Below are 56,680 nucleotides of genomic sequence, written 5' to 3' on the forward strand. Positions count from 1 at the left end.
GTGAAGAGCACGATGACGGCGCCGGGCGGCACGTCCTCGTAGTACGTGACGACCGTTCCGCTCAGTGTCACCGTCACCCCGATCGCCACCGCGATCGCGAAGGTCAGGGCGAAGCTGCGGGACAGCTGCTGGGCTGCCGCGACCGGCACCACCATCAGCGCGGAGACCAGGAGCAGGCCGACCACCCGCATGGCCACGGTCACCGTGACCGCCGCCGTGACCGCCGTCAGGAGGTTCAGGGCGCGCACCGGCAGACCCGTCACACGTGCGAATTCCTCGTCCTGGCTGACCGCGAACAGCTGGCGGCGCAGGCCGACGGTCACGAGAAGGACGAACGCCGCCAGGAAGCCGATGGCCCAGACGTCGGACTGCGAGACGGTGGAGAGGGAGCCGAAGAGGTAGGAGTTGAGGTTGGCGGTCGAGCCGCCCGGCGCGAGGTTGATGAAGAGCACGCCGCCCGCCATGCCGCCGTAGAAGAGCATGGCCAGCGCGATGTCGCCGCGCGTCTTGCCGTACCAGCGGATCAGCTCCATCGTGACCGCGCCGAGCACGGAGACGAGGGTGGCCATCCACACCGGCGAGGTCGAGAGCAGGAAGCCGAGGCCGACGCCGGTCATCGCCACATGGCCGATGCCGTCGCCCATCAGGGCCTGGCGGCGCTGGACGAGGTAGATGCCGACGGCGGGCGCGGTGATCCCGACGAGCACGGCGGCGATCAACGCCCGTTGCATGAAGGGGGAGTTCAGGATTTCCATCATGATCAGGTCAGCAGTCCCGTGCGTACCGGCTCGGCGGCCGTGTGCGGATGTACGTGGTCGTGGCCGGGCAGAGCGTGCTGGCCCACGGCCCTCGGTGGTGGCCCGTCGTGCACGACGCAGCCGTCGCGCAGCACCACCGCCCGGTCGATCAACGGCTCCAGCGGGCCCAGCTCGTGCAGCACGAGCAGCACCGAGGCGCCGGCCGCGACCTGCTCGCGCAGGGTCTCCGCGAGGATCTCCTGGCTCTCGATGTCGACGCCCGCCATCGGCTCGTCCATGATCAGGAGCTCGGGTTCGGCGGCCAACGCCCGTGCGATCAGGACGCGTTGGTGCTGGCCGCCGGAGAGTGCGTCCACGGAGTCCTTGGCCCGGTCGGCCAGGCCGACGGCCGCGATCGCCCGGTCGACGGCGTCGCGGTCGGCCTTGCGCAGGATCCCGAAGCGGGTGCGCGAGAGGCGTCCGGAGGAGACGACCTCGCGGATCGTGGCCGGGACGCCGCCCGCGGCGGTGGTGCGCTGCGGCACGTATCCGACCCGGCCCCAGGCGCGGAAGCGGCGCCGCGGGGTGCCGAAGATCTCGACCGAGCCGCCGCTCAGCGGCACCTGCCCGATGATCGTGCGGATCGCGGTGGACTTGCCCGAGCCGTTCGCGCCGAGCAGCGCGACGACCTCGCCGCGCCCCACGGCCAGATCGATGCCGCGCAGGACGGGACGCGAGCCGAGCTCGGCCGTCACCTTGGTGAGCGTTATGACGGGCTCCATGGCAGGTGCCTCCAAAGCGGGTGGACGGGGGGTCGCTCGGCGCGAGGCGCCCAAGTCGCCTGGTTCGGCGGTCACTTGGTGCCGAGCGCGGTGGTCAGGGCGGTCAGGTTGGAGCGCATCACCGAGAAGTAGTCGGTGCCCTTCGACCGGTCGGTGATCCCTTCGAGGGGGTCGAGCACATCGGTCCTGAGCGAGGCGTCCGACGCCAGGGTCTTGGCGGTCTTGTCGCTGACCAGCGTCTCGTAGAAGACGGTCGTGACGCCGTCGGCCTTCGCCATCTTCTGGAGGTCCTTGATCCGTGCCGGGCTGGGCTCGGAGTCCGGGTCGAGGCCGTTGATGGCCTCCTCGGTCAGCCCATAGCGCTCGGCGAGGTAGCCGAAGGCGGCGTGGGTGGTGATGAAGACCTTCGCCTTGGTGTTCTTCAGCGCGGCCGCGTACTCCTTGTCGAGGCCGCCGAGCCTGCCCACCAGGGCGTCGGTGTTCTTGGCGTAGTCCGCGGCGTGGGCCGGGTCGGCCTTCGCGAGGGCCGCGCCGACGCCCTTGGCGACCTCGGCGTACTTCACCGGGTCCAGCCAGATGTGCGGGTCGTCGCCGCTCTCGGAGTGGCTGTGGCCGTGGTCGGCGTGGTCGTCGTGGCCCGCCTCTTCGGCCGCGTCGTCGTGGGCTGCCGCGTGGCCGCCGACCTCGTTGCCGTGCTTCTCCATCGCGGTGAGCGTCGAGGCGTCGACCTTCGTCTTGACGTCGGCCTGCTGGACGGCCGCGTCGACGGCGGGCTGGAGGCCCTTGAGGTAGACGACCGCGTCCGCGTCGTTGAGCTTCGCCGTCTGGCGGGCGCTGATCTCCAGGTCGTGCGGCTCGACGCCCGGCTTGGTGAGGCCGGTGACCGCGACGTGGTCGCCGCCGATCTGCTCGGTCAGGAACTGCAAGGGATAGAACGACGCCACCACGTCCAGCTTCCCGTCCTTCCGCTCCGCGGCGGAGCCCGAACCGCAGGCCGTGAGGGCGGTGAGGCCGAGGAGGGCGGCGCAGGACAGGGCGGCCGTGGGTATGAGGCGTCGTACGTTCATGACATCCATTTTCAACAAAGATGGAAACGATTGTCAATAATCAGTACGGGTGGACCCCTGCGCGGAGCCCCGGGCGGGGACCGATTTGATAGAGGGGGTGCGGCCGCCGGTAATCTGAAGGCTTCGCCGTTCCCCCGTTCACGTCGTCGTTAATGAAGAGAGCACCGTGGCCGCCGACAAGATCGACACCATCGTCAACCTGAGCAAGCGCCGTGGCTTCGTCTACCCGTGCAGCGAGATCTACGGAGGCCAGCGGGCCGCCTGGGACTACGGGCCGCTGGGTGTCGAGCTGAAGGAGAACCTGAAGCGCCAGTGGTGGCGCTACATGGTCACCTCGCGCGAGGACGTCGTCGGCATCGACTCGTCGGTGATCCTGGCCTCCGAGGTCTGGGAGGCCTCCGGCCACGTCGCCACCTTCACCGACCCGCTCACCGAGTGCACCTCCTGCCACAAGCGCTTCCGCGCCGACCACCTCGAAGAGGCCTACGAGGAGAAGCACGGCAAGGCCCCCGCGAACGGCCTCGCCGACCTCAACTGCCCCAACTGCGGCAACAAGGGCACCTTCACCGAGCCCAAGAGCTTCTCCGGCCTGCTCTCCACCCACCTCGGCCCCACCCAGGACAGCGGCTCGGTCGCCTACCTGCGCCCCGAGACCGCCCAGGGCATCTTCACCAACTTCGGCCAGGTCCTTCAGACTTCCCGCAAGAAGCCGCCGTTCGGCATCGCGCAGATGGGCAAGTCCTTCCGCAACGAGATCACGCCCGGCAACTTCATCTTCCGCACCCGCGAGTTCGAGCAGATGGAGATGGAGTTCTTCGTCAAGCCCGGCGAGGACGAGCAGTGGCAGGAATACTGGATGGAGCAGCGCTGGAACTGGTACACCGGCCTCGGCCTGCGTGAAGAGAACATGCGCTGGTACGAGCACCCGGCGGAGAAGCTCTCCCACTACTCCAAGCGCACCGCCGACATCGAGTACCGCTTCAGCTTCGGCGGCAGCGAATGGGGCGAGCTCGAAGGCGTCGCCAACCGCACCGACTACGACCTCAACGCCCACGCCAAGGCCTCCGGCCACGACCTGGCCTACTTCGACCAGGAAGCCGGCGAGCGCTGGACGCCGTACGTCATCGAGCCCGCAGCCGGTGTCGGCCGCGCGATGCTCGCGTTCCTGCTCGACGCCTACAGCGAGGACGAGGCGCCCAACGCCAAGGGCGTCATGGAAAAGCGCGCCGTGATGCGCCTCGACCCGCGCCTGGCGCCGGTCAAGGTCGCCGTCCTGCCGCTGTCCCGCAACGCCCAGCTCTCCCCGAAGGCCAAGGGCCTCGCGGCCGACCTGCGGCAGAACTGGAACATCGAGTTCGACGACGCCGGTGCCATCGGACGCCGCTACCGCCGCCAGGACGAGATCGGCACCCCGTTCTGTGTGACCGTCGACTTCGACACCCTCGACGACAACGCGGTGACCGTGCGCGAGCGCGACACCATGGCCCAGGAGCGGGTCTCCCTGGACCAGATCCAGCAGTACCTCGGCAGCCGACTGCTCGGCTGCTGAAGGGAGTTGGGGTGCTGGAGGCGCACGCCCCCAGCACCCCCGCCCGAACGGCAAACGCCGGACGGGCCGGAAGCGACCGCTGAGCGGCACTTCCGGCCCGTCCGGCGTTTCGCGTGCTACGACTTGCGCAGCGCGACCACCGCGCACGTCACCGCCATCGGCAGCTCCGCCGCCAGCGCCAGCGTCACGGCCGTGGCAAGTTCCGTACCCGGCGCGGCCGTTGCCACATCGAACCAGGCGTCGACCAACAGGACCGCCGCCGTCGCCGCGGCCACCTGGGACGCCCGGGGGTCACCCCGCCGCACCAGCACCCCCGTACCGGTGAGCCCCACCGCAAGCAGCGCGTCCAGACCCACCCACGCCGTCGACCAGTTGGACACCTGCGTCGTCTGCGGAAGCGTCTTGGCCAGCACCACCATCCACGGCACCAGCGCCAACCCCGCCCCGGTCAACACCGTCGCCAGGCGCGGACGACGCAAGGCCCCCGCGACACCCACGACGGTACGGGGCGAACGGCTCGTACGGATCTGAGGGGCGACGAGAGTCATGGCGGCGGGCTCCTTGTCCGGCCCGGCGGAACCTCCGCCCGAGCACAGTGACAACCCTCGCCCGCCGAGCCGCCCAGGTCAGTAACGCGGCTGTCCGAACCGGGGGTGGTGCCAGCTATACCCCCCACCGGGTACCACCATGATGGCAACGCCCTGACCAGCCCAACTACCCTGTGCACATGGCAACTCCCGGCCCGCTGCGGCGCGCGTACCACTGGAGCGCCGCGCACGCGCCGTGGTCGGCGTGGGCCTGGCGCAACACCGCACTCGTGGCCGCGTCCATACCCGTGGCGGTCCCCGTGATGCTCGCCCTCGCCTACACGTTCTCCAACCCCGGGCACCTCCTCAAGACCCTCGGCTCCGTCCTCCTGCTGCGCCCGCTGCTCACCCTCCTCCAGCGCAGCCGCCTCTGGTCGCTGGCCGGGCTCGACATCCCGAAGATCCCCTGGGCCCACCGCTGGTACCACCCGCACGGAATCCTGCCCCGGCTGCGCGCCGAGTCGACCTGGCGGCAGTACGGCTACCACCTGCTCGTCTCCCCGCTCACCGCACTCGGCGGCGCCCTCGTCGTCCTCGGCTGGGCCGCCGGCGCCGGCTGCGCCCTCGTCTACTCCTGGGTGTGGGCCCTGCCCGAAAACTACCGGCCGCCCGGCTGGACACAGCAGTACACCGCCTTCACCGTCCTCGGCGTCGTCCTGCTCATCGCGACACCCTGGGCCGCCGCCCTCATCGCCCACTTCGACCACCGGGCCGCCACCGCCCTGCTCGGCCCCAACCGCGCCAAGGAACTCGAACGCCGCGTCGAGGACCTCGCCGAGAGCCGCGCCGACATCCTCGACGCCGCCGACCTGGAACGCCGGCGCATCGAACGCGACCTCCACGACGGCGCCCAACAACGCCTCGTCTCCCTCGCCATGAACCTCGGCATCGCCCGCGCCACCCTCACCGACCTGCCGCCCGAAGCCCGGGCCGTCATCGACGAGGCCCACCGCGAAGCCAAGGAAGCCATCGAAGAACTCAGCAACCTCGTCCGCGGACTGCACCCCGCCGTCCTGGAGGACCGCGGCCTGGACGCCGCGATCTCCGGCATCGCCGCCCGCGCCCCCTTCCCCGTCGCACTCACCGTCGACCTGCCCCAGCGCCCCACCCCCACCGTCGAGGCCGTCGCCTACTTCGTCGTCTCCGAAACCCTCGCCAACGTCGCCAAGCACGCCCGCGCCACCCGCTGTCGCGTCCACGTCCGCCGCCGCGCCCAACTCCTGACGATCACCGTCGAGGACGACGGCGTGGGCGGTGCCGACCCGGCCGGCGGCACCGGACTGCTCGGCCTGCGCAAGCGCGTAGGGTCGGTCGACGGAACCATCCGGATCAACAGCCCCCACGGGGGCCCAACCGTCATCACTGTGGAGCTGCCGTGCGGGCTGTGATCGCCGAGGATTCGGTACTGCTGCGGATAGGACTCGTCAAAGTCCTCGACATGGCCGGCTTCGACGTCGCCGCCGAGACCGAGGACGCCGAGGGCCTGCTGCGGGCCGTGGAGGAACACCGGCCCCAGCTCGCCCTCGTCGACGTCCGGATGCCCCCCGGATTCACCGACGAAGGCGTCCGCGCCGCTCTGATGATCCGTCAACAATGGCCGGACACCGCCGTGTTGCTCCTCTCCCAATACGTCGAAGAGCGCTACGCCGCCGACCTGCTCGCCACCCAGACCGGCGGCATCGGCTACCTCCTCAAGCAACGCGTCGCCGACGTCGAGGAGTTCGTCGACGCCCTCAAGCGCGTCGCCGCCGGCGGCACCGCCCTCGACCCGCAGGTCGTCGCCCAACTGCTGCTGCGCCGCGGCGGCGGAACCGACCCGCTGGAACGCCTCACCCCGCGCGAACGCGAAGTCCTCGCCCTCATGGCCGAAGGGCGCTCCAACGCCGGGATCGCCGCCGAACTCGTCGTCAGCGAAAGCGCGGTGGCCAAACACATCAACAACATCTTCGCCAAACTCGACCTGCCCGTCGCCGACGGCGACCACCGCCGCGTCCTCGCGGTCCTGCGCTTCCTGGACGGCGGCCCCGCGTGACCGCCACCGGGCACCACGAAGCCGCCGCCGAACAGCGCGAAGCTGCTGCCGAACAGCGCGAAGCCGCTGCCGAACAGCGCGAAGCCGCCCCCGGGCACCGCGAAGCCACCGGGCGGCGCGGCACGAAAGAGGCGGGAGGGCGGGCGCGTCACCGCGGCGCCTGGATCGCCGTGGCGATCATCGGCGCCCTGGGCATCGTGGTGCCGTGCGTCTTCTCCCTGGTGGCCGGCGCCATCAGCCGCACGGACCGGTACGTCGGCCCCGACAACGGCCGCGCCCACCCCGTCACGGCCGTCGAAGTGGACGCCGGAGTCTCCCGGATCACCGTCACCAGCGGCCCCGCCGGACACGTCACCGTGAACGGCAGCCTCACCTGGTCGATGAAACGCCCCGTCGTCGAACAGACCTGGGACGGCGACACCCTCAAGCTGAAGACCCGCTGCACCGGCTTCGTGGACCGCTACCTCCAGAACTGCCAGGTCGACCTCGACCTCGCCGTACCCACCGGAGTCAGCCTCAAGGTGCACGGCGGATCCGGCGAGATCAAGGTCCACGACCTGGCCGGCCCGGTCGACCTCCACGGCGGTTCCGGCGGCATAAAACTGTACGGACTGAAGGGCCCGGTCAGGGCGAGCGTCGGCTCCGGCGAACTCCAGGCCGTCCAACTCGCCTCCCCGAACGCCTCGTTGGAGGCCGGATCCGGCACCATCGACGCCGACTTCGCCACCGCGCCCCAGCACGTCGAGGCGGACACCGGGTCCGGCAGCGTCGACATCACGGTGCCCCAGGGCGCCCGCTACCGGGTGACCGGACACTCCGGATCGGGCGGCCGCAGCATCCAGGACGAACTGATCGACAGCGGCTCCGACCGCGTCATCGACGCGACCACCGGCTCCGGCTCGGTGGACATCGGCTACCCCGGCCACTGAACCCGGCCGGCGCACCAAAGGGCACGCCGGGCGTTGGCGGACGGGCCCTAGCGCTTCAGCCCGTTCAGGATCAGATCCGCCACCGCACCGAAATCGTCCCGGATCGACGGCCGGGACCACTCCGCCGCGTACACCGGATCATGGAAGCGGCCCGTCGCGTCGAACACCGCACGCGCCGCGCTGCCCGGCGTATCGGAAATCCTGAACTCGCCCCGTGCCACGCCCAGTTGAATGATCGCCGTGAGCTGGCCCACCAGCTCACCGATGTGCTCCTCCACCACCCGGCTGTTCTCCCGCAGCAGCACCTCGTACGTCTGGAACAGCTCCGGATCATCGCCCGCCTTGGCCATCTTGGCCAGGAACAGCTCGCTCAGCCACAGCCGCAGCACCACCCCCGACTCCAGATCCTCGCGGGCCGCGATTCCCCGCAACAGATCCGTCGAACGGTTCAGCCAGCGCTCCGTGACCGCCTCGCGCAGCGCGGCCTTCGTACGGAAATGGCGGTAGACGCTGCCATGGCTCACCCCGAGCTGGCGTGCCACATCGACGACCGTGGCCTTCGCCGGGCCGTGGCGGCGCAGCACCTCCTCGGTCGCCACGAGGATGCGCTCGGCGGTCAGTGGTTCCGTACTCATGGCCATGACGTTACCTGCCGCTCCCAACGGCCCGGCCGGCCTGTGGACAACCCCGGTGACAGGGTTGTCCACAGGCCACGCCGGGCGACGATCCGCCCGTACCACCGGGCGAACGATTCCGTCCGTGGCTCAGTGCTCGCTGTCCAGGTGGGCCATCTGCGCCTGCGGGTAACGGTCGCCCGCGGCCGCACCGGCCGGTACCGCCGCCTCGATCGCGGCCAGGTCCGCCGCCGTCAGCTCCACATCGAGCGCGCCCAGCGCCTCGGCCAGCCGGTCCCGGCGCCGCGCGCCGACCAGCGGCACGATGTCCGCCCCGTGCCGGGGGCCCTGCGCCAGTACCCAGGCGATCGCGGTCTGCGCGACCGACACCCCCTTCTGCTCGGCGATCTTCCGCAGTGCGTCCACCAGGTCCAGATTGTGCTGGAGGTTCTCGCCCTGGAAGCGCGGGCTCATCCCGCGGAAGTCGCCCGCGGCCAGCTGCCGGTCCCGCGTGAAGTGCCCACTGATCAGACCGCGCGAGAGCACCCCGTACGCGGTGATGCCGATGCCCAGCTCGCTCGCCGTCGGCAGGATCTCGTCCTCGATGCCGCGCGAGATCAGCGAGTACTCGATCTGGAGGTCCGAGATCGGGGCCACCGCCGCCGCCCGGCGCAGCGTGGCCGCGCCCACCTCGGACAGGCCGATGTGCCGCACGTGCCCGGCCTGGACCAGCTCGGCGATGGCGCCGATGGTCTCCTCGACGGGTACGTCCGGGTCGATCCGGGCGATCCGGTAGATGTCGATGTGGTCGACGCCGAGGCGCTGGAGCGAGTACGCGGCGAAGTTCTTGACCGCGCCGGGCCGGCCGTCGTACCCGGACCAGCCGCCGTCCGGGTCGCGCAGCGCGCCGAACTTGACGCTGGTCAGCGCCTGCTCGCGGGCCGCGGCGGGCGCGGAACGCAGCGCCTCGCCGATCAGCATCTCGTTGTGGCCCATCGCGTAGAAGTCGCCGGTGTCGAGCAGGGTGACACCCGCCTCCAGGGCGGCGTGGATCGTGGCGATCGACTCGTCCCGGTCGGCTTCTCCGTACAGCGCAGACATGCCCATGCAGCCGAGGCCGAGCGCTGCGGTCCGGGGGCCGTTGGTGCCGAGGGTGAGGGTTCGCATGAGGGGGCTCCCTGGGGGTGGGGATAGGGATGGGGATGAGGGTGGGGATCCGAGGGGTGGATCGAGGGTGTGCCCCCACCATCGCATGACAACTGACAGATTTCAATATCTGTCAGTTGTCATGCGATGGGTCGGCCCGACGCTCCGGCCGGGGTACCGTCGCCCTCATGGCTAAGAGTCGCAACAACCTGCTCGGTGTCGGTGGACAGCGCAAGAAGGTGTCCCGCAACGGAGACCAGGGCTCGGTCCAGGGGAGTGCGGCCGACCGGAAGGCGGCCGTGGACAAGAAGGAGGAGCTGCTGCGCAAGATGCGTGAGCGCGCCAACCCCGCGGTGCCGGAGCCGAGCGAGAGCTGATCCGGAGCGTCCCGGAGGGGGCGGACGGCGAGGGGCCCGGAACGTGAGAACACGTTCCGGGCCCCTCGCCGTCCGGGGAGTTCCGCCGTCCGGGCGGCCTCAGCCGCTCACCGCATGACACGCGGCAGCCGCAGGCTCAGCAGTGCCGTCACCACGACCAGCCCGAGCTGTACGAGCAGCGTGACCACGAGCGCGTCGCGCATGCCCGCCGAGGGGGCGAGCGCCAGGAAGAGCGTGCCCAGGGTGGCGACGCCGAGGGCGAGCGCGGACTGCTGGGTGGTGACCACCACGCCGCCGCCCACCCCGGCCCGGTCGCCCGGGATGTCGGAGAGCATCAGGCGCATGAGGACCGGGAGTTGGAGGCCCTGGCCGAGGCCGGCGACGGCGACGCCCGGCGCGAGTTCGGCGACGGTCAGCCCGGACCAGCCGTGCCACACGGTCAGGGTGAGCAGGGTGATGCCCACCGCCTGGATCACGCCGCCCGCCGTCACCACCCGCGTGCCGAACCGGCCGATGAGCCGGGGCCCGGCGAGGGAGGCGGCGAAGAACGCGAGTGCCATCGGCACCAGGGCGAGACCGGCTGCGACCGGGCCCATCCGCAGGCCCTGCTGAAGCACCACGGCGACCACGAACATGAAGCCGCTGAACCCGATCGAGAACGGCACCACCATCACCAGGCCGCGCCGCAGCGAGTGGATGTCGAGCAGGCTCGGCGGCACCAGCGGAGTCCGACCCTGCCGGTCGGCACGCCGCTCCATCAGGAAGAACGCGACGGCCGCGAACGGGAAGACGCCGAGCGAGAGCCACGTCCACAGCGGCCAGCCCGCGGCCCGCCCCTCGGTCAGCGGCAGCAGCAGCGACACCAGTGAGAGCGCCAGGAGCAGGGTGCCGGCCACGTCGATGCCGGCCGGCCGGTCCGAGCGGGTCTCTGGCACCGTACGGACCGCGAGGAGCAGGCCGGCGACGGCGACCGGCACGTTCACCAGGAACACCGAACGCCAGCCGGACCCGGCCACATCGGCCGCGACCAGAACGCCGCCGAGGATCTGCCCGGCGACCATGGACAGGCCGGCGGTCGCCCCGTACAGGCTCATCGCCTTGGCGCGGCGCGGGCCCTGCGTGGTGGCCTGGATGGTGGCGAGTACCTGGGGCATCATCAGCGCGGCCGCGGCACCCTGTGCCACCCGGGCGCCGACCAGGGTCCAGGCGGTGGGGGCGAGGCCGCAGACGAGCGAGGTGAGGCCGAAGGCGGCCATGCCGGTCAGGAAGAGCCGGCGCCGCCCCGCCATGTCGCCGAGGCGTCCGCCGAGCACGAGCAGCACCGCGTAGGCGACGCCGTATCCGGCGACCACGAGTTCCAGCAGGGCCGGGCCCGCCGCGAGGTCGCTGTCCATGGACGGCAGGGCGACGTTGACGATGAAGAAGTCGATCAGAGGCAGTGCCGCGCCGAGCAGTACCGTGAACAGCCCGAGCGGCCCGATCACCGCCCCGTGGTGGGTGACCGGGACCGTGGGGGACAGGGGAGGAGTGGGGGAAGGTGTGGAGGTCGTCCGTACCGTTGTTTCGCTCACGGAGAAGACGATCCTCCTGTTTTTAGCCTGGTACCAGAGTCTCCTTATCCTGGTACAAGCACTACCTGGCAACCGGCTGACAACCATCGGCCGGTACGGCACCCTGAAACCATGAGCACTGTGGCACCGGCGAGCGATGTCCGCCGTCATGAGCTGGCCGAGTTCCTGCGCAGCCGCCGTGAACGCATCACCCCCGAACAGGTCGGCCTGCCTCCGGGCCGGCGCCGCCGCACCCCGGGCCTGCGCCGCGAGGAGGTCGCCCAGCTCTCCGCTGTCGGAGTCACCTGGTACACCTGGCTGGAGCAGGCCCGCGACATCCAGGTCTCCCCGCAGGTCCTGGACGCCCTCGCGCGCGCCCTGCTGCTCGACCCCAGCGAGCGCAGCCACCTCTTCGCGCTGGCCGGCGCCCTCGACCCGGCGCCGAACGCGACCTGCCCGAGCATCACCCCGGCGCTGCGCGCGATGCTCGACCAGCTGGGCCCGATCCCGGCCTGCATCCAGAACAGCCGGTACGACATCCTCGCCTACAACCCCACGTACGGGCAGCTGCTCTGCGACCTCGACGCCCTGGCGCCGGAGGACCGCAACTGCCTGTGGCTGGCCTTCACCCACCCCCAGTGGCGGGCCTCGGTGGTGGACGTCGCCGAGATGAACCGGGTGATGGCCGCCAAGTTCCGCGCCTCGATGGCCGAACACCTCACCGAGCCGGCCTGGAAGGCGCTCCTCGCCCGGCTGGAGGGGGCCTCCCCGGAGTTCCGCGAAGTGTGGGCCCGGCACGAGGTGGTCAACCAGGGCGGCAAGACGAAGTACCTGGACAACGCCCATGTCGGCCTGCTGCGCGTCGAGCACACCAATCTCTGGCTCGGCCCGTCGGCCGGCCCGCGCGTGGTCATGTACGTACCGGCCGACGAGGAGACCCGCCGGCGTCTGGAGCGGCTGCGGGCGCTCACCGAGTCCGGTCAGGCGTTGGCGTCCGCCGGGGTCTGAACGGCGGGCGCCTCCAGGCGCTCCGCGGTCCGCCGCGCCGACTCGCGCGCCCGGCGCCCGCTGGTGGCGAGCCCCACGCACAGCACGCTCAGACCGCAGCCCGCGATGATCCACCAGGCCGGCCGGGCGGCCCCGGGGAAGCTGTCGGCGTACGCGCCGGGGGCCACGCCCGCCATGCCGCCCGCGAGGACCGCGCCGATCACCGCGACCCCGAGGGTCTGGCCGATCTGGCGGCTGGTGGAGGCGACCGCGGCGGCCACCCCGGCCTGGGAGCGGGGCATTCCGGAGACCGCGGTGTTGGTGATGGGCGCGTTCACCATGCCGAAGCCGAGGCCGAACAGGACGTACCCGGTGAACAGCAGGGCCGTGGTCCGCTCGGCGTCGAAGACCGCGAACAGGAGCCCGCTGGCGGCCATCGCGACTCCGGCGACGAGCAGCGAGAGGCGCGGCCCGCGGCTGCCGACGAGGCGTCCCGACAGCGGCGCGCAGACGAAGGTGAGCGCGGCCATCGGCAGCATGTAGAGCCCGGCGTTCAGGGCGCTCAGGCCCCGCGCGTTCTGGAGGTACAGGGTGTTGAGGAAGAGGAACCCGCTGAGCGCGGCGAACGCGGAGACCGCTATCACGGTGGCGCCGCTGAACGGGACGCTGCGGAAGAACCGCAGGTCGATGAGGGGTTCGGCGCGTCGTGGCTCGTACACCAGGAGGGCGGCGAGGGAGGCGAGGGCGAGCGTGCCGAAGCCGAGGATCTGCGGCGAGGTCCAGCCGGCGCTGGGCACCTCGATGATCGCGTACGTCAGCGAGCCGAGCAGCGCGATGATCAGGAGCTGGCCGACCGGGTCGGGGCGGCGCGGCTTGGGGGCGCGGGATTCGGGGATGTAGCGCCAGGTCAGGAAGAGGGCGAGCAGTCCGACCGGCAGGTTGAGCCAGAAGATCGAGCGCCAGCCGACCGTCTCGACGAGCACGCCGCCGACGATGGGGCCCGCGGCCATGGAGATGCCGACGACGCCGCCCCAGACGCCGATGGCGCGGGCGCGTTCGCGCGGGTCGGTGAACGTGTTGGTGATGATCGACATCGCGACGGGGTTGAGCATCGAGCCGCCGACCGCCTGCACCATCCGGAAGGCCACCAGGGATTCCAGGTTGGGGGCGAGCGAGCAGAGCACCGAGCCGATGGTGAACAGGATCAGGCCCGCCTTGAAGACCCGTCGGCGTCCGATCCGGTCGGCGGTCGAGCCCGACAGCATCAGGAGCGAGGCGAGGACCAGGGTGTAGGCGTCGATCGTCCACTGCATGCCGGAGACATCGGCGTGCAGTTCCTTCTGCATGGAGGGGAGGGCGACATTGAGGACGGTGTTGTCGAGGCTGACGATCAGCAGGCTCATGCAGCAGATCGCCAGGATGAGCATCCGTCGGCGGTGGGTGGGCTCGGACATGGCTTCGATAGTACGCCTAACTAATGAACCCCGGTTCATGCGGCCCGGGTGTCGGCGGTCCCGGTGGTGGCGCCACCGGGGTCGCGCGCCCACGTTGTCCACAGCCCCCGGTGGGCCGCGGCCGGCATGCGCGACAATGAACAGATGACCACGCTCTCCATCGGCCCGCACACCGTGCAGCCGCCCGTGGTGCTCGCACCCATGGCCGGCATCACCAACGCTCCGTTCCGCACCCTGTGCCGCGAGTTCAGCGGCGGCAAGGGCCTGTTCGTCAGCGAGATGATCACAACGCGGGCGCTGGTCGAGCGCAACGAGAAGACCATGCAGCTCATCCACTTCGACGAGACCGAGACCCCGCGCTCGATCCAGCTCTACGGAGTGGACCCGGTCACCGTCGGCAAGGCCGTCCGCATGATCGTCGCCGAGGACCTGGCCGACCACATCGACCTCAACTTCGGCTGCCCCGTGCCCAAGGTGACCCGCAAGGGCGGCGGCTCCGCCCTGCCCTACAAGCGGCCGCTGCTGCGCGCGATCCTGCGCGAGGCCGTCACGAACGCCGGGGACCTGCCGGTCACCATGAAGATGCGCAAGGGCATCGACGACGACCACATCACCTTCCTCGACGCCGGCCGCATCGCCGTCGAAGAGGGCGTCACCGCCATCGCCCTGCACGGCCGCACCGCCGCCCAGCACTACGGCGGCACCGCCGACTGGGACGCCATCGCCCGCCTCAAGGACCACGTCCCCGAGATCCCCGTGCTCGGCAACGGCGACATCTGGTCCGCCGAGGACGCGCTGCGCATGGTCAAGGAGACCGGTTGCGACGGCGTCGTGGTCGGCCGGGGCTGCCTCGGGCGCCCCTGGCTCTTCGGCGACCTGGTGGCCGCCTTCGAGGGCACCGACTCCTTCGCGCGGCCCACGCTGCGCACGGTCTCCGAGGTGATGCTGCGGCACGCCACGCTGCTGGGCGAGTGGATCGGCGACGAGACGCGCGGTGTGATCGACTTCCGCAAGCACGTCGCCTGGTACCTGAAGGGCTTCGCGGTCGGTTCGGAGATGCGCAAGCGCCTGGCGGTCACCTCGTCGCTCGACGAACTGGGTGCTCAGTTGAGCGAGCTCGATCTGGACCAGTCGTGGCCGGACGGAGCGGACGGCCCGCGCGGCAGAACGTCCGGAAACAACCGGGTCGTCCTGCCCGACGGCTGGCTGAAGGACCCTTACGACTGCTCCGGCATCAGCATGGAGGCCGAGCTGGACACCTCCGGCGGCTGATCCGCGCGGCTCCGGAGGGGCCCGGATCCGTCCGAAGAGCCGTCCGAAGGCTGGAATGCCGCTCGATCGAGCGCGTGATTCTCGCCACCCCTGATAGGGGTTGCGCTCAGATGAGCGTTTTCCGGGTGGCTGCACCTCTGAAAGGGGTGGCACTGAGTGCCACCCCTTTCGCGTTCAGGTAGTGAACTCACTTGAACACACACCCGCTCACATGAGAGCAACTAAACCCTTTCTTGACCTACTCCGTTCAAGTGATGAAGGCATGCGGCGAGGGTCGCTTACGCGCCAGTCACTTTCGATCTGGTGGCGGACGAGTGGTTAAGACCCCGTGACGCGCAAGTGGACGTACCCAGACACCTTCGATCTGGGTATGTTCCTCGCCGTCAGGGCAGCCACCGCGGATTCGAGGAGTCGAGACCCGTGTCGGAAGACAAAGACCTCCAGCACACCCAGAAGTTCGTCTACGACTTCACCGAGGGGAACAGGGACCTCAAGGACCTCCTCGGCGGAAAGGGCGCGAACCTCGCCGAGATGACCAACCTCGGCCTCCCGGTCCCTCCCGGGTTCACGATCACCACCGAGGCGTGCAAGGTCTACCTCGACAGCGGCGACGAGCCGGCCGAGCTGCGCGACGAGGTCAGCGCGCACCTCGACGCCCTCCAGCAGACGATGGGCAAGAAGCTCGGCCAGGCCGACGACCCGCTGCTGGTCTCCGTCCGCTCCGGCGCCAAGTTCTCGATGCCCGGCATGATGGACACCGTCCTCAACATCGGGCTCTCCGACGAGTCGGTGGCCGGCCTCGCCGCCCAGGCCGGCGACGAGCGCTTCGCCTGGGACTCCTACCGCCGCCTGATCCAGATGTTCGGCAAGACCGTCCTCGGCGTGGACGGCGAGCTGTTCGAGGAGGCACTGGAGGACGCCAAGGCCGCCAAGAAGGTCACCGTCGACACCGACCTCGACGCGGGCGACCTGAAGAAGCTGGTCAAGCAGTTCAAGAAGATCGTCAAGGCCGAGGCCGGGCGCGACTTCCCGCAGGACCCGCGCGAGCAGATGGACCTCGCGATCCGCTCGGTCTTCGAGTCGTGGAACACCGACCGCGCCAAGCTCTACCGCCGCCAGGAGCGCATCCCCGGCGACCTCGGCACCGCGGTCAACATCTGCTCGATGGTCTTCGGCAACCTCGGCCCCGACTCCGGCACCGGCGTCGCCTTCACCCGCGACCCGGCCTCCGGCCACCAGGGCGTCTACGGCGACTACCTCCAGAACGCGCAGGGCGAGGACGTCGTCGCCGGCATCCGCAACACCGTGGCTCTCGCCGAGCTGGAGGGGATCGACAAGAAGTCCTACGACCAGCTCATGCAGATCATGGAGACCCTGGAGACCCACTACAAGGACCTCTGCGACATCGAGTTCACCATCGAGCGCGGCCAGCTGTGGATGCTCCAGACCCGGGTCGGCAAGCGCACCGCCGGCGCCGCCTTCCGCATCGCCACCCAGCTCGTGGACCAGGGCCTCATCGACGAGGCCGAGGCGCTCCAGCGCGTCAACGGCGCCCAGCTCGCCCAGCTGATGTTCCCGCGCTTCGACGACGCGGCCAGGAGCGACCTGATCGGCCGGGGCATCGCCGCCTCGCCCGGCGCCGCGGTCGGCAAGGCCGTCTTCGACTCCTACACCGCCGTCAAGTGGTCCCGCTCCGGCGAGAAGGTCATCCTGATCCGCCGCGAGACCAACCCCGACGACCTGGACGGCATGATCGCCTCCGAGGGCATCCTGACCTCGCGCGGCGGCAAGACCTCGCACGCCGCCGTCGTCGCCCGCGGCATGGGCAAGACCTGTGTCTGCGGCGCCGAGGAGCTGGAGGTCGACACCAAGCGCCGCCGCATGACCACCTCGGCCGGCACCGTCATCGAAGAGGGCGACGTCGTCTCCATCGACGGCTCCACCGGCAAGGTCTACCTCGGCGAGGTCCCGGTCGTGCCGTCCCCGGTGGTCGAGTACTTCGAGGGCCGCATGCACGCCGGCGCCGACGACGCCGACGAGCTGGTCGGCGCCGTGCACCGCGTCATGGCGTACGCGGACCGGGTACGCCGCCTGCGCGTACGGGCCAACGCCGACAACGCCGAGGACGCCCTGCGGGCCCGCCGCTTCGGCGCCCAGGGCATCGGCCTGTGCCGCACCGAGCACATGTTCCTCGGCGAGCGCCGCGAGATGGTCGAGAAGCTGATCCTCGCCGACACCGACGACGAGCGCGAGACGGCACTCAGTGCCCTGCTGCCGCTCCAGAAGACGGACTTCGTCGAGCTCTTCGAGGCGATGGACGGACTCCCGGTCACCGTCCGCCTGCTGGACCCGCCGCTGCACGAATTCCTGCCCGACATCACCGAGTTGTCGGTCCGCGTCGCGCTCGCCGAGTCCCGCAAGGACGCCAACGAGAACGACCTGCGCCTGCTCCAGGCCGTCCACAAGCTGCACGAGCAGAACCCGATGCTGGGCCTGCGCGGCGTGCGCCTGGGCCTGGTCATCCCCGGCCTGTTCGCCATGCAGGTACGGGCGATCGCGGAGGCGGCCGCCGAGCGCAAGAACGCCAAGGGCGACCCGCGCGCCGAGATCATGATCCCGCTGGTCGGCACCGTCCAGGAGCTGGAGATCGTCCGCGAGGAGGCCGACGCCGTCATCGCCGAGGTCGAGGCCGCCACCGGCACCGAGCTCAAGCTCACCATCGGCACCATGATCGAGCTGCCCCGCGCCGCCCTGACGGCCGGTCAGATCGCCGAAGCGGCCCAGTTCTTCAGCTTCGGCACCAACGACCTGACCCAGACCGTCTGGGGCTTCTCCCGCGACGACGTCGAGGCCAGCTTCTTCACCGCGTACCTGGAGAAGGGCATCTTCGGGGTCTCCCCGTTCGAGACCATCGACAAGGACGGCGTCGGCTCCCTCGTGCGCTCCGCCGTCGAGGCCGGCCGCGCCACCCGCCCCGACCTGAAGCTCGGCGTCTGCGGCGAACACGGCGGCGACCCCGAGTCGGTGCACTTCTTCCACGAGGTGGGCCTGGACTACGTGTCCTGCTCGCCGTTCCGCATCCCCGTCGCCCGCCTCGAAGCGGGCCGCGCGGCCGCCGAGTCGAAGGGCAGCGACTCGCGCTAGAGCCCCGGAGCCGCCGCCGGGTCCCCGACCCTCACCACCGATCCGGCGGCGGCTCCGGAACACCAAGAAGGGGCGGCAACCCTGTGCGGGGGTGCCGCCCCTTTTGCCTTCACGGCCCCTCACCGGCACGGTAAGCGTTTGCCTCGGAGGCAACGCACTACACGTTCCAGGTGTGCGAGCGCTTAATTCCTGTTGAATGGCGGACATTTAACGACGTCATGGCCGGAAATACAGAGTGCGGTTCACGGATCCCCACCCGTGAACCGCACTCTGTCAACCACGCCGAGCACGGAGCCGCCACCTACGCCCACCGCCGCCAGACACTGTGAAGCCCCCCACGGTCTTCGCAGAATCTTTCCGGTCGGCTCGGTGTCGTGCCCGACGCGGTACAGCCTTTCGCTCCGGGCGCCCCTTCCGCGAGGCCTTTCAACTGTGGCTGAAAGGCCCGTGGTCACGGGCAGTGACGGGAGGCATACTCAGTCGAGTCGGTCGGGGGATCAATTGCGGATGCAACAACAAGGCAACACGTTGCAGACAGTGGACAGGTGGGGTTTCGGTGCTGCGCATTCATTTCACCGGCGAGGATCTGGCCCGGCTCCGTATGGCGCCGGGTCCCGACACGCTGTGGGAAACGATTCTCAGCTTTCACCGCTTAAGGGACCGGCGGGGCGCCTCCGTATTCGGTGAATGGCGACAGGAAACTCGCGGCCGATTGAGCGGAGAAACACGATTGCTCTCCGCAGTCGTTCCGTGTCGCGGATATTTCCCCGACTTTCTCACCCCGCCACACGGCCCGCATTCCCTCGACGCCGGCCTGATGCGCATTCGCGAGACCGGACCCGAGCGCCTCGACGCCGAACTCTCCCGCCTCCCCGGCGGCCGCCCCACCACCGGCTGGGCCGCCGCCCTCGCCGACGGCTGCACCACCCAACTCGGCCGCCTCGCCGACGCGTTGGCCGCCTACCACCAGGCGGCCGTCTCCCCCTACTGGGCCCACATACAGGCCCGCGTCGACGCCGACCGGGCCGCCCGCGGCCGCGCCCTGCTCGACGGCGGGGCGAGCGAACTCCTGGACTCCCTGCCGCCGATGCTGCGCTGGCGCGCCCCCGTCCTGGAGGCCGACTATCCGGTGGACCGCGAACTCCACCTCAACGGGCGGGGGTTGCTGCTCCAGCCCTCGTTCTTCTGCCGTCGCACCCCCGTCGCCCTCCACGACCCGAAACTGCCGCCCGTCCTGGTCTACCCGGTCACCCACACCCAGGCGCCCTATGAGTCCCCGCCAGGGCCCGGCCGCACCACCTCGCTCGGCCGGCTCGTCGGACACACCCGGTCCAGCGTGCTCATGGCCATCGGAAACGGCTGCACCACCAGCGAACTCGCCCGCAGGGCAGGGGTGTCGCTCGCCTCCGCCAGCCAGCACGCCGGAGTCCTGCGCGACGCCGGCCTCCTGGTCACCCTGCGGCACGGCAACTCCGTATTGCATACGCTGACCCCGCTCGGCTCCGCCCTGCTGTGCGGCGGCACCCCGCGCGTGCCGCGGCCGCGCCGGCCGTCCCAGGCGGCTCAGTCGTCGATCCCGGAACGCTCCACGCCCGCCACGATGTAGCGCTGGAGCAGCAGGAAGACCAGGACCAGCGGGACGATGGACACGGCCGCCGCCACGAACAGCTCGTGCAGGTTGACCACTTGGGCCGTGGTGAAGGTGGACAACGCCACCTGCACCGTCCAGGCGTCCCGGTCCTGGCCGATGACCAGCGGCCACAGAAAGGAATTCCAGGCACCGATGAACACAATGGTGCCGACCGCCGCGAAGACCGGACGGGCATTGGGTACCACGATCCGCCAGTACGTCCGCCAATATCCAAGACCGTCGACCCGGGCCGCATCCTCCAACTCTCGTGGAAATCCCGTGAAGAACTGGCGAAAGACGAAGCACGCGAACCCGGAGAACAGCGTCGGAACGATCAGACCCCGCAAGCTCGACACCCAGCCGAGGGACGAAACAAGAACGAAACTTGGTACGAACGTGACCGCCGCGGGAACCATCAACGTCCCGATCACCGCGTAGAACACCTGGTTGGCGAACCGGTACGGGATCCGCGCAAGCCCGTACCCCGCCAGCGAAGCCAACAGCAGCGTGCCCACCGTCGTCGCCACCGCGATCAGCGCCGAGTTCAGCAACGACCGCGCCATCGGCACCGCCGGATCGTCGAACAGCTCCCGCACGTTCGACCAGTGCACGCTGGAAGGGAAGAACGTCCAGGAGGGCGAGGTGATGTCCCGCTCCGCCGACAGGCCGTTGCGCACCAGCAGATAGAACGGGACCAGGAACAACAGCGCGAGCGCCACCAGGATCACCCAGCGCAGCGCCCGCCCCACCCGCACCAGAGGATCCTCGGGCCGCCCCCCGCGCGGGGCACCGCCGGCTCGGAACACGCCCATCAGTCGGCCTCCTTCCGACCCAGGCCGAACCAACGGGCCTGGAACACCGTCACCACCGCGATGATCAACGCGAGGATCACCGCACCCGCACTGCCCATCCCCAGGTTCTGCCCCTGCCCGAGCGCCGTGTAGTACAGGTAGACCAGCGGCGGGCGGGCATACGGCGGATAGCCACGCGCGTCCGACAGCAGGTTGTAGAACTCGTCGAACGCCTGGAACGCGTTGATCACAAGCAGCAGCACCACCGCGACCGACGTCGCCCGCAACTGCGGGAACGTGATGTACCGGAACACCTGCCAGCCCGGCCGCGCCCCGTCCACCGCCGCCGCCTCGTACAGCCGCGGACTGATCCGCTGCAACCCGGCCAGGAACAGGACCATGTAGAACCCGGCCTGCAACCACAGCCGCACCGTCACGATCACCAGCCAGTACCAGGGCGGATGCGTCGTCGACAGCCACGCCGTCTGCTCCACCCCGAACCAGCCGAGCACCGTGTTCACCAGACCGAACCGCACCCCGCTGAACAGCGACATCTTCCAGATCAGCGCCGCCACCACATACGAACAGGCCGCCGGCAGGAAGAACACCGACCGGAAGAACGCCTGAAAACGCCGCACCCGGTGCACCATCAGCGCGAGCCCCAGCGACAGCGCGTACGTCGCCGGCACGATGAACAGCGAGAACACCGCGAACGTCCCCAGACTGGACGTGAACGCCCCGTCACGCAGCATCGCCGTGTAGTTGCCGAACCCCACGAAGTCCGTCGGCGACACCGTGTTGTGGGCATCGAAGAAGCTGAGGTACACGCTCCACAGCAGCGGGACATACGTGAACAGGGCCAGACCCGCGGCGAAGGGGCCGACGAAGACCCAGAACCACAGCGTGTTGTCCGAAACCCGACGTCGCACGGCGCTCAGTGCTTCTTCACCCGCTGAAGCTCGTCCTTCGCCCTGCGCACGACCGCCCTCAGCTCACTGTCCGCACTCGCCCCGTCCTTGATGATCCGGTTCAACGCGTCCTGATACGCGGTCTGTAGCGCCGGCGTCCACAGCAGCGGCTGTGCGTACCCGTGGTCCGTCACGAACGACACCACATCGGCCGCCGCGCCCTCGCGCAGCTTCGCCGCCCTCCTCGCGAGCGAGAGCCGCGCCGGAATGTGGAAGCCGTAGGACAGCGCGAAGTCCTCCTGGAAATCGGCCCGTTCGACCCACAGCCACTTCACATACGCCTTCGCCTCCGCCTGGTGCTTCGAGCGCGCCGACACCGCCGCCGCATACGCCCCCACCGGCACCGACGGCCTCCCACCCGGCCCGTCCTTCGGGAACGGCAGCACCCCGAAGTCGTCACCGAGCGCCTTGAGCACCGCAGGCAGCGCCCACAGCCCCGACCACTGCATCGCCGTGAGGCCCTGCGTGAACGCGGCCGGATCCGACCAGTCCGAAGGGGCCCCGAGCAGCAGCGACTTGTCGGCGTACAACTGATGGAGCTTGCCGAGCGTGCGCGCGGCCGCCGGATCGTCGAAGCCCACCGCGCCGTCGGCGGTCACCAGACTCAGCCCGGCCGCGTACAGCGGCGTACCGCCCAGCACACCCGCCCCGCCGTCATTGCCCAGAAAGAGCCCCTTGACCCTGTCCCGCGTCAACGCCCGTGCCGCGTCCACCAGTTGATCGAGCGTGGCCGGCGGCCGCACACCCGCCGCGGCCAGCAGACTCTTGCGGTAGTAGAGGAACTGCGTATCGACGACCTGCGGAACGCCCCAGATCCTGCCGTCGTACGTCTTCGGCGCCAGCACCGCCGGATTGAAATCGTCCTTCACCCCGTCGAGCAGCGAGGTCAGGTCGACGACCTGGCCGCCCTGGATCTGGTCCAGCGTCGGCCCGTTGACCTCGAACACGTCCGGACCCGCATCCGTGAGCAGCGCGGCCGCCGTCTGCTGGTCGTAATTGCCCGGCCGCCACTGGACGTTGACCTTCGCCCGGTCGTACGCGGCCGCATAGCGGCGGACCGCGTCCTCCGTCCCCGGCTCGCCGTACTGGTGGTACCAGTGGCCGAGCGCGACCTTCCCGCCCGTCGAACCGTCCTTGCCCCGACCGGTGTTGGAGCCACATGCGGTGAGCAGGCCCAGTGCGGCCCCGCTGCCGAGCAGTGTCCGGCGGCTGATCGTCATGGCGTACGCCCCCTGTTCGTCATCCCGCTGTACGGCTCAACGATCAACCATGCAGGGGGATTACGACAGGGGTATTGCGATGGTGTGTCGGCCCGCCCGGACCCGCCTCCGCCCCACCGGCGCCGCCGGAACCCGGAGCCTCAGGCCTCGTACCGCGCCGAGGCCGGGGACAGCCTGAAGCGCAGCCGGCAGATCACCGCATCCGTGTCCTTGCGCACCGCGTGCGCCAGCACCGCCCCGCGCTGATTCTGCAACACCCGCTGCCAGATGTGCGCCGGCTCCACCTCCGGTATCAGCACGGTCACCCGGGTCCGCGGATGATAGGTGTGCACCCGGCTCACATAGTCCGCGACCGGACGGCCCAGACTGCGGTGCTGCGAGGCCAGCTCGACCAGCTCCACGCCCGGATTCCACAGCTCCCAGTCGCGGCGCAACGCCTCCGTCTCCCGCCGGTCCTCCTCATCGGGATGGCTCACCGTCACCGCCCGCACCTCGTCGCCGAGCGACACCGCCGCATTCAGCGCCTCACACGTCAGCCGCGACAGATGCGACACCGGCACGATCACCAACGACCGGTCCCGGCGCGGCGGTTCGGGCACCCGGCCCAGATCGAGCCGCTCGGCGATCCGCCCGTACGCCCGGTGCACCGCCTCGAAGGCGAGCACGAGCAACGGCAGCGCGACGACGATCAGCCAGGCACCCTCGGTGAACTTGGAGGCGGCGACCACCACCGCCGCGACACCCGTCAGCACCGCGCCCACCCCATTGAGGAGCGCCTTCCCGTGCCGCCCGGGAGAACGCTCCCCACGCCAGTGGATCACCATCCCCGTCTGGCAGATCGTGAACCCGACGAACACACCGATCGCGAACAGCGGGACCAGCGTGTTCGTGTCACCGCCGGAGAACACCAGAAGCACCGCCGAGACCGCCGCCAGCGCCAGCACCCCGTGCCGGTGCACCTGACGGTCCGCCTTCAGACCGAAGACATGCGGCAGATAGTTGTCCCGGGCCAGCAGCGACATCAGCACCGGCAACCCCCCGAACGACGTGTTCGCGGCCAGCGCCAGCAACACCACCGTCGCGAACTGCACCACATAGAAAGCCCAGTTGTGGCCCAGCGACGCATCCGCGAGCTGCGCCAGCACCGTGACCCCCTCCACCGGCTGGAGATGGAACCGGCCGATCAAAACCGCCAGACCCACCAGCATCACCCCGAGCAGACCGCCGAGGGCCACCTCGGTGCGCTGCGCCCGCCGCGCGGCCGGAGCACGGAACGACGGCACCGCGTTCGCCACGGCCTCGACCCCCGTCAGCGCCGAACAGCCCGACGCGAAGGCCTTGAGCAACAACAGCGCCCCCACGCTCGTCGCGTTCCCCGCCAGCACCGACGCATGGCCGTCTGCGGCCTGCGTGGACACGGGCGCCGAACGGAACAGACCGACCACCACGATCGCCAGGATCGCCGCGACGAACACCCCGGTCGGCACGATGAACGCCTTCGCCGAATCGACGATGCCGCGCAGATTGACCGCCGTGACCAGCACCAGCACCCCGAGACAGATCACCAGGCGGTCACCGTAGAGCCCCGGAAACGCCGACGTCAGCGCCGCCACCCCCGCCGTCACGGACACGGCCACGTTCAGGACGTAGTCCAGGATCAGCGACGCCGCCGCGACCAGACCCGCCCGCGCCCCCAGATGACGCCGGGCCACCGCATACGAGCCGCCGCCGTTCGGAAAAGCCGCGATCACCTGCCGGTACGAGGCGACCAGCACCGCGAGCAGCCCGGCGATGGCCAGCGTCACCGGCAACGTGAAACCGAGCCCGTACGCACCGGCGGACGCGAGGACCAGAACCACCGCCTCCGGTCCGTACGCCACCGACGCCATCGCGTCGAGGGAGAGCGCGGCAAGCCCCTGCGTCGCGGTCAGCCGGTGCCGGTCGACCACTCCAGGGGGTTCTTCGGGGGCGGCGTCGCTGACGACGGCCTTCGACGTGGTGAGCATGCGCCCAGCCTGCGACCCCGCGGACCCCGGTCCGGCCGCCCTTGGCGCCCCCTTGTCGGACGGCGCCCGCATCCATACGCACCCTTGACGCGGCGGGCGGTACCGGCGGCACGGGGGGTACGGGCTGCTCGAAGGCCGGGCTCGAAGGCCGGGCTCGAAGGCGGGGGAGGACGGGCGGCGCCGTCGGCCGGAAAAAAGGACCCCGCGCGACGATGAGTTTCCGGAACCGCCGCCGTCTACCCCTCGTCAGCAAGGCCACCACCCACGAGGGAGCACGACATGCCCACCATGATCTTCGTCAACCTGCCGGTGAAGGACCTGGAACGCTCCAAGACCTTCTTCGGCAAGCTCGGCTACTCCTTCAACCCCCAGTTCACCGACGAGAACGCGGGCTGCCTGGTCATCAGCGACACCATCTACGCGATGCTGCTCACCGAGCCGTTCTTCAAGGGCTTCACCCAGCGGCAGATCGCCGACACCGCCACCACCGTCGAGTCGATCGTCTGCCTCAGCGCCGACAGCCGCGACGAGGTCGACCGCCTCGTCGACACCGCCCTCGCCTCCGGCGGCGCACCCGCGCAGGAGACCATGGAGCAGGGGCCCATGTACGGCCGCTCCTTCCTGGACCCCGACGGGCACCACTGGGAGGTCATGTACATGGACCCGGCCGCGATCAACGCCTGAGCACGGCTCAACGCCCCTCGTACGTCACACGGCCTCGTACGCGATGCCGGTGAGCCGCTCCGAAGCCGACCAGAGCCGCTCACCGGCCACATCGTTCAGCGTCCAGCCCGCCCGCCAGGACGTGGCGGGCGAGCCGCGCCACATCATCAGGGACGGGCCGGTGAACGAATCCGGCCGCACCCCGGGCGCCGTCGCCGCGAACAGCGTCGGCAGCGCCCCGGCCTCGGCCGGCTGCGCCATGATCCGGTTGCCGAGCTCGACGATCCGCTCGGCCCGACGCCGGCCCTCCATCCGGACCGCCTGCGTCTGAAGGTTCGTCGCGGCATAACCGGGATGCGCGGCGGCGGCGACCACGTCCGAGCCCGCCGCCCGAAGCCGGCGCGCCAGCTCGTGGATGAACAGCAGGTTCGCCGACTTGGACCGCCCGTAGGCGATCCAACGCCGGTAGTGGCGTTCGCTGTTGAGATCACGGATGTCAATATTGGACAGCGCGTGCATCCCACTGGACACGCTCACCACGCGCGCCGCCCCGGCCGCCCGGAGCCTGGGCAGCAACAGCCCGGTGAGCGCGAAGTGCCCCAGGTGGTTGACGCCGAACTGCCTCTCGAACCCGTCCGCCGTCCGCCCGAACGGGAGCGCCATCACACCCGCGTTGTTGATCAGCAGATCGAGCCGCTCGTACGGAAGCTTCGCCGCGAAGTCCCGCACCGAGGCGAGATCGGCCAGATCGAGCGGCCGGAACTCGACCTGCGCGTCCGGTACTTCGCCCCGGATGCGTTCCTCGGCCGCCCGGCCGCGGGCCTCGCTGCGGCAGGCGAGCACCACCCGTGCGCCCCGGCGGGCCAACTCCCGCGCCGTGACGAGCCCGATGCCGCTGTTCGCCCCGGTGACGACGGCCGTACGACCGCTCTGGTCGGGGATGTCCTGAGCATTCCAACCCTGAGTCATGCCCCCACCGTACCGGGGGGTATGCGGGGCGGGCCGGGCGCGGGGGCGTGCGGGGAGCGGGAGGTCAGGCGGACGCGCCGCCGTCGACGACGAGGTCCGTGCCGACGACCGATGCGGCGTCGTCGGACGCCAGGTACAGCACGGCCGCGGCGGCCTCCGCCGTCGTCGAGACCCGGCCGAGCGGCTGAACCTCCTGCATGCGCACGGCCCGTTCGGCCTCGCTCTCGCCGGGCCGCAGCGACATGCTGGTGGCCAGGGGGCCCGGGCTCACCGCGTTGATGCGGATCCCATCCCGGATGTGGTCGAGCGCGGCGGCCCTGGTCAGCGCGCTGACGGCGGCCTTGGACGCGATGTAGGCCGCGAGACCGGGGGCGCGGCGGTGCGCCCCCAGGTTGGAGGCGATGTTGACGATGGCGCCGCCCGACGGCTGGGTGCGCATCTGGGCGATCTCGGCCTGGAGGGCGTGGAAGACGCCGGTGACGTTGACCGATATCAATGTCTGCCAGTCGCTTTCCGGCAGCTCGACGACGGGTGCCCCGCCGCGGAACACCCCGGCGTTGTTGACCGCGACATCGAGGGAGCCGAACCGCTCGACCACATCGGCCACGAGGGTGCGCACGGCGGGGGAGTGGGACACATCGGCCAGGAACGCATCCGCCGTGCCACCCGCCTCCGTGATCAGGGCGACCGTCTCGTCGAGGGACGCGGCCGTACGCCCGGCGACGGCGACCCGTGCCCCCTCGGCGGCGAACGCCAGCGCGACGGCCCGGCCGAGACCGGATCCGGCGCCGGTGACGAGGACGGACTTGTGGGCGAAACGAGCAGACATATTCTTGACCAATCGTTCTGTTATGCGGGCGTGCGGGCGCGAGGGTGAGCGGATGTGTAGGTGGGTGGGCGGTAGGGGGAGGGGGGGAAAGGGAAAAGGGAAAAATGTCAACGCGATATCAGATATCGCCCGGCCGTGGTCAGTCGAGCAACGTCAGCATCTGTTCGGCCGCGTCCCGGACCCGGCCCGGATCTGCCGAGGCCTTGCCGACGACCCGCGCTCCCTGGAAGAAGACGAGCAGCATCCGGGCGAGGCCCCGCGGATCGCGGCCCGCGGGCAGCTCGCCCTGCGCCTGGGCGCGTACGAGCGCGGAGTGCAGCAGCGTCTCGATGTGCCCCCAGCTGAGCTCGACCCGGCGGGCCGCGGCCTGGTCGTGCGGGGCCAGTTCGGCCGCGGTGTTGGTGACGAAACAGCCGGCCAGGCGGGAGTGCTCGGCCGTGGACTCGGCGGCGAAGCGCCGCACCACGCCGCGCACGGCGGGCAGTGCGGGGCCGGGCGCGGACAGCTCGGCGAGCAGCGCGGCGTCGCGGTGTTCGGCGTAGCGGTCGAGAGCCTTGAGGTACAGCTCGCGCTTGTTGCCGAACGTCGCGTAGATGCTGGCGCGGCCGATGCCGAGGTGCTCGACGAGGTCCGCCATCGATGTCGCCTCGTAGCCGCGCCGCCAGAACAGCTCCAGGGCCGAACGCAGCGCGGCGTCCGGATCGAATTCCTTGGTCCTGGCCACACCGCGACACTAGAACTGACTGGAACGTTCGGTCAAGTAAGTCCCCACGGCCAACGCCGCGTCGTCGAGACAGGCGCCGGTCTCCAGGTCGAAGCGGTGCTTGAGGAGCGGCGATGCGACATAGGGGCGGCCTTCCGGTGTGGAACCGAGCAGCCCGCGGGAGAGGACATAGGCGCCGGTGGACGGGTCGCGGTTGTCGATCGCATACGTTCGCCCGCGCCGGTCGGTGAAGACGGCGGCTTGGCTGCCGTCCGGAAGGAGGGCGGCGACGCCGCGTCCGGGGGTGAGGAGAGCGGCCTCGCAGATCGTGAACCAGCCGCCTTCCAGCCTGAGTTGAACTGTCGTCATCGGGTGGCTCCCAGGGTGAGGAGGGGGAGTTCGGGCTTGATCTGGTCGCGTTCGGGCACGAAGCGGACCGAGGGGTCGGGAGCGCCGGGTGCGTTCACGAAGGACACGAAGCGGGCGAGCCGCTCGGGATCGTCGAGGGTTTCGGCCCACTCGTCGCGATAGCCCGCCACGTGCGCGGCCATCAGGGCCTCCAACTCGGCACAGATGCCGAGCGAGTCGTTCACCACCACATCCCTGACGTGGGCGAGGCCGCCGTCGAGCCGCTCCAGCCAGACCGAGGTGCGCTCCAGACGGTCGGCGGTACGGATGTAGAACATCAGGAACCTGTCGATCAGACGCACGAGTTGAGTGTCCGTCAGATCCTGGGCGAGCAGATCCGCGTGGCGCGGGGCCGCGCCGCCGTTGCCGCCGATGTACAGGTTCCAGCCGTTGGCCGTGGCGATCACGCCGAAGTCCTTCGACTGTGCCTCGGCACACTCGCGTGCGCACCCCGATACCGCCGACTTCAGTTTGTGCGGCGAGCGCAGTCCGCGATAGCGCAGCTCCAGATCGATGGCCATCCGCACCGAGTCTTGCACCCCGTAGCGGCACCAGGTCTGCCCCACGCACGACTTGACCGTACGCAGTGACTTTCCGTACGCGTGCCCCGATTCGAAGCCTGCTTGCACCAACCTGGTCCAGATGGAGGGGAGTTGGTCGACACGCGCGCCGAAGAGGTCGATGCGCTGACCTCCGGTGATCTTGGTGTAGAGGCCGAAGTCCCGGGCCACCTCGCCGATCACGATGAGTTTGTCCGGCGTGATCTCGCCGCCGGGGATGCGCGGCACGATCGAGTAGGAGCCGTTGCGCTGCAAGTTGGCGAGGAAGTGGTCATTGGTGTCCTGGAGCGCGGCCTGCTCGCCGTCGAGGATGTGCCCGTTGCCGAGGCCCGCCAGGATCGAGGCGACCGCCGGCTTGCAGATCTCGCAGCCCTCGCCGCCACGCGCCCACACGCGGGCGTGGCCGTCGAGGAGTTCGGTGAAGGTGGTGATGCGCAGTGCGAGCGCGATCTCATACAGCTCCCGGCGGCTCTGGGCGAAGCAGCCGCACAGGCCGCCGTCCCCGGACTCCGGCAACAGCATCCCTATGGTCCGGACACAACTCCCGCACCCGGTACCGGCCTTGGTGCGCTTCTTGGCCTCGGGCAGCGAGGCGCAGGCTCCGATCGCGCCCTTGGTGACGTTGTGGCAGGAACAGATGACGGCATCGTCGGGCAGCGACTCGGGGCCGAACGCGGCCGGCGCGCCGAGCCCGGCGGGCAGCACCAGGCGCTCGGGGGCGACCGGCGGTACGTGCCCGGTGAGCGGGCGCAGCATGCCGTACGCGTCCGCGTCGCCGACCAGCACGCCGCCGAGCAGCACACCGTCGCCGGACACGACCAGCTTCTTGTAGACCCCCGAGCGGGAGTCCGCGTAGACGACGTCCAGGCAGCCCCCGGTCGAGCCGTGCGCGTCGCCGAAGGAGGCGACGTCCACGCCGAGCAGCTTCAGCTTCGTCGACAAGTCGGCCCCGGTGAACGTGCGTTGTGCGTCGCCGGCGATGGCGTCGGCCGCGGTCTCGGCCATGTCGTAGCCCGGCGCGACCAGGCCGTACACCCGGCCGTCCGCGGCCAGTGCGCACTCGCCGACCGCGAACACCGCGGGGTCGCTGGTGCGGCACCGCTCGTCGATGACGATGCCGCCGCGCTCGCCGACCGCGAGGCCGCAGTCGCGGGCCAGCCGGTCGCGGGGGCGGATACCGGCGGAGAAGATCACGAGGTCGGTCGACAGATGAGAGCTGTCAGAAAGTGTCATCCCATTGACGCGTCCCGAACCGTCGGCGGTGATCTCCCGCGTGCCGACCCCCGTGTGCACGGTCAGGCCCATGTTCTCGATGGTGCGGAGCAGCGCCGCGCCGCCGCCCTCGTCTACCTGTACCGGCATCAGCCGGGGCGCGAACTCCACGATGTGGGTGGCGAGGCCGAGCCCGTTCAGCGCCCCGGCCGCCTCCAGTCCGAGCAGCCCGCCGCCCACCACCGTGCCCGTCGACGCGGTCTTGGCGTACGCCTCGATGGCGCGCAGGTCCTCGATCGTCCGGTAGACGAAGCAGCCGGTGAGGTCCTTGCCGGGTACCGGCGGCACGAACGGGAACGAGCCGGTGGCCAGGACGAGCGTGTCGTACGCGAAGGTGCGACCCGAGCGGACGGTGACGGTGCGCGCCGCCCGGTCGATCGACTCGGCGGGGTCGTCGACGTGGAGCTCCATGCCGTGCCGACGCATGAAGTCCTGCGGAACGAGGCTGAGTTGGTCCGGTGTGCTGCCCTCGAAGTACGAGCTGAGACGCACCCGGTCGTAGGCGGGGCGGGGTTCCTCACCCAGCACGACCACCCGGGCCCGGCCGGTCGCGCCGCGCTCGGCGAGCGCCTCCAGAAAGCGCTGGCCGACCATGCCGTGGCCGACGACCACGATCGTGGAAAGGCGTTCGTTGGGCACGTCAGGAACCTCCGTCGCGGGTGGTACGGCGTGGGCCTCCTCGCCGATGACGGTCACCGGGGCGGGGGCGGGGATGGGGCGAGGCCGGGGTCTGATCGGCCCGGCGGGTCCTGCGGGCGTCCGCCTTGCCGCCGCCGCTCGCCACGGTGTCCGTACTCATGCGTTCAGCGTGCGCGGCGGCTGTTACCCGTCCGCATCCCGCCGATTTCCGCGGGGGAACCTTGCGCTCAGCGGGGCGGGGGGTGGGGTGTGAGGCGCCGAGGCTCCCTACGAGAGCGGCCCGGGCCGCGCCGGTCGGCTTAATCGGTGGTCAGCCCATCCTCAAGGGGGCCTTAAGGATCCCGGATCTGGCTCTGACCAGGGCCTTTTGGTGGCGCTGCCGACCTAGGCTGCCGGACGTGACGATCGAGGCCACCGACCCGCAGCTAGCCGCGTACCCAGCGCTGTCCGCCTATCTCGCGCAGCAGTCCCAGCAGGCCGGGCAGCCCGGGCAGTTCGAGGAGGCTCCTCCGACCTACCCGACCTACCCGGCCCATCCGGCGCCTCCGGTTCAGCCGGCCCAGCCGATGCACCCGGTTCAACCGGCCGCCCCCGACCCCGACCCCGACCCCGACCCCGTCCCCGCTCAGCCGCGGCCGGAGCGCAGCGGGCCCACTCGGGAGGTCTTCGCGGAGCGGGCCCCGCAGACGGCGGCCGAGACCGGGGCCGCGACCGGGGCCGGGGCCGACGCCGGGACTGGGGCTGTCCGGGTCCCGGCGCTTCGGATCCGGCCGCGGGTCATGCGGCGCGGGATCGTCGCGGGGGCCGGGGCGGTGAGCCTGCTGTGGGGCAGCCAGGCCGAGCCGTCCGCGCGGCTGGACGCGCTGTTCGCGGGCGCGGCCCATCTGTCCGGGCTGCTCGCCGGATACGGAATCCTGGTGATGCTGCTGCTCATGGCCCGCGTTCCGGCGGTCGAGCACGGGGTGGGGGCCGACCGGCTCGCCCGCTGGCACTCGCTCGGCGGGCGTTATGTCCTGGGCCTCGTCGGTGCGCATGGGGTGCTCGCGCTGTGCGGATACGCCGCGTACACCGGTACCGATGTGCTGCGGGCGACGGCTCAACTGCTGGGCTACGGAGGCATTGTGGCGGCTGCGTTCGGGACGCTGGCGCTCGGTGCTGCCGGGGTGAGTTCGGTGCGGGTCGCGCGGGCGCGGATCTCCCAGGAGACGTGGCGTGCCGTGCACTTCCTCACCTACCTCGGGGCCGCACTGGCCTTCGCCCATCAGCTGGTGGGCCCCGATGTGTCCGGCAGTCCGCTCACCGTGTGGGCCTGGGCGATGCTGCATGCCACGGTCGCGGTGCTGATCGTCTGGTATCGGGGTGTGGTCCCCGTGCGGCAGGCGCTGCGGCACGGTCTGCGGGTGGTCGAGGTGCGTGACGAGAGCCCCGATGTCGTCTCCGTCGTCATGCGCGGCACCGGGCTCGACGCGCTGCGCGCCGAACCGGGGCAGTTCCTGCGCTGGCGGTTCGTGCAGCGCAGGCTGTGGCACACCTCGCTGCCGTTCTCGCTGTCCGCGCCGGTCAGGGACGACACCGTACGGATCACCGTCAAGGCGCTCGGTGTGCACAGCCGGCGGATGCGCCGGCTGCGTCCGGGCACCCGGGTGCTGGCCACCGGCCCCTTCGGTGCGATGACCGCGCACCGCCGTACGCGTCGTAAGGTGCTGCTCCTCGCGGGCGGGGTCGGCATCACGCCGATGCGGGTCCTGTTCGAGGCGCTGCCCGCGGCGCCGGGCGACCTGACGCTGCTCTACCGGGCCAGCAACGCGGCGCAGTTGGTGCTGCGGGACGAGCTGGAGGCCATCGCCGTGGCGCGCGGGGCCGCACTGCACTATCTGCTCGGTCCCTCCGACGCGGCCTTCGACCCGCTCGCGCCGCAGGCCCTGCGCGATCTGGTGCCCGAGCTGGCCGAGCACGACGTCTATCTGTGCGGGCCCGGTCCGATGGCGGCCGCGGCGACCGCCTCGCTCGTCAAGGCAGGGGTGCCCCAACAGCACATCCACAGCGAGCAGTTCAGCTTCTGAAGCCGTGTGCTGTGCGGCAGAGCCCGGGTGCGACCGAGCCCCGTACAGCCCGTACAGCCCGTACGCCCGAGCCCCCGTTCAGCCCCGTACGACCGAGCCCCCGTGCAACCGAGCCCCGAGGAATCGTCCCGTCATGGCCCGTCACCGCAAGTGCGCCACCCCCGTCCCCCTCGACCGTGCCCGGCGCCGGCTCGCCGCGGGGCTCACCGCCGTCAGTGCCCTCGCGGCGACGTTCCTGGCGGCCGCCGTCACACCGGCCGCGCCGCCCGCCCCCGACCGGGCCGCGGCCGCTGGCTCAGATCTCGCTCAAGCATCCGGAAAGTAATAGACGCACCCGTCCGCCGCTCCTTAAAGTCGCGATCATGCCCGACATATCGCTGACCGTGCTCATCGTGCTGTGCCTGGCCGCGGGGGCCGCGGGATGGATCGACGCCGTGGTCGGCGGTGGCGGGCTGCTCATGCTGCCCGCGCTCCTGCTCGGCCTGCCGCACGTGCCGGCGGCCCACATCCTCGGCACCAACAAGGCCGTCGCCATCGTCGGTACGTCGGGAGCGGCCGTGACCTATGTGCGCAGGGCGCCGGTGCGGGTGAGGACGGCGGTGCGGATCGGGCTCGCGGCGCTGGCGGGCTCCATGACGGGGGCGTTCTTCGCGGCGGGCATCAGCAGCGCGGTGCTGCGGCCGGTGATCCTCGTGGTGCTGCTCGGCGTCGCGGGGTTCGTCATGTTCCGGCCCGCGTTCGGTACGGGGGTCGGTGGGGGGCCCGTCACCCGGGCCCGTACGGTCACCGCGATCGTGCTGGTCGGGGGTGGGATCGGGCTCTACGACGGGCTCTTCGGGCCGGGTACCGGCACGTTCCTGGTCCTTGCGCTCACGGCTGTGCTGCATCTGGATCTGGTGACGGCGAGTGCGACGGCGAAGATCGTGAACGTCTGCACCAACGCGGGGGCGTTGGCGATGTTCGCCTACCAGGGCAATGTGATGTGGCAACTGGCCGGGATCATGGCCGTGTTCAACCTCGCGGGGGGCATGCTGGGGGCGCGCATGGCGCTGCGCAGGGGGAGCGAGTTCGTGCGGGGGGTGCTGTTGGTGGTGGTGTTCTCGCTGGTGGCCAAGCTTGCGTTTGATCAGTGGAACGGGTAGTCGCTCCGCTGGGGGGCTGAGGTTGTCGGTGCGGCTGGGGCGATGGTTTTGCGCCGTTCCCCGCGCCCCTTCGGGCCCGGGTTGGTCGCGGCCGCGTGGGGATTAGCGCAGTTCCTCGCGCCCCTATGGGTCGGTTGTCGGCTGCGGGCCGTGGGGGCTGGTCGCGCCGTTCCCCGCGCCCCTATGGGTCGGTTGTCGGTTGTCGGCTGCGGGTTGTGGTGGGCTGGTTGCGCAGTTCCCCGCGCCCCTGAAGGTCTGCTGTTGGGTGCGGGCCCTGGTGGGCTGGTCGCGCCGTTCCCCGCGCCCCTATGGGTCGGTTGTTGGGTGCGGGTTGTGGTGGGCTGGGCGCGCAGTTCCTCGCGCCCCTTCAACCCCGGTGTCGGGTGCGGGCCGTGGCGGGCCGGTCGCGCAGTTCCTCGCGTCCCTGAAGGTCCGCTGTTGGGTGCGGGCCCGTGGGGGGCTGGTTGCGCAGGTTCTCGTGGCCCTCGGCGGGGGGCTTGTGGCTTTGGGGTGGGGGGTCAGAGGGGGCGGGGTGGGGTGGGGGGGAGCGTTCCGGTCAGGTGGGCGAAGGCGACCACGTTGGCCTGGTAGCCGGAGCCCTTGGTGAAGGGGCCGCCGCAGGTGATCAGGCGTAGTTCGGGGCGGGGCGCGGAGCCGTACACCTTGGCGTCGGGGAACGCGTCGTTGTCGTACACCTCGACCGCGTCGACGTCGAAGATCGCGGTCACGCCGTCCTTGCGGGTCACCTCGACCCGGCTGCCCTTCTTGAGGGCGCCCAGTGCGTAGAAGACGGCGGGGCCGCGGGCGTCGTCGACGTGGCCCGCCATGACGGCGGTGCCGCGGACGCCGGGGGGAGTGCCGTCCCCGTACCAGCCGGCCATGTTCGTGTTGCCCGGCGGCGGTGCCTCCAGGCTGTGGTCGGGGCCGAGCCCCAGCCGCATGACGGGCGCGTCCACCCGGATCGAAGGGATCCGGATCCGGACGGGGTCGGAGGCCAACAGGCCTGCGGGAGGCGGGAGTTCGGCTTGGCCCCGGACGGCCGGTCCGCGTGCGGCCGGGCCGCCGCCGCGGTGGGAGGCGGCCGGGCCCGCCGTGAACGCCTCGGCCGACGACGGCCGCGGCGGCTCCACGGAGTCGAAGCCCCGCTCCACGAGCCACAGGCCGGCGAACGCGGCGACCACCATCAGCCAGGCCGCGTTGCGCCGCGCCGCTGGAGCCGACAAGGGGGTCAGCCCCGGCCCTGCGCGCCGCTCGCCCGGCGACGCAGCAGCCAGGTGCCGCCCACGGCGGCCGCGGTCAGTACCGCCGCGCCCGCCGCGATCAAGGTGGTGTCGGGGCGGATGCTGCCGCCGACTCCGGTCTTCACATGGCCGTGCGGGTCGTGGCCGTCCCACGACTTGTCACGGCCCCACTGATCGCCCCGGTCGCTCGTGTCCCAGGGCTTGTCCTTCGTCCACTGGCCGCCGCCGTCCCACGGCTTGTCCTTGGACCACTGGTCCCGGTCCTTGTTCCACTGGCCGTCCTTGCCCCACCGCTCGCGGTCGCGGTCGCCGCCCGCCGCGACCGTGAGCTGTGCCTCGACGGTCTTGCCGTTCTCGCAGCTCACCTTGATGCGGAAGCTGCCCGGCTTGGTGTGCGAGGCGACCTGGAACTGGCCGGCGAGCACTTCCTTGTGGGTGGACGCGGTTAGCTGGAAGTCGCCCGCTCCGACTGCGTTCGCGTCGCCCGTGGCGCGCCCCGCCGCCCCGCAGGCCGTGGTGTTCGCGGTCACGGTGGCGCCCGGCGACGCGCCGGCCGGCCACAGTTCCAGGGACCCGGGTGCGGCCGGATCGCCGTTGGCGTACGCGAGCGACGCCGCCGGGCCCAGCGTGGCGGCGGCCGCCAGCAGGGCACTGGTCAGGAGTCGGGCTGTACGCATGGATCCTCCGGGGACGCGGCAGAGCTGAGCTTCTGCCTTCGACCTAAGAGGGCCGGTGGCCGTCGCGCCCCTCGGCGGGGGGCGAACGAGTGACGGCGGGCGGGCCGTACGGGTGAGCCGTCACCCCGGGTCGACCACGTCCCAGGGGGTCTCCTCGAACGCCCGCCACACCCTTTTCATGAGTTCCGCGTCGACCGCGAACTCCCGCTCGTCGATCCGGCCGACCGGGGCGATCCCGCGCGAGTTCGTCACGAAGGCCGCGCTGTAGGCGTCGAGGCCTGCCAGGGTCACCTCGCGGTGCACCGACTCCAGGCCGTACCCCGCGAGCCGCTCCTCCAGGATGGCCTTGGTGACGCCGGGCAGCGCGGGACGGTCCGGCCACACCACCGAACTGCCGTCCCAGAAGGCGATGTTGGTGATCGCGCCCTCCGCGACGACGCCGCCGGGGCCGGTCAGCAGGGCCTCGGTGAAGCCCTGGCGCTCGGCGAGCCGTCCGTAGTGGGCCTGCGCGAAGCCGCCGAGGTGCTTGATGTGGGCGACCGGGCGCTCGTAGGGCACGGAGAGCAGCGACTGCGCGGTGGACGGCATGTCGACGGGGTCGCGTACGACGACCATCGGGGTGGGTGCGTCGGCCGGACCGTACACATAGACCCGCACCGCCGCGTCGGACGCGCCGCAGGCGCCGAGGGCGCTCGTCATCAGCGAGCGGACCCGTTCGCCGTCCAGTCCGGGCCCGAACAGCTCGCGGGTGGAGCGGTCGAGGCGGGCCAGGTGATGGGCGAGACCGCGGACCCGTCCGTCGCGCACCTGCATGGCGGTGAAGTGGCCGTAGCCTCCGGTCAGAGCGGGGATGAGCAGGTTTTCGGCATCGGCGGGGCGGCCGTCGACCTCGACGTACGGAAGTGTCATGGATCTCAAGATAGTTCGGGGCCCCGCCGGGCTTGACCTCAAGCTTGCTTGAGGTTGAATCCTTCTCGGCATGGACATCGCCACGGCCGAGCAGGCCGCTCTGAAGCTCACCGTCGTCATCGGCTCCAACCGCGAGGGCCGGTTCGCTCCGGTCGTCGCCGACTGGTTCCTCGCCCGGGCCCGTGAACACCACGGCCTCGACATCGAGGTGCTCGACCTCGCAGACACCGAACTGCCGACCGCCCTCTCGCGCGACCCCTCGCCCGCGGTGGCGGCCCAACTCTCCTTCATCACGCCCAAGTTGGCCGACGCCGACGCCTTCGTCGTGATCACGCCCGAGTACAACCACTCCTTCCCCGCGCCCCTGAAGAACCTGATCGACTGGCACTTCGCGCAGTGGCAGGCCAAGCCCGTGGGGTTCGTCTCGTACGGCGGGATCTCCGGGGGGCTGCGGGCCGTCGAACAGTTGCGGCAGGTCTTCGCCGAGCTGCACGCCGTCACCGTGCGGGACACCGTCAGCTTCCCGCACGTGCACGGCCTCTTCGACGAGGACGGCGAGCACCGCGAGCCCTCGCAGGCGGACGCGGCCGTGAAGAAGATGCTCGACCAGGTGGCGTGGTGGGCGTGGGCCCTACGCGACGCCAAGAAGGCCCGCCCGTACGCGGGTTGAGCCGGGCCCGCACATATGGGGGTTCAACCGGGCCCGCACGTGCGGGGGTTGAGCCGAAGCCGCCGGCGGTGGGGTGCCCGGTCCGCCGCCGCGCCGGGCGCCGGACGGGCGGGGCTTCACGCGCCGGGCAGGCTCACCACCGCGAGCGCTCCGCCGTCCTCCGCGTTGCTCAGCGTCACCCGTGCGCCGATGACCTGGGCCTGGCCCAGTGCGATGGTCAGGCCCAGGCCCGTGCCCTGGCCGCGTTCCTTCGCGCCGGTCACGAAGCGTTGGGGGCCGTCCTTCAGGAGGTGCCCGGGGAAGCCGGGCCCGTGGTCGCGGACGGCGACCGAGGTGCCGTCCACCGTCACCTCGACGGGTTCGGCGCCGTGCCGCCGCGCGTTGGCGATGAGGTTGGCGACGATCCGCTCCAGGCGGCGGGCGTCGGTGCGTACCAGGGTGTCGGTCCCGTCGGGCTCCGGTCCGTGGGACGCCTCGCCCCGCTCCAACTCGACCGCCAGGCCGCAGCGTTGGAGGATCTGCTGCACGGTGCGGTCCAGCGGCAGCTCCTCCAGATGGGGTTCCTCGGCGTTCGCGTCGAGCCGGGCGACTTCGAGGAGGTCCTCGGTCAGGGTGCGCAGGGCGGCGACCCGGTCCTGCACGAGTTCGGTCGGACGGCTCGGCGGGAGGAGTTCGGCGGCCGTGTGCAGACCGGTCAGCGGGGTGCGCAGCTCGTGCGCCACGTCCGCGGTGAAGCGCTGCTCGGCCTCCAGGCGGCTCTGCAACGAGGCCGCCATCGTGTCGACGGCACAGGCCAGTTCGGCCACCTCGTCCTGGCGCCCGGCCGGGCTTCCGCCGATCCTGGCGTCGAGGTCGCCCAGGCTGATCCGGCGCGCGGTGGCCGCTGCGGTCCGCAGCTGGCGGCTCAGCCTGCTGGCGAGTCCGGCGCCGCCGAGCGCCGCGAGCCCCACCACGACCGCGCCCCAGGCCACCAACTGGCTGTCCAGTTCCTGGAGTTGATCCACCGCGGTGTCGAGGGGGCGGCGTACCGAGAGCACCCGGTTGCCGACGGGCCGCGCGGCCCACACCGCCGGGTGCGGGCCGTCCAGGTCCAGATAGGTGCTGCGTTTGCCGTCCCGGGCGGACTTGCGCAGCGGCTCGGGGAGCGCGGGATGGTCGAGCGCGGCCTCCGTGTCGTTGTGGTCCACCTGTCCGGTCAGCTCGTACAGCTGCCGTACGCGGATGAGCTGCCAGGTCGCGGACTCCCGGGCGCTGGTGGCGATCTGGGCGGCCCGGGACTGGTGGATGAGCAGTCCGATGGTGACGGCCACCAGGGCGCAGCCCGCGGCGAGCAGGACGGCGATCTTGACCCGCAGGCTCAGGCCCCGGCTCAGCCGGCCGGCCCGTCCGCGCAGGAGGCGGGCCCGTCCGCTCAGCCGGCCGGCCCGTTCCCGCAGGACGCGGGCTCGATCCCGCAGGGCGCCGGCCCGTCCGCGGGGGGCGGCGGTCACGGGGCGCACCCGGTGGTCTTCGCGGGGCCGGGCCCGGAGGAGGAGTCCGGGTCGGGCTTGGAGGGGGAGTCCGAGTCGGGCTTGCACCGGGAATCCGGGGCGCCCGCCGCTCCCGAAGTCCCGGGGGAGGCGTTCTTGTACGTCTTCTCGTCCCGTACCGGGGTGAGCCGGACCCCGTCCCAGCGGTAGCGGACGACCTGTTCGGCGCCGTCGTCCGCGGCGCCGCGCGTCACGAGGTCGGTGCCGACGGCCTCCACCGCGAGCCGGCTGCCCACCGTGTAGAGGATCGGCACGATCCGGCCGTCGCGGACCGAGTAGACGATGACCACCGTGCGCCGGCTCTCCAGATCCGCCGCGACGATCATCTCGGGCGGCCCGCCGTCACCGGTCAGGTCGTGGAAGACCGGCGGCCGGATCCCGGGCCGCCCGGGGCTGTGGATCAGGGGGAACCGGGTGAGCGGCCTGCCGCGCGGATCGGCCTTCAGGACCGCCATCGGATCCAGGCCGCGCAGCCCGTCCGCCGGAACCGCCGGCGCATCGGCGAGCGGAGCCGGCGGCTCCCCGCCACCGGACACCCGCACGCCCTCGCGCCGCGACTGGCTCTCGTACCAGGCGGGCCACAGCTTCTGGGGCCCGGGCTGGAGCGCGACCGGCGAGGCCCGGCCGCCCTCCACCAGGCCCGAGCGCTCACCGCCCCCGGACAGGGCGAACACCACCGCGGCGATGCCGAAGGCGGCGATGCCCGCGATGGCTGCGGCGCGGACCATCCGGAAGGTCTGGATCATGGTGGGGTGCCGGGGTCGGGGAAGGCGGCCGGGACCCCGGCCGCGACCGTCGACACTAGGAGCGGACCATCACGGAATCCGGGACAACAGGTAACAGCCGTGCGTACGCTCCCCACCGGCCGGCGGGTTCGGGACGTAGGACCCTGCCGGACGGCACCGAAAATCCCGGCCGCACCCGGCCGGACCACCGAGGGAGGACGCCGTGGCATCGGCCGAAACGCTGACCGTGCGGACCACGACCGACAGCGCCGACAAGGCGACGGCACTGGCCCGCGGCGCGGTGGAGGCGCGCCTGGCCGCGTGCGCGCAGATCGTGGGGCCGGTCACGTCCGTCTACCACTGGGCGGGCGGGATCGAGACGACCCAGGAGTGGCAGGTCGTCTTCAAGACCGCCGCCGCCCGCTACCAGGCGCTCGAACGCCACCTCCTGGCCGCGCACGACTACGAGACCCCCGAGATCATCGCGACCCCGGTGGTGGCCGGAAGCCCCGCCTACCTGTCCTGGATCACCGCCGAGACGGTCGCCCGATGACCGGCGCCGCCGAGCCCCCGCTGCCCCTCTTCGTCTACGGGACGCTCCGCCCCGGCGAGCGCTACCACCGGCGCTTCCTGGCCGGCCGGACGCGCTCCGAGCGGCCCGCGCTGCTCACCGGCGCGCTGCTGTACGACGGGCCCGGCTACCCGTACGCGATACCCGGCGACGGCACGATCACCGGCACCCTCATCGGGCTCGATCCCGCCGTCCACCCCGAACTCCTCTCCGCGCTGGACGAGTTGGAGGAGTACGTCGGTCCCGGGCATCCGCGCAACCTCTACGACCGGCTGGTGCGCGAGGCGCTCGTCGACGGGCGGCCCGTACGGTCCTGGGTCTACCTCGCCGCACCCCGCCTGGCCCGCGAACTGCTCGCGGGCGGCACCCCGATCCCCGGCGGCGACTGGCTTACCCGGCAGGCCCGGCCCGCTCCACCGCTGCCGCCCACGCCCTGAACGCGCCCGGCGTGACTCAGGAGCCTTCGAGGGCCCGGGCCACTCCGGGCTCCTTCGGGCCGAGGAAGGTGGGGGCCGGCCGGAACACGGCGTCGAGCAGGGCCTTGCCCGCGGCGAAGAGCTCACGGGTGCCGCCGTAGTACCAGGTCGCGTCGTGCCGGGCGTCGACGCCGACGCCGAAGGAGCGCACGCCCGCGGCCTCGCACAGGGCCACCGCGCGCCGGATGTGGAAGCCCTGGCTGACCAGGACGGCCCGGTCGACGCCGAAGACCTTCTTGGCCCGGACGCAGGAGTCCCAGGTGTCGAACCCCGCGAAGTCGCTGACCACACGCCGGTCCGGGACGCCGTGCCGGACGAGGTAGCCGCGCATCGCGTCGGGCTCGTCGTAGGTGGCACGGCTGTTGTCGCCGGTGACCAGGACCGCCCTGACCTTGCTCGCCCGGTACAGCCGCACGGCCGCGTCCAGGCGGTCGGCGAGGTAGGGGGAGGGCTGCCCGTCCCACAGCCCGGCCCCGAACACCACGGCGACCCCGGCGGCGGGGGCGTCGGCCACCGTGCCGATACGGTCGCCGGTGCTCGTGTACAGCCAGGTGGTGGGGGCGAGCGCGAGCACACACGCGGCGACGAGGCCCCGCACCAGACGCCGCCGGCCCGCACGGGTGCGCGGCAGACGCGGTCGCTTCCCTCGGATGCGTGGCACGTGGCCCCCCGGTGATCTCCGTCGGTGTACGAGGAGAGGGACGCGGGGGCGTGCGCGCCGGTTCGCCGCAGGGCGCCCGCGTACCGCGCTGGGACACGGCGCGGCCCGCCCGGTCCTGACTCAGCCGGTGCCCTCCGCGAGGTGCTCGTAGGCCAGGGCCCGCACCTGCTCGGCCAGGGCGCGCTGGGCGGGCTCCGCGCGGGCCGCCGCGTCCGCGAGCCGGGCGATGTCCTCGGGCCAGCGGCCGGTGAGGACCGCGGGCGCGCCGATGCGGGCGGAGCCCCGTTCGAGGAGGCCGCGGGCGGTGTCGGGGCGGTCCCGCAGTACGGCCTTGACCGCGGCCACGCCGTTGGCGAGGGCGCTCGCGGCGAGCGACCAGCCGGGGTCGGGGTCGGGGCCGGGGTCGGGGGCCGCGGCGCGGGGCCGGCCCGCTTCGTCGAGGCCCGTCACGGACGCTGCCCGCACCTCCAGGTCGAGCCGCCAGAAGAGGGGCAACCCGGTGAAGGAGGCGAAGAACAGACGCCGGTCCGGCGAGTGGCGGAGCTCGGGATCGACCCGCAACGAGGCGAGCGGCCGGACCCCGCCCAGAATCACCGGGACCCGCCCCAGGGCCGCGCCGAACTCCGCGCCCGGCACGGTCCAGGCCACGTCGATGTCGCTGTACGCGTCCGCGGTGCCCCGTGCCAGCGAGCCCCGCAGGCCGGCCTCCGAGCCGGGGCAGCCGCCGCGCAGGCAGCCGAGCAGTGCGGCCGCGAACGCGCCGCGGACATCGGGGTCCAGGGAATCCATGCGCTGCCTCCGCCGGGAGTGGGGAGCGTCGAGTCGCCCCGAAGAGTCTCCCGCACGGCCGACCACACCCCAAGCCGCCCGCCCGCCGGGGCGCGGCATTCGCGTAACGGGGGACGCGGGGTGGGCGGTCGACGTGCGTGCCCGGGCAGGGCATTTCGGTCCGGCCGGGCACGACCCTGCCGGGGGCGCGGGGAGCTGGGCGATGAGCCGCGCGGGGTGGGCGGTCGAGGTGCGTGCGCCCTGGGCGGGGCGGAGCAGCAGGTCGGGCTTGCGGGGGCACGACCCTGTCGGGGGCGCGGGGAGCTGGGCGATGAGCCGCGCGGGGTGGGCGGTCGAAGCGTCCACCCCTCGGCGGCGCCGAAAGCAACCCGCCTGCCGCGGGCGCCCGGCCCACACGCCCGGCCCACACGCCCGGCCCACGCGCCCGGCCCACACGCCCAGCCGCAGCCGCCCGGCCCACACGCCCAGCCGCAGCTGCCCGGCCCACACGCCCGCCCCGCCGCAGGCGATCCGTGCCCCGCCCCCCCGCAGGCGTCCCGCCCGCACCCCGGGAGCCCCCGCGCCGCCCCCGCGCCCCATGGCGGCCCCTCCCGTGAGCCCCCGGAAAACATCCGCAACCCCCGCGCAACGGCCCGGCAACGTGCGCCGGGCAGGATCGGTTCATGACGGAGCCGGAGTTGAGGCAGCCCTCACCGCGAGGCCGGGGGGCGGCGCGGCCGCCCTCGCCGGAGCAAACCCTTCCGCTCGACAGTGCCGCGCAGTTCGACAGCGCCGCGCAGCTCGTCACCCGCATCACGGTCCAACTGAGCAGTCAGCTCAGCCGCGTACGACTGGACGGAACCCGCACCCCCATGACGCCCACCGCCCGCCCCGCCCTCGTCGCCGTCGCGCACGGCAGTCGCGATCCCGGCGCGCTGCGGGCCGTCACCGCGCTCCTGGAGCGGGTGCGCGAGCTGCGGCCGGGGCTCGACGTGCGGCTCGGGCACATCGAGATCGACCGGCCGGCCCTGACCGACACCCTGGCGGGACTGTGCGGGGAAGCCGTCCTCGTGCCGCTGCTCCTGGGCCGGGGCCATCACGTCAAGCACGACATCCCCCGCACTCTCGCCGCCGCGGGCCGGCATCTGCGGGCCCGCGTCGCGGCGCCGCTCGGCCCGCACCCGCTGCTCGTCGAGGCGCTGTACGGACGGCTCGTCGAAGCGGGCTGGCAGCTCGACGCCCGCAGTGTGCGCGGGACCGGCGTCGTGCTCGCCGCGGCCGGATCGCGCGATCCGGACTCGGCCGCCGACACCCGCCGCACCGCGCGGCTGCTCAGCGAGCGGCTCGGCGGGGTCCCGGTGCTCCCGGCCTACGCGAGTGCGGCCTCGCCCACCGTGCCCGAGGCGCTGCGCGCGCTCGCCGCACGCGGCCGGCACCGGATCGCGATCGCCTCGTACTTCACCGCCCCGGGACGTTTCGCCGCCCAGAGCGCGGCAAAGGGGCCGTGGATCGCGGCCGCGCCCCTGGGGGCACATCCGGCCATCGCGCGACTCGTACTGCACCGTTACGAGGAGGCGTTGACCCATGCGCCGGCCCCCGCGGACGGGCCGTGGCCCGATGCGGCGCCGGACCGGCGGAATCCGGCCGACGACCCCGCCGCGACCTCCGCACTCGTCTCGGCCTGAGCCGATCCCCGACCGGCCCCTGAGCCCACTTGCCGGTGACTCCGTTTACTGTCGGTGCATGGAGTTCTACGCCGAGGCCGACACAGAACGCTGGGCCGCCGAGCCCGACAAGCGGCCTGGCCGCACCGCCTTCCAGCGCGACCGGGCGCGCGTGCTGCACTCGGGGGCGCTGCGCCGCCTGTCCGGCAAGACCCAGGTCGTCACGCCGGGCTCGCGGAGTCAGGCCTGGGACGCCAGCCCCCGAACGCGGTTGACGCACTCCCTCGAATGCGCGCAGGTCGGCCGCGAGTTGGGCGCGGCCCTCGGCTGCGACCCCGATCTCGTCGAAGCGGCCTGCCTCGCGCACGACATGGGACACCCGCCGTTCGGCCACAACGGCGAGCTGGCGCTCAACGACTTCGCGAAGGACATCGGCGGCTTCGAGGGCAACGCCCAGTCGCTGCGGCTGCTGACCCGGCTCGAACCGAAGCGGTTCGTACGGTCGTCTCAGACCGGCGAGCCCGTCAGCGTGGGCCTCAACCTGACCCGGGCCGCCCTCGACGCCGCCACCAAGTACCCGTGGGCGCGCGGCGGCCACCCCACCGATCCGGCATCGGTGAAGTTCGGTGTGTACGAGGACGACCTGCCGGTCTTCGACTGGGTCAGGGAGGGTGCCACGCCCTACGCCAAGTGCTTCGAGGCGCAGGTCATGGACTGGTCGGACGACGTGGCGTACTCGGTCCACGACTTCGAGGACGGCCTGCACGCCGGTCACATCGACCCGGGCGCCCTGGTCTGTGCCGCCGAGCGGGCCGACATCTGGCGCGTCGCCATCGGCCGGTACGTGCCCGAGGACACCGATCCGCAGGAGCTGACCGAGGCCCTGGAGCGGCTCATCGCGCAGGACTGGTGGCCGCACGGCTACGACGGTTCGGCCGTTTCGCAGGCCGGCCTCAAGGACGCCACCAGCCAGCTCATCGGCCGCTTCTGCCTGGCCGCGGAGAGCGCCACGCGCGCGGCGTTCGGCACCGGGCATCTGACCCGCTACGGCGCGGAGCTGGTGGTGCCGCGTGCGGCCCGCAACGAATGCGCCGTGCTGAAGGCGGTGGCCGACCGCTATGTGATGCAGCGCGACGAGCAGGAGAGGCTCCGCGCCGACCAGCGCGTGGTGCTGGCCGAGCTCGCCGACGCGCTCACCGCCCGGGCCCCCGAAGAGGGGCTCGACCCGCAGTTCCGGGCGCTGTACGACGAGGCGGACGACGACCGTACGAGGAAGCGGGTGATCGTCGATCAGATCGCGTCGCTCACCGACGCGGCGGCCCGCTCGCTGCACTCCAGACTCGTCGTGCACCACCGGTAATCCCGGCCGCCCGCGCGTCCCGGCGGAGCGAGCCCTCTTCCCCCATCACGCTCCGTGCGGGACGCTCGCAGTCGGCGGCGCCGCGCAGCAAGCACCGAGGAGGCATCAAGTGGTCGACGCAGATCGGACATTCGTCATTGTCGGAGGCGGACTCGCGGGGGCGAAAGCCGCCGAGACCCTCCGGTCCGAGGGTTTCAACGGGCGGGTGATCCTCATCGGCGACGAGCGCGAGCACCCCTACGAACGCCCGCCGCTGTCCAAGGGGTTCCTGTCCGGCAAGGACGAGCGCGACAGCGTGTTCGTGCACGAGGTCGCCTGGTACGCGCAGCACGACATCGAGCTGCACCTGGGCCAGACCGTCACCACGATCGACCGCGCGGCCAAGACGGTCCGCCTCGGTGACGGCACCCTGATCCAGTACGACCGGCTGCTGCTCGCCACCGGCGCCGAGCCGCGCCGCCTGGACGTTCCGGGCACCGACCTGGCGGGCGTCCACCACCTGCGGCGCCTGGCGCACTCCGAGCGGCTGCGGCACGTCCTCAAAGCGCTCGGCCGGGACAACGGGCACCTCGTCATCTCGGGTGCCGGCTGGATCGGCCTGGAGGTCGCGGCCGCGGCCCGGGGCTACGGCGCGGAGGTCACCGTCGTCGAGCCGGAGGCCACCCCGCTGCACAACGTGCTGGGCCCCGAGCTAGGCCAGCTCTTCGCCGACCTGCACGCCGAGCACGGCGTCCGCTTCCACTTCGGCGCCCGCCTCACCGAGATCGTCGGCCAGGACGGTCTGGTCCTGGCGGCCCGCACCGACGACGGCGAGGAGCACCTGGCGCACGACGTGCTCGCCGCGATCGGCGCCGCCCCGCGCACCTCGCTCGCCGAGAACGCGGGCCTCGCCCTGGCCGACCGGGCGCACGGCGGGGGCATCGCCGTGGACGCCTCGCTGCGCACCTCGGACCCCGACATCTTCGCGGCCGGTGACGTGGCCGCCGTCCACCACCCGCTGCTCGACACCCGCCTCCGCGTCGAGCACTGGGCCAACGCGCTCAACGGCGGACCGGCCGCCGCCCGCGCGATGCTGGACCAGCACGTGACGTACGACCGGGTGCCGTACTTCTTCTCCGACCAGTACGACCTCGGGCTCGAATACTCGGGGTGGGCGCCGCCCGGCTCCTACGACCAGGTGGTCATCCGGGGCGATGCGGGCAAGCGCGAGTTCATCGCGTTCTGGCTGAAGGACCGCCGGGTCCTGGCGGGGATGAACGTGAACGTGTGGGATGTCACAGAGCCGATCCAGGCGCTGATCCGGGGCGGCGCCCAGGTGGACACCGAGGCGCTCGCCGATCCCTCCGTCGCCCTCGACTCCCTGGCACCCTGACTGTCGTGGCGTCCCCGTAGACTTCATGCGTGGCAGGCAGGATCAACGATGACGACGTGAAGGCGGTACGGGACGCGGTCCCGATCGACGCCGTCGTGTCCGAGTACCTCCAGCTGCGCAATGCGGGGGGCGGCAACCTCAAGGGCCTGTGCCCCTTCCACGACGAGAAGTCCCCGTCCTTCCAGGTCAGCCCGAGCAAGGGTCTCTTCCACTGCTTCGGCTGCCAGGAGGGCGGCGACACGATCGCCTTCGTCCGGAAGATCGACCACCTGTCGTTCTCCGAGGCGGTAGAGCGGCTCGCGGCCACCGCGGGCATCACGCTGCGCTACGAAGAGGGCGGCTACAACCCGTCGAACCAGCGCGGCGAGCGCATCCGGCTCGTCGAGGCGCACAAGGCGGCGGCCCAGTTCTACATCGAGCAGCTGGGCAGCCCCGAGGCGGAGATCGGCCGCAAGTTCCTCGCCGAGCGCGGCTTCGACCAGGCGGCGGCCGCCCACTTCGGGGTGGGCTACAGCCCGGCCGGCTGGGACCATCTGACGCGTTTCCTGCGCGGCAAGGGCTTCTCCGACAAGGAGCTGCTGACCTCGGGCCTGGCCCAGGAGAGCCGCCGCAACCCCATCGACCGCTTCCGCGGCCGGCTGATGTGGCCGATCCGCGACGTGTCGGGAGAGGTCGTCGGCTTCGGCGCGCGCAAGCTGCGCGACGACGACAACGGCCCCAAGTACCTGAACACGCCCGAGACCCCGATCTACAAGAAGTCGCAGGTCCTGTACGGAATCGATCTGGCGAAGAAGGACATCGCCAAGTCCAGCCGGGCGGTGGTCGTCGAGGGCTACACCGACGTCATGGCCTGTCATCTGGCCGGAGTCACCACCGCGATCGCGACGTGTGGCACGGCCTTCGGCGGCGACCACATCAAGATCCTGCGCCGCCTCCTGATGGACAACGGCTCGGCCCGCGTGATCTTCACCTTCGACGGCGACGCGGCCGGCCAGAAGGCGGCCCTGCGCGCCTTCGAGGACGACCAGAAGTTCGCCGCCGAGACCTACATCGCGATCGCGCCCGACAACATGGACCCGTGCGATCTGCGCCTGGCCAAGGGCGACGAGGCGGTCGCGGACCTGGTCCAACCCCGCACCCCGCTCTTCGAGTTCGCGATCCGCCAGATCGTCGGCCGCTACGACCTGGAGACCCCGGCGGGCCGGGCCGCGGCCCTGGACGAGGCCGCGCCCATCGTCGCCAGGATCAAGAACGTGGCGTCCCAGCACGAGGTCGCCGTCCAACTCGCGGGAATCCTCGGCATCCTGGACACCCAGTTCGTGGTGAAGCGCGTCGCCCAGCTCGCCCGCTGGGCCCGCGACCGCGGCGGCAAGGGCCCCGCCCCCGCCCCGGGCCGCCGTCCGCAGTACGAGGACGCGGCGCCGCGCCCCGCCGGCGCCCCGGGCCCCGCCCTGAACCTGCGCAGTCCCGCCCACCGCACCGAACGCGAGCTGCTCAAGCTGGCGTTGCAGCACCCGCACCTGGTCTCCCCGGCGTTCGACGCCTACGGCATCGACGAGTTCACCGCCCCGCCCTACGCGGCGGTCCGCCAGTGCATCCAGGACGCGGGCGGCGCCACCGACGCCCCGTCCGACTATCTGCCGGCCGTCATGGACTCGGCGCCCAACGACGTGGTCCGCGCCCTGGTCACCGAGCTCGCCGTGGAGGCCGTCCACGCCCGCACGGTCGACGAGGCCTACGCGGGCGAGCAGTTGGTGGCCGTGCGCCGCCGGGCCGTCGACCGGCGCCTCCTCGACATCCAGGGCACCCTGGCCCGCCTGGGCCAGCACGGTGACCCGGCCCAACTGGCCGCCGTCCAGAACGAGTTGTGGGTCCTCCAGCAGTACGGCCAGGCCCTGCGCAACAAGGGCGCGGCCGCCCTCTAGGGGCCCTGCGGGAGATCCGCCGCCCGTGACGGCATATCCGTCCGGGTAACCACCCGGTCACGCACCGGCTTCAAAAAGTGGTCGCACGCCCGTCGCGGCGATGCTGTGTCGTACCCCACACTGGGGTGCGGTGCCTGAGTCCTCGGAGCGCGGCCGGCCCACCTTCGGAGGTGGGCGCCTCACCCCCGCGGATCCGCTCATCGTGTACGGGACGGAAAGCGGCCCGGCCGCCCCCGTCCCGCTGCCGCACGCCCCCGATCCGGCAGCGATCACCCTGGAGGTCGCCCCCGTGCAGACCCAGACCCTGACCGACCACGACGTCGTCACGGCCGTACCGCCGCAGTCCCGGGCCGAACACCACCCCGAGGCGGAACCTGCCGGGTCGTCGGCGGGCCCGGCGGCCGGACCGGTCCCCGAGGAGGAGGCCCCCGAGCCACCCGAGCCACGAGCGGGCCGGGCGGACACCGGCGGGCCGTCCTCCGACCTCTTCCGCCAGTACCTGCGCGAGATCGGACGCATCCCGCTGCTCACCGCGGCCGAGGAGGTCGAGCTGGCCCGGCGCGTGGAAGCGGGCCTGTTCGCCGAGGAGAAGCTGGGCAGCACCCCCGACCTGGACTCCCAACTCGCCCTGGATCTGGACAAGTTGGTGGTGATGGGCCGGATGGCCAAGCGCCGGCTCATCGAGGCCAACCTGCGCCTGGTGGTCTCCGTCGCCAAGCGGTACGTGGGCCGCGGGCTCACCATGCTCGACCTCGTCCAGGAGGGAAACCTCGGACTGATCAGGGCGGTCGAGAAGTTCGACTACGCGCGGGGCTACAAGTTCTCCACGTACGCGACCTGGTGGATCCGCCAGGCGATGTCGCGGGCGCTCGCCGACCAGGCCCGCACCATCCGGGTGCCCGTCCACGTCGTGGAGCTCATCAACCGTGTGGTGCGCGTCCAGCGCCGGATGCTCCAGGAGCGCGGCTACGAGCCGACCGCCGAGGAGGTCGCAGCCCACCTCGACCTCACCCCCGAGCGGGTCGGCGAGGTGCTGCGCCTGGCGCAGGAACCGGTCTCGCTGCACGCGCCGGTGGGGGAGGAGGACGACGTGGCGCTCGGCGACCTCATCGAGGACGGCGACGCCGCGTCCCCCGTGGAGTCCGCGGCGTTCCTGCTGCTGCGCCAGCACCTGGAGGCGGTGCTCTCCACACTCGGCGAGCGCGAACGCAAGGTGGTGCAGCTGCGGTACGGGCTCGCGGACGGCCGGCCGCGCACCCTTGAGGAGATAGGCCGGATCTTCGGGGTGACCCGCGAGCGGATCCGGCAGATCGAGTCCAAGACGCTGAACAAGCTGCGCGACCACGCGTTCGCGGACCAGCTGCGGGGCTACCTGGACTGAACGCGAAAGGGCCGGTGCGCTGTCCGCGCACCGGCCCCAACTCTGCTACGCGTCAGTCGACTTCCGCGACCGCCTGGGCGAACTGGGCCGCGTACAGGCGGGCGTACGCGCCCTCCGCCGCCAACAGCTCGTCGTGGGTGCCCTGTTCGACGATCGACCCGTTCTCCATGACCAGGATCACGTCCGCGTCCCGGATCGTGGAGAGCCGGTGCGCGATGACGAACGACGTGCGCCCGTGCGCGAGCCGCGCCATCGCCTTCTGGATCAGCACCTCGGTCCGGGTGTCGACCGAACTCGTCGCCTCGTCGAGGACCAGGATCACCGGGTCGGACAGGAACGCCCGCGCGATGGTGATGAGCTGCTTCTCGCCCGCGCTGACGCCCGTGCCCTCGTCGTCGATGACGGTGTCGTAGCCCTCGGGCAGCGTACGGATGAAGCGGTCCGCGTGCGCCGCCCTCGCCGCCTCCTCGATCTCCTCGCGGGTGACCTCCTTCGCGGCGCCGTACGCGATGTTGTCCGCGATGGAGCCGCCGAAGAGCCAGGTGTCCTGGAGCACCATGCCGATGGAGGAGCGCAGTTCCTCGCGGGTCATCCGCGCCGCGTCCACCCCGTCCAGGGTGATCCGGCCGCCGGTGACCTCGTAGAACCGCATGAGCAGGTTGACCAGGGTGGTCTTGCCGGCGCCGGTCGGGCCGACGATCGCGACCGTGTGGCCGGGCTGCACGCTCAGCGAGAGGTCCTCGATGAGCGGCTTCTCCGGCTCGTAGCGGAACGAGACGTTCTCCAGCGCGACCGCGCCGCGCAGCACCTCGGGGCGCTCCGGGGACGCCGTGTCGGGGTTCTGCTCCTCGGCGTCGAGCAGCTCGAAGATCCGCTCGGCGGACGCGACTCCGGACTGCACCAGGTTCGCCATCGAGGCGACCTGGGTCAGCGGCATCGAGAACTGGCGCGAGTACTGGATGAACGCCTGCACATCACCGATGGACAGCGAGCCCGTCGCGACCCGCAGCCCGCCGACGACCGCCACCAGCACGTAGTTCAGGTTGGACACGAACATCATCAGGGGCTGCATGATGCCGCTGTTGAACTGCGCCCGGAACGACGCCTCGTACAGCGCGTCGTTCTGCTCGGCGAAGGCCTCGGCCGACTCGTTCTGCCGCCCGAACACCTTCACCAGGGCGTGCCCGGTGTACATCTCCTCGATGTGCGCGTTCAGCTTGCCCGTGGACTTCCACTGCTGGACGAACTGCGGCTGCGAGCGCTTGCCGACCTTCGTGGCCACCACGATCGACAGCGGCACCGTGATCAGTGCCACGAGCGCGAGCAGCGGCGAGATCCAGAACATCATCACCAGCACGCCGACGATGGTGAGCAGCGAGTTGATGAGCTGGCCCATCGTCTGCTGCATCGTCTGCGAGATGTTGTCGATGTCGTTGGTGGCGCGACTGAGCACCTCGCCGCGCTTGGCCTTGTCGAAGTACGACAGCGGCAGCCGCGACAGCTTGGTCTGGATGTCCTCGCGCATCCGGAACACGGTCTTGTTGATGGCCCGGTTGGAGAGCCGGGTGGCCACCAGCATCATCAGGCCCGCGCCCACGTACACGGCGAGGGCGACGAGCAGGATGCTGCCGACCGCGCCGAAGTCGATGCCCTTGCCGGGGGTGAAGTCGACCCCGGAGAGCATGTCGGCGAGGCCGCCCTGGCCGCGGTCGCGCAGGCCCTGGATGGCCTGGGCCTTGCTGATCCCGGCCGGCATCTGCGGGGTCTTGCCGATCACGCCGGCGAAGACCAGGTCGGTCGCCCTGCCGAGGATCTTCGGGCCGACCACCGACAGGCCGACGCTGACGACGACCGCGAGCAGCATCACGCTCAGGAGCGCCTTTTCCGGGGCGAGCCGTTTGATCAGCCGCTTTCCGGATTCCTTGAAGTTCAGGGACCGCTGATCCGGGCCGCCGCCCATCATCATGCGTCCACCGGGCCCGCTCATGCCGCCTCAGCCTCCGTCAGCTGGGAGAGCACGATCTCCCGGTACGTCTCGTTGTCGGCCATCAGTTCGTGATGGCGGCCGGTGCCGACGACCCGTCCCTCGTCGAGGACGATGATCCGGTCGGCGTCCCGGATGGTGGAGACCCGCTGCGCGACGATCACGACCGTCGCCTCGGCGGTCTCGCGGCCGAGCGCGGAGCGCAGCGCCGCGTCGGTGGCGTAGTCGAGCGCCGAGAAGGAGTCGTCGAACAGGTAGATCTCCGGGCGCTGCACCAGCGTCCGGGCGATCGCGAGCCGCTGGCGCTGACCGCCGGACACGTTCGTGCCGCCCTGCGCGATCGGCGCGTCCAGTCCGCCCTCCAGCTTGCCGACGAACTCCTTGGCCTGGGCCACCTCCAGGGCGTGCCAGAGGTCCTCGTCGCTCGCGTCGGGGTTGCCGTACCGCAGGTTCGTCGCCACGGTCCCGGAGAACAGGTACGGCTTCTGCGGGACGAGGGACACGGTCTTGGCGAGCAGGACGGGGTCCAGGGTGCGGACGTCCTCGCCGTCGACCAGGACCTGCCCGTCGGTGGTGTCGATCAGCCGGGGCACCAGGCTGAGCAGCGTCGACTTGCCGCTGCCGGTCGAGCCGATGATCGCGGTGGTCTCGCCGGGGCGGGCCACCAGGTCCACGCCGCGCAGTACGGAGGCCTCGGCGCCGGGGTACTTGAAGTCGGCTCCGCGCACCTCCAGATGGCCGTGCCGGCGCAGTTCGAGCACCGGGGCCTTGGGCGGCACGACGCTGGTGTCGGTGCCCAGGACCTCCTCGATGCGCTCGGCGCAGACCTCGGCGCGCGGCACCATCATGAACATGAAGGTGGCCATCATGACGGCCATCACGATCTGCATGAGGTACGCCAGGAACGCGGTGAGCTGGCCGATCTGCATGTGGCCGCTGTCGATGCGGTGCGCGCCGAACCAGACGACGGCGACCGAGGAGACGTTCACGACGGTCATGACGGTCGGGAACATCAGTGCCATGAGCCGGCCGGTGGCCAGTGAGACCTCGGTGAGTTCGGTGTTGGCGCCCTTGAAGCGCTCCTGCTCGTACTCGTCGCGCACGAAGGCGCGGATCACGCGGTTGCCGGTGATCTGCTCGCGCAGCACGCGGTTCACGGTGTCGAGGCGGGTCTGCATGGTGCGGAACAGCGGGCGCATCTTCCGCACGATGAGCGAGACGGCGATGCCGAGGACCGGGACGACGGCGAGGAGCACCGCGGACAGCGGCACGTCCTGGCCGAGCGCCATGATGATGCCGCCGACGCACATGATCGGCGCGGACACCATCAGGGTGAACGCCATCAGGACCAGCATCTGGACCTGCTGGACGTCATTGGTGGTGCGGGTGATCAGGGACGGCGCCCCGAAGTGCCCGACCTCGCGGGCGGAGAAGGACTGCACACGCGCGAAGACGGCGGCCCGGACGTCCCGCCCGAGGGCCGCCGCGGTCCGTGCGCCGTAGAAGACGGCGCCGATGTTGCAGAACACCTGGACGAGGCTGACGGCGATCATGATGCCGCCGTGTCCCAGGATGTAACCCGTGTCCCCGTTCACGACACCGTTGTCAATGATGTTCGCGTTCAGGGTGGGCAGATAAAGGGTGGCGCTGGTCTGGAGCAGTTGCAGCAGCACCAGCAGGGCGATCGGTTTCTTGTACGGCCCTAGGTGGGACCGCAGGAGTCGTATGAGCACGCGCAGGCTCTCCGGGTCGGCAAGATCGGGGGTTCGACCCCCCATCTTGCGACACTCCACCCCTGGAAGCTCAAGCGATTATCGAGCTGGAGTCAAAAGGAATAGCAAAGAGCCGATGCCCGGCCCGCGTCAAGCACCCTGGCCGAAGGCTCCGGGGTGGATCTCGTCACGGGTCGCGATGTACTGCTGACGCACCGCCTGCCCGACGGCCAGGTCCTCGCCCGGCTCGAAGACCTGCGCGGAGGCGCCCTGCCAGGCCGGCGGGGTGTGCGCGGCGAGCGTGCCCTGCGCTACGCCGAGCGCCCAGGCCGCCTGCCGGGCCGCGCCGAGCGCCGCGTACTCGGCGGGCTGCGGCACCACGACCTGCGTGCCGAAGACGGCCGGTGCCACCGCCTGCACGGCGGGCAGTTCGGCGGCGGCGCCGAGCAGGAACACCCGCCGCACCTCGACCCCGCGCCCGCGCAGCACGTCCAGGGCGTCGCCGAGCGAGCAGAGCATCCCCTCGAAGGCGGCCCGCGCCAGGTGCTCGGGCTTCATCGACTCGCGGCGCAGCCCGGCCAGCGTGCCGGCCGCGTGCGGCAGGCGCGGGGTGCGCTCGCCCTCCAGGTAGGGCAGCAGGACCAGACCGCTGGCGCCCGGGGTGGAGGTGAGGGCCAGCTCGCTGAGTTCGGCGAGATCCTCGACGCCGAGCATCTCGGCCGTACCGCGCAGGGCCCGCACGGCATTGCTCGTATGGACGACCGGCAGATGCATCCCGGTCGCGTCGGCGAACGACGTAATCATCCCGCTCGGGTCGGCCAGCGCCTCGTGATGCACGGCCATGACCGAGCCCGAGGCGCCGAGCGAGACCACCGCGTCGCCCGCGCCGACGCCGAGCCCGAACGCGGCCGCCATCGTCTCGCCGGTACCGGCCGAGATCAGCAGCCCCTCGGGGGTGGTGCCGGCCGCGTCCGAGGGCCCGAGCACCTCGGGCAGCGCGACCTGGTGGCCGAGCGCGAGTTCCACGAGGTCGGGGCGGTAGAAGCCGGTGGCGGCGGACCAGTACCCGGTGCCGGAGGCGGCGCCGCGGTCGGTGGTGCGCCGGGCGGGCCGGCCGAGCAACTGCCAGACCAGCCAGTCGTGGGCCTGGAGGACGCCGGCGGTGCGCTTGGCCGCCTCCGGCTCGTGCCGCGCCAGCCAGCGCAGTTTGGACACCGCCTGGGCGGCCCGCGGTACGCAGCCGACGGCCTGCGCCCAGGCCTCCCGGCTGCCGAGCCCGTCGATGAGATCGGCGGCGGCCACCTGCGCCCGCTTGTCGTTGCCGGTCAGCGCGGCCCGGACCAGGTTGCCCTGGCCGTCCAGCGGTATGAGTCCGTGCTGTTGGGCGGAGACGCCGATGGCCTGGACGCCCTCCAGCAGGCCGCCGGTCGCGGCCTCGCCGAGCGAGAGCAGCCAGGCCTGTGGATCGACCTCCGTCGCCTTGGGTTCGACCGGATGCGGGGCGTACCCCTGCCGCAGCACGGCACCCGTGTCGGTGTCGCAGACGACGATGCGAGTGAAGGCGGAAGAGCTGTCCAGCCCGGCGACTATCCCCATGGTTGACGATTCTGCCGCACGCGCGGGACTCCTGGGACGGCGGTGGTCGGGACAACGCTGTCGGCCGCCGGACCCGGAGGCCGAGCGGCCGGGGCAGGGGTGGCCCGTGGGTCAGGTGTTGCTGGTGCCCCAGTCGTCCTCGGTGCCCTGGCCGCGCTCGCGCAGGGAGCGCACCCGGTCGGCGACGGAGGCGGGCACCTTGTCCCCGACCTTGTCGCTCACCGCGTGGAAGGCCTTGCCCGCGACCTGGCGCGAGGTCTGCGCGGCCGACTCGGCGGTGTTCCGCACTGCGGGGTTCTGGGCCACCTGACGTGCGGACTTCTTCAGCTGCTCGTAGCGCTCGCGGCCGGCCTTGGTGCCGAGCACGTATCCGAGGGCCAGTCCGGCGACGAACGTGAGCCGGTATCGCATGGTGGTCACCCTTCCCTAGCGTGTGTGCCGCGCCTACCCGCGCGGCCCCGTGATCACCCAGGGCGGAACCGATTGGCGGAGCACCCCCCTGCTTGCGCTAATGTATGTGTCGCAGCGAACGCACGCCGCCCGGGAGACCCCAGGTGAGTACGTTCGACGCAACGAGACATTCCCCTGTAGCTCAATTGGCAGAGCAGCCGACTGTTAATCGGCAGGTTACTGGTTCGAGTCCAGTCGGGGGAGCTCGGTCTCCTGTAGCTCAATTGGCAGAGCAGCCGACTGTTAATCGGCAGGTTACTGGTTCGAGTCCAGTCGGGAGAGCAGCGGAAGAGGACCCTTCGGGGTCCTTTTTCGTATCCGGTGGAACCGCGAAGCTCCCCGCGAAGTCCTCATGGGCGTGCGATGCCGACCATCCGAGGCAGGAGATCGTATGAGCGGCTATGCTGCGGCAGACGGCGCGCACAAATGTGCGCGACGCGCCGTTAGGGGCGGTAGCTCAGCCGGTTAGAGCAGCGGACTCATAATCCGTCGGCCGTGGGTTCGAGTCCCACCCGCCCCACCAACAGGTGGCAGAGCAGAAACGTTCTGACCAGGCGTTTGCCTGGTCGGGCGTCAGGTCGCAAGGATGATGGCGGCCTCTTGCGGTCATGGTTTCATGATCGTGAGGACAAATTGAGGACGCTGGCTACGCGGCGGCGTTGAAACCCTCGTTCGGCTCAGTGTCGTCCTCATCCGGCGCCTCTTGTGCCACGTCCTGAGCCGAGGTTTCAGGCTCGTCGGGCTTCTCGTTCGCAGAGGTGTTCTTCTGCGGAGTCCGGGGCACGACTGCGCTGGTCGACTCAGCTTCGGCGGTCATGAGCTGAGGCAGAACGCTCGTGTAGGTGTCCGATGTGATCTGCCGGGAGCTGTGCCCCAGCCGTTCCTGTACGACCTTGATATCCGCCCCGCCGAGCAGCGC

At 71.4% G+C, this 56,680-nt stretch carries 50 protein-coding genes and 3 tRNA genes (1 of these 53 running past the window's edge); 24 read left to right on the forward strand and 29 right to left on the reverse strand.

Annotation, left to right across the window (positions count from 1 at the left end; translation table 11 throughout):
• From CG740_RS29455 to CG740_RS29465, 3 genes are all read right to left on the reverse strand, one after another.
• Positions 1–755 (reverse strand): metal ABC transporter permease (locus CG740_RS29455; protein ID WP_234376538.1); only part of this gene is annotated, 755 nt, incomplete at its 3' end.
• A 5-nt stretch (positions 756–760) separates the two neighbouring features.
• Entirely contained in the window at positions 761–1,519 is a 759-nt protein-coding gene (locus CG740_RS29460; RefSeq protein ID WP_100578320.1) for a metal ABC transporter ATP-binding protein, read from the reverse strand.
• A gap of 71 nt (positions 1,520–1,590) precedes the next feature.
• Positions 1,591–2,586 (reverse strand): metal ABC transporter substrate-binding protein, encoded by a 996-nt coding sequence (locus CG740_RS29465; RefSeq protein ID WP_100578372.1) that lies wholly within the window; start codon positions 2,584–2,586, stop codon positions 1,591–1,593.
• 166 nt (positions 2,587–2,752) lie between these two features.
• Here CG740_RS29465 and CG740_RS29470 point away from each other — a divergent pair, with 166 nt between their 5' ends.
• Entirely contained in the window at positions 2,753–4,135 is a 1,383-nt protein-coding gene (locus CG740_RS29470; RefSeq protein ID WP_100578321.1) for a glycine--tRNA ligase, read from the forward strand.
• Positions 4,136–4,251: 116 nt separating this feature from the next.
• Here CG740_RS29470 and CG740_RS29475 read toward each other — a convergent pair whose 3' ends face one another.
• The gene (locus tag CG740_RS29475) at positions 4,252–4,683 is read right to left on the reverse strand and encodes a hypothetical protein (protein WP_100578322.1); all 432 of its coding nucleotides are present in this window, start codon (positions 4,681–4,683) and stop codon (positions 4,252–4,254) included.
• 179 nt (positions 4,684–4,862) lie between these two features.
• Between CG740_RS29475 and CG740_RS29480 the strand changes: the two genes are divergently transcribed.
• From CG740_RS29480 to CG740_RS29490, 3 genes are read left to right on the forward strand one after another with little or no spacing between them, the layout of a single operon-like run.
• Positions 4,863–6,110 (forward strand): sensor histidine kinase, encoded by a 1,248-nt coding sequence (locus tag CG740_RS29480; protein WP_100578374.1) that lies wholly within the window; start codon positions 4,863–4,865, stop codon positions 6,108–6,110.
• A complete protein-coding gene (locus tag CG740_RS29485; protein WP_234376539.1) occupies positions 6,098–6,754 on the forward strand; it encodes a response regulator in 657 nt (218 codons plus the stop codon). The genes CG740_RS29480 and CG740_RS29485 overlap by 13 nt, the downstream gene beginning before the upstream one ends.
• The gene (locus CG740_RS29490) at positions 6,751–7,683 is read left to right on the forward strand and encodes a DUF4097 family beta strand repeat-containing protein (RefSeq protein ID WP_100578323.1); all 933 of its coding nucleotides are present in this window, start codon (positions 6,751–6,753) and stop codon (positions 7,681–7,683) included. Before CG740_RS29485 ends, CG740_RS29490 begins: the two co-directional genes overlap by 4 nt.
• Positions 7,684–7,730: 47 nt before the next feature.
• Here the strand turns inward: CG740_RS29490 and CG740_RS29495 are convergent, their stop codons facing one another.
• Positions 7,731–8,324, reverse strand: a complete 594-nt coding sequence (locus CG740_RS29495; protein ID WP_100578324.1) for a TetR/AcrR family transcriptional regulator — start codon at positions 8,322–8,324, stop codon at positions 7,731–7,733.
• A gap of 123 nt (positions 8,325–8,447) precedes the next feature.
• Positions 8,448–9,464, reverse strand: a complete 1,017-nt coding sequence (locus tag CG740_RS29500) for an aldo/keto reductase (RefSeq protein ID WP_100578325.1) — start codon at positions 9,462–9,464, stop codon at positions 8,448–8,450.
• 167 nt (positions 9,465–9,631) lie between these two features.
• Here CG740_RS29500 and CG740_RS29505 point away from each other — a divergent pair, with 167 nt between their 5' ends.
• Positions 9,632–9,820 (forward strand): DUF6243 family protein, encoded by a 189-nt coding sequence (locus CG740_RS29505; protein WP_100578326.1) that lies wholly within the window; start codon positions 9,632–9,634, stop codon positions 9,818–9,820.
• A 107-nt stretch (positions 9,821–9,927) separates the two neighbouring features.
• Here the strand turns inward: CG740_RS29505 and CG740_RS29510 are convergent, their stop codons facing one another.
• Positions 9,928–11,391, reverse strand: coding sequence for an MFS transporter (locus CG740_RS29510; RefSeq protein ID WP_234376540.1), 1,464 nt, complete (start codon positions 11,389–11,391; stop codon positions 9,928–9,930).
• A gap of 111 nt (positions 11,392–11,502) precedes the next feature.
• On the opposite strand from CG740_RS29510, the gene CG740_RS29515 reads away from it, so the two are divergent.
• Positions 11,503–12,378, forward strand: coding sequence for an MmyB family transcriptional regulator (locus CG740_RS29515; protein ID WP_100578327.1), 876 nt, complete (start codon positions 11,503–11,505; stop codon positions 12,376–12,378).
• Here the strand turns inward: CG740_RS29515 and CG740_RS29520 are convergent.
• Positions 12,351–13,811, reverse strand: coding sequence for an MFS transporter (locus tag CG740_RS29520; RefSeq protein ID WP_100578328.1), 1,461 nt, complete (start codon positions 13,809–13,811; stop codon positions 12,351–12,353). The genes CG740_RS29515 and CG740_RS29520 overlap by 28 nt on opposite strands.
• Before the next feature lie 126 nt (positions 13,812–13,937).
• On the opposite strand from CG740_RS29520, the gene dusB reads away from it, so the two are divergent.
• The 3 genes from dusB (at position 13,938) to CG740_RS29535 (ending at position 19,833) form a co-directional block, all read left to right on the forward strand.
• The gene (dusB, locus tag CG740_RS29525; protein WP_100578376.1) at positions 13,938–15,083 is read left to right on the forward strand and encodes a tRNA dihydrouridine synthase DusB; all 1,146 of its coding nucleotides are present in this window, start codon (positions 13,938–13,940) and stop codon (positions 15,081–15,083) included.
• Positions 15,084–15,503: 420 nt separating this feature from the next.
• Positions 15,504–18,227, forward strand: a complete 2,724-nt coding sequence (gene ppdK, locus CG740_RS29530; RefSeq protein ID WP_100578377.1) for a pyruvate, phosphate dikinase — start codon at positions 15,504–15,506, stop codon at positions 18,225–18,227.
• 556 nt (positions 18,228–18,783) lie between these two features.
• On the forward strand, positions 18,784–19,833 hold the full coding sequence (locus CG740_RS29535) for an ArsR/SmtB family transcription factor (protein ID WP_100578329.1): 1,050 nt from the start codon (positions 18,784–18,786) through the stop codon (positions 19,831–19,833).
• On the opposite strand, the gene CG740_RS29540 is transcribed toward CG740_RS29535, so the two are convergent.
• The 4 genes from CG740_RS29540 to CG740_RS29555 all read right to left on the reverse strand — a co-directional run bounded on the left by CG740_RS29540 (position 19,791) and on the right by CG740_RS29555 (position 24,842).
• Positions 19,791–20,669, reverse strand: a complete 879-nt coding sequence (locus CG740_RS29540) for a carbohydrate ABC transporter permease (RefSeq protein ID WP_100578330.1) — start codon at positions 20,667–20,669, stop codon at positions 19,791–19,793. The genes CG740_RS29535 and CG740_RS29540 overlap by 43 nt on opposite strands.
• Positions 20,669–21,577, reverse strand: a complete 909-nt coding sequence (locus tag CG740_RS29545) for a carbohydrate ABC transporter permease (RefSeq protein WP_234376541.1) — start codon at positions 21,575–21,577, stop codon at positions 20,669–20,671. The genes CG740_RS29540 and CG740_RS29545 overlap by 1 nt, the downstream gene beginning before the upstream one ends.
• Before the next feature lie 5 nt (positions 21,578–21,582).
• On the reverse strand, positions 21,583–22,836 hold the full coding sequence (locus CG740_RS29550; protein WP_199846612.1) for an ABC transporter substrate-binding protein: 1,254 nt from the start codon (positions 22,834–22,836) through the stop codon (positions 21,583–21,585).
• 140 nt (positions 22,837–22,976) lie between these two features.
• Positions 22,977–24,842 (reverse strand): APC family permease, encoded by a 1,866-nt coding sequence (locus CG740_RS29555; RefSeq protein ID WP_100578332.1) that lies wholly within the window; start codon positions 24,840–24,842, stop codon positions 22,977–22,979.
• Between the two features lie 279 nt (positions 24,843–25,121).
• Here CG740_RS29555 and CG740_RS29560 point away from each other — a divergent pair, with 279 nt between their 5' ends.
• A complete protein-coding gene (locus CG740_RS29560) occupies positions 25,122–25,526 on the forward strand; it encodes a VOC family protein (protein ID WP_100578333.1) in 405 nt (134 codons plus the stop codon).
• A 24-nt stretch (positions 25,527–25,550) separates the two neighbouring features.
• Here CG740_RS29560 and CG740_RS29565 read toward each other — a convergent pair whose 3' ends face one another.
• The 5 genes from CG740_RS29565 to nirB all read right to left on the reverse strand — a co-directional run bounded on the left by CG740_RS29565 (position 25,551) and on the right by nirB (position 30,840).
• Positions 25,551–26,474 (reverse strand): oxidoreductase, encoded by a 924-nt coding sequence (locus CG740_RS29565; RefSeq protein ID WP_100578334.1) that lies wholly within the window; start codon positions 26,472–26,474, stop codon positions 25,551–25,553.
• Positions 26,475–26,538: 64 nt separating this feature from the next.
• Positions 26,539–27,303 carry an SDR family NAD(P)-dependent oxidoreductase gene (locus CG740_RS29570; protein ID WP_100578335.1) on the reverse strand — a complete coding sequence of 255 codons (765 nt, stop codon included), beginning with the start codon at positions 27,301–27,303 and terminating at the stop codon, positions 26,539–26,541.
• 139 nt (positions 27,304–27,442) lie between these two features.
• On the reverse strand, positions 27,443–28,027 hold the full coding sequence (locus CG740_RS29575; protein WP_100578336.1) for a TetR/AcrR family transcriptional regulator: 585 nt from the start codon (positions 28,025–28,027) through the stop codon (positions 27,443–27,445).
• Positions 28,028–28,036: 9 nt separating this feature from the next.
• Entirely contained in the window at positions 28,037–28,375 is a 339-nt protein-coding gene (gene nirD, locus CG740_RS29580) for a nitrite reductase small subunit NirD (RefSeq protein WP_100578337.1), read from the reverse strand.
• A complete protein-coding gene (gene nirB, locus CG740_RS29585; RefSeq protein WP_100578379.1) occupies positions 28,372–30,840 on the reverse strand; it encodes a nitrite reductase large subunit NirB in 2,469 nt (822 codons plus the stop codon). The genes nirD and nirB overlap by 4 nt, the downstream gene beginning before the upstream one ends.
• A 443-nt stretch (positions 30,841–31,283) precedes the next feature.
• Here nirB and CG740_RS29590 point away from each other — a divergent pair, with 443 nt between their 5' ends.
• The 3 genes from CG740_RS29590 to CG740_RS29600 all read left to right on the forward strand — a co-directional run bounded on the left by CG740_RS29590 (position 31,284) and on the right by CG740_RS29600 (position 34,090).
• Entirely contained in the window at positions 31,284–32,948 is a 1,665-nt protein-coding gene (locus tag CG740_RS29590; RefSeq protein ID WP_234376542.1) for a ferredoxin reductase family protein, read from the forward strand.
• A 133-nt stretch (positions 32,949–33,081) separates the two neighbouring features.
• On the forward strand, positions 33,082–33,273 hold the full coding sequence (locus CG740_RS29595) for a hypothetical protein (RefSeq protein WP_100578338.1): 192 nt from the start codon (positions 33,082–33,084) through the stop codon (positions 33,271–33,273).
• 37 nt (positions 33,274–33,310) lie between these two features.
• The gene (locus CG740_RS29600; RefSeq protein ID WP_100578339.1) at positions 33,311–34,090 is read left to right on the forward strand and encodes a sulfite exporter TauE/SafE family protein; all 780 of its coding nucleotides are present in this window, start codon (positions 33,311–33,313) and stop codon (positions 34,088–34,090) included.
• Between the two features lie 518 nt (positions 34,091–34,608).
• Here the strand turns inward: CG740_RS29600 and CG740_RS29605 are convergent.
• From CG740_RS29605 to CG740_RS29615, 3 genes are all read right to left on the reverse strand, one after another.
• Complete coding sequence (locus tag CG740_RS29605) at positions 34,609–35,274, reverse strand: class F sortase (RefSeq protein WP_100578381.1); 666 nt, start codon at positions 35,272–35,274, stop codon at positions 34,609–34,611.
• A 44-nt stretch (positions 35,275–35,318) separates the two neighbouring features.
• Positions 35,319–36,008 carry a hypothetical protein gene (locus tag CG740_RS29610; RefSeq protein WP_100578340.1) on the reverse strand — a complete coding sequence of 230 codons (690 nt, stop codon included), beginning with the start codon at positions 36,006–36,008 and terminating at the stop codon, positions 35,319–35,321.
• A 120-nt stretch (positions 36,009–36,128) separates the two neighbouring features.
• Complete coding sequence (locus tag CG740_RS29615) at positions 36,129–36,917, reverse strand: aminotransferase class IV (RefSeq protein ID WP_100578341.1); 789 nt, start codon at positions 36,915–36,917, stop codon at positions 36,129–36,131.
• Between the two features lie 70 nt (positions 36,918–36,987).
• Here CG740_RS29615 and CG740_RS29620 point away from each other — a divergent pair, with 70 nt between their 5' ends.
• Positions 36,988–37,587, forward strand: coding sequence for an NADPH-dependent FMN reductase (locus CG740_RS29620; RefSeq protein ID WP_100578342.1), 600 nt, complete (start codon positions 36,988–36,990; stop codon positions 37,585–37,587).
• Between the two features lie 116 nt (positions 37,588–37,703).
• Here the strand turns inward: CG740_RS29620 and CG740_RS29625 are convergent, their stop codons facing one another.
• Entirely contained in the window at positions 37,704–39,077 is a 1,374-nt protein-coding gene (locus CG740_RS29625; RefSeq protein ID WP_234376543.1) for a sensor histidine kinase, read from the reverse strand.
• Complete coding sequence (locus tag CG740_RS29630; protein ID WP_100578343.1) at positions 39,074–39,862, reverse strand: hypothetical protein; 789 nt, start codon at positions 39,860–39,862, stop codon at positions 39,074–39,076. Before CG740_RS29630 ends, CG740_RS29625 begins: the two co-directional genes overlap by 4 nt.
• Before the next feature lie 202 nt (positions 39,863–40,064).
• Between CG740_RS29630 and cutA the strand changes: the two genes are divergently transcribed.
• Positions 40,065–40,394, forward strand: a complete 330-nt coding sequence (gene cutA / locus CG740_RS29635) for a divalent-cation tolerance protein CutA (protein ID WP_100578344.1) — start codon at positions 40,065–40,067, stop codon at positions 40,392–40,394.
• Entirely contained in the window at positions 40,391–40,849 is a 459-nt protein-coding gene (locus CG740_RS29640) for a gamma-glutamylcyclotransferase family protein (RefSeq protein WP_100578345.1), read from the forward strand. The genes cutA and CG740_RS29640 overlap by 4 nt, the downstream gene beginning before the upstream one ends.
• Positions 40,850–40,865: 16 nt before the next feature.
• Here CG740_RS29640 and CG740_RS29645 read toward each other — a convergent pair whose 3' ends face one another.
• Both CG740_RS29645 and CG740_RS29650 read right to left on the reverse strand, forming a co-directional pair.
• The gene (locus tag CG740_RS29645; protein WP_100578346.1) at positions 40,866–41,549 is read right to left on the reverse strand and encodes a SanA/YdcF family protein; all 684 of its coding nucleotides are present in this window, start codon (positions 41,547–41,549) and stop codon (positions 40,866–40,868) included.
• A gap of 120 nt (positions 41,550–41,669) precedes the next feature.
• On the reverse strand, positions 41,670–42,338 hold the full coding sequence (locus tag CG740_RS29650) for a hypothetical protein (RefSeq protein ID WP_100578347.1): 669 nt from the start codon (positions 42,336–42,338) through the stop codon (positions 41,670–41,672).
• A 662-nt stretch (positions 42,339–43,000) separates the two neighbouring features.
• Here CG740_RS29650 and CG740_RS29655 point away from each other — a divergent pair.
• The 5 genes from CG740_RS29655 (at position 43,001) to CG740_RS29675 (ending at position 50,019) form a co-directional block, all read left to right on the forward strand.
• A complete protein-coding gene (locus CG740_RS29655; protein WP_100578348.1) occupies positions 43,001–44,002 on the forward strand; it encodes a sirohydrochlorin chelatase in 1,002 nt (333 codons plus the stop codon).
• Positions 44,003–44,060: 58 nt separating this feature from the next.
• Positions 44,061–45,341 (forward strand): deoxyguanosinetriphosphate triphosphohydrolase, encoded by a 1,281-nt coding sequence (locus CG740_RS29660; protein ID WP_100578349.1) that lies wholly within the window; start codon positions 44,061–44,063, stop codon positions 45,339–45,341.
• Between the two features lie 109 nt (positions 45,342–45,450).
• Positions 45,451–46,713, forward strand: coding sequence for an NAD(P)/FAD-dependent oxidoreductase (locus tag CG740_RS29665; protein WP_100578350.1), 1,263 nt, complete (start codon positions 45,451–45,453; stop codon positions 46,711–46,713).
• A gap of 29 nt (positions 46,714–46,742) precedes the next feature.
• Positions 46,743–48,638 carry a DNA primase gene (dnaG, locus tag CG740_RS29670; RefSeq protein ID WP_100578351.1) on the forward strand — a complete coding sequence of 632 codons (1,896 nt, stop codon included), beginning with the start codon at positions 46,743–46,745 and terminating at the stop codon, positions 48,636–48,638.
• Positions 48,639–48,768: 130 nt separating this feature from the next.
• Positions 48,769–50,019 (forward strand): RNA polymerase sigma factor, encoded by a 1,251-nt coding sequence (locus CG740_RS29675; protein ID WP_100578352.1) that lies wholly within the window; start codon positions 48,769–48,771, stop codon positions 50,017–50,019.
• A 52-nt stretch (positions 50,020–50,071) separates the two neighbouring features.
• Here CG740_RS29675 and CG740_RS29680 read toward each other — a convergent pair whose 3' ends face one another.
• The 4 genes from CG740_RS29680 to CG740_RS29695 form a co-directional block, all read right to left on the reverse strand.
• Complete coding sequence (locus tag CG740_RS29680) at positions 50,072–52,006, reverse strand: ABC transporter ATP-binding protein (RefSeq protein ID WP_100578353.1); 1,935 nt, start codon at positions 52,004–52,006, stop codon at positions 50,072–50,074.
• On the reverse strand, positions 52,003–53,736 hold the full coding sequence (locus CG740_RS29685) for an ABC transporter ATP-binding protein (protein ID WP_100578354.1): 1,734 nt from the start codon (positions 53,734–53,736) through the stop codon (positions 52,003–52,005). The genes CG740_RS29680 and CG740_RS29685 overlap by 4 nt, the downstream gene beginning before the upstream one ends.
• 129 nt (positions 53,737–53,865) lie before the next feature.
• Positions 53,866–55,311, reverse strand: a complete 1,446-nt coding sequence (locus tag CG740_RS29690) for an FGGY family carbohydrate kinase (RefSeq protein ID WP_100578355.1) — start codon at positions 55,309–55,311, stop codon at positions 53,866–53,868.
• Positions 55,312–55,422: 111 nt separating this feature from the next.
• Positions 55,423–55,722 (reverse strand): hypothetical protein, encoded by a 300-nt coding sequence (locus CG740_RS29695; protein ID WP_100578383.1) that lies wholly within the window; start codon positions 55,720–55,722, stop codon positions 55,423–55,425.
• 170 nt (positions 55,723–55,892) lie between these two features.
• On the opposite strand from CG740_RS29695, the gene CG740_RS29700 reads away from it, so the two are divergent.
• From CG740_RS29700 to CG740_RS29710, 3 genes are all read left to right on the forward strand, one after another.
• Positions 55,893–55,965, forward strand: a tRNA-Asn gene (locus CG740_RS29700).
• Between the two features lie 5 nt (positions 55,966–55,970).
• A tRNA-Asn gene (locus CG740_RS29705) sits at positions 55,971–56,043 on the forward strand.
• Positions 56,044–56,207: 164 nt separating this feature from the next.
• Positions 56,208–56,284: transfer RNA gene (locus tag CG740_RS29710), tRNA-Ile, on the forward strand.
• 123 nt (positions 56,285–56,407) lie between these two features.
• On the opposite strand, the gene CG740_RS29715 is transcribed toward CG740_RS29710, so the two are convergent.
• A protein-coding gene (locus CG740_RS29715) for a tyrosine-type recombinase/integrase (protein ID WP_100578356.1) crosses the window boundary here: on the reverse strand, positions 56,408–56,680 show its end. It continues 1,383 nt past the right edge of the window; the window shows 273 of its 1,656 coding nt (coding positions 1,384–1,656); the start codon falls outside the window, past its right edge; it ends in the stop codon at positions 56,408–56,410.

The organism is Streptomyces sp. CB01201 (genome assembly GCF_002803085.1).
Taxonomy (GTDB): domain Bacteria; phylum Actinomycetota; class Actinomycetes; order Streptomycetales; family Streptomycetaceae; genus Streptomyces; species Streptomyces hundungensis.

Excerpts from the sequence above, each read along its gene's own strand:
- CG740_RS29460 (WP_100578320.1), bottom strand. The coding sequence starts at position 1,519 with ATGGAGCCCGTCATAACGCTCACCAAGGTGACGGCCGAGCTCGGCTCG.
- CG740_RS29465 (WP_100578372.1), bottom strand. The coding sequence starts at position 2,586 with ATGAACGTACGACGCCTCATACCCACGGCCGCCCTGTCCTGCGCCGCC.
- CG740_RS29475 (WP_100578322.1), bottom strand. The coding sequence starts at position 4,683 with ATGACTCTCGTCGCCCCTCAGATCCGTACGAGCCGTTCGCCCCGTACC.
- CG740_RS29480 (WP_100578374.1), top strand. The coding sequence starts at position 4,863 with ATGGCAACTCCCGGCCCGCTGCGGCGCGCGTACCACTGGAGCGCCGCG.
- CG740_RS29495 (WP_100578324.1), bottom strand. The coding sequence starts at position 8,324 with ATGGCCATGAGTACGGAACCACTGACCGCCGAGCGCATCCTCGTGGCG.
- CG740_RS29500 (WP_100578325.1), bottom strand. The coding sequence starts at position 9,464 with ATGCGAACCCTCACCCTCGGCACCAACGGCCCCCGGACCGCAGCGCTC.
- CG740_RS29505 (WP_100578326.1), top strand. The coding sequence starts at position 9,632 with ATGGCTAAGAGTCGCAACAACCTGCTCGGTGTCGGTGGACAGCGCAAG.
- CG740_RS29515 (WP_100578327.1), top strand. The coding sequence starts at position 11,503 with ATGAGCACTGTGGCACCGGCGAGCGATGTCCGCCGTCATGAGCTGGCC.
- CG740_RS29520 (WP_100578328.1), bottom strand. The coding sequence starts at position 13,811 with ATGTCCGAGCCCACCCACCGCCGACGGATGCTCATCCTGGCGATCTGC.
- dusB (WP_100578376.1), top strand. The coding sequence starts at position 13,938 with ATGCGCGACAATGAACAGATGACCACGCTCTCCATCGGCCCGCACACC.
- CG740_RS29540 (WP_100578330.1), bottom strand. The coding sequence starts at position 20,669 with ATGGGCGTGTTCCGAGCCGGCGGTGCCCCGCGCGGGGGGCGGCCCGAG.
- CG740_RS29550 (WP_199846612.1), bottom strand. The coding sequence starts at position 22,836 with ATGACGATCAGCCGCCGGACACTGCTCGGCAGCGGGGCCGCACTGGGC.
- CG740_RS29555 (WP_100578332.1), bottom strand. The coding sequence starts at position 24,842 with ATGCTCACCACGTCGAAGGCCGTCGTCAGCGACGCCGCCCCCGAAGAA.
- CG740_RS29560 (WP_100578333.1), top strand. The coding sequence starts at position 25,122 with ATGCCCACCATGATCTTCGTCAACCTGCCGGTGAAGGACCTGGAACGC.
- CG740_RS29565 (WP_100578334.1), bottom strand. The coding sequence starts at position 26,474 with ATGACTCAGGGTTGGAATGCTCAGGACATCCCCGACCAGAGCGGTCGT.
- CG740_RS29570 (WP_100578335.1), bottom strand. The coding sequence starts at position 27,303 with ATGTCTGCTCGTTTCGCCCACAAGTCCGTCCTCGTCACCGGCGCCGGA.
- nirD (WP_100578337.1), bottom strand. The coding sequence starts at position 28,375 with ATGACGACAGTTCAACTCAGGCTGGAAGGCGGCTGGTTCACGATCTGC.
- nirB (WP_100578379.1), bottom strand. The coding sequence starts at position 30,840 with ATGGTCGGCCAGCGCTTTCTGGAGGCGCTCGCCGAGCGCGGCGCGACC.
- CG740_RS29595 (WP_100578338.1), top strand. The coding sequence starts at position 33,082 with ATGGCCCGTCACCGCAAGTGCGCCACCCCCGTCCCCCTCGACCGTGCC.
- CG740_RS29600 (WP_100578339.1), top strand. The coding sequence starts at position 33,311 with ATGCCCGACATATCGCTGACCGTGCTCATCGTGCTGTGCCTGGCCGCG.
- CG740_RS29605 (WP_100578381.1), bottom strand. The coding sequence starts at position 35,274 with ATGGTGGTCGCCGCGTTCGCCGGCCTGTGGCTCGTGGAGCGGGGCTTC.
- CG740_RS29610 (WP_100578340.1), bottom strand. The coding sequence starts at position 36,008 with ATGCGTACAGCCCGACTCCTGACCAGTGCCCTGCTGGCGGCCGCCGCC.
- CG740_RS29615 (WP_100578341.1), bottom strand. The coding sequence starts at position 36,917 with ATGACACTTCCGTACGTCGAGGTCGACGGCCGCCCCGCCGATGCCGAA.
- CG740_RS29620 (WP_100578342.1), top strand. The coding sequence starts at position 36,988 with ATGGACATCGCCACGGCCGAGCAGGCCGCTCTGAAGCTCACCGTCGTC.
- CG740_RS29630 (WP_100578343.1), bottom strand. The coding sequence starts at position 39,862 with ATGATCCAGACCTTCCGGATGGTCCGCGCCGCAGCCATCGCGGGCATC.
- CG740_RS29640 (WP_100578345.1), top strand. The coding sequence starts at position 40,391 with ATGACCGGCGCCGCCGAGCCCCCGCTGCCCCTCTTCGTCTACGGGACG.
- CG740_RS29650 (WP_100578347.1), bottom strand. The coding sequence starts at position 42,338 with ATGGATTCCCTGGACCCCGATGTCCGCGGCGCGTTCGCGGCCGCACTG.
- CG740_RS29655 (WP_100578348.1), top strand. The coding sequence starts at position 43,001 with ATGACGGAGCCGGAGTTGAGGCAGCCCTCACCGCGAGGCCGGGGGGCG.
- CG740_RS29660 (WP_100578349.1), top strand. The coding sequence starts at position 44,061 with ATGGAGTTCTACGCCGAGGCCGACACAGAACGCTGGGCCGCCGAGCCC.
- CG740_RS29680 (WP_100578353.1), bottom strand. The coding sequence starts at position 52,006 with ATGAGCGGGCCCGGTGGACGCATGATGATGGGCGGCGGCCCGGATCAG.
- CG740_RS29690 (WP_100578355.1), bottom strand. The coding sequence starts at position 55,311 with ATGGGGATAGTCGCCGGGCTGGACAGCTCTTCCGCCTTCACTCGCATC.
- CG740_RS29695 (WP_100578383.1), bottom strand. The coding sequence starts at position 55,722 with ATGCGATACCGGCTCACGTTCGTCGCCGGACTGGCCCTCGGATACGTG.